Source organism: Pseudomonas sp. TMW22089 (assembly GCF_022496645.1).
GTDB classification, from domain to species: domain Bacteria; phylum Pseudomonadota; class Gammaproteobacteria; order Pseudomonadales; family Pseudomonadaceae; genus Aquipseudomonas; species Aquipseudomonas paraversuta.
In genome coordinates, this window is record NZ_SCFG01000027.1 from 1 (window position 1) to 52,126 (window position 52,126).

Below are 52,126 nucleotides of genomic sequence, written 5' to 3' on the forward strand. Positions count from 1 at the left end.
GTGAAACGATGCATCGCCGATGGTAGTGTGGGGTTTCCCCATGTGAGAGTAGGTCATCGTCAAGATTAAATTCCAAACCCCCTGTCTGCTCACGCAGACAGGGGGTTTGTTTTTGTGCCGAGAAAAGCCTGTTTCGACAGTGCTACAGGGATTTTTCCCGGGTCAGTGCAGTCCGCCAAATTTCAAATATAAAAAAACCACCAATAAAGGTGGTTTTTTTATGCGAACTTTTTAGTCACCGTAATAAATACAGCCACTGGTGCAGGTTTCATGGATTCGAATCGCTGACAGTTCAGGAAGCAAAGGTTTCAGCTGTTGCCAGATCCATTTGGCTAATACTTCACTGGTCGGGTTTTCCAGACCGGGAATATCATTCAAATAGTTATGATCAAGTTGCTCATAAAGCGGCTTGAAAATAGCCTTGATTTCCGAGAAATCGCGAATCCAGCCTGTTGCGGGGTCAATATCACCGCTCAAGTGAATTGCAACCTTGAACGAGTGGCCATGTAAACGACCGCATTTATGCCCTTGCGGAACGAAAGGCAGGCGGTGCGCAGATTCGAAGGTAAACTCTTTGAAAATTTCCACAGTGTTTATAGCTCTTGAAAAGGTGGCTATCGCCTGGGCGATGAATGCAGGCCGCCAGTTTAACAGTTAACTCGACATGAGCGAGTATAGCGCTCTGCCACCTATCCAGCGGAGTGAGCAATTCAGCTTCAGTTAAGCCTGCAACGCTATGGTTTACGCATTTGTAGCGGGAAAACACACATACACCGGAGAGGCCGTTGAGGCTAGCGATGAGAGCACATGTGCGAGTGGGCACGGTTGTAGCGTTGATGCTTGGTGCGTTTTGTTCTTTGACCCTGGCGCGGGATTTGGGGCAGGACGAAGCATTACGTTTACGTGAGCAAGGTAAAATACTGCCTCTGGAGCAGCTCCTGCAAAGCGCTCTCCAGCGCCATCCAGGGGCAAAGCTGCTGGAGGTAGAGCTGGAAGAGGATGACGGCATTTATATTTATGAGGTCGAATTGTTAACGCCAAGTGGCGTCGTGCGAGAGATCAAGCTCAATGCCAGTAATGGCCAATTGCTCAAAGATAAGGTCGATGATTAATGCGTTTGTTGCTGGTTGAAGATCACGTTCCTTTGGCCGATGAACTGATGGCCTCCTTGACTCGCCAGGGTTATGCGGTCGATTGGCTGGCCGACGGTCGTGATGCTTTGCATCAGGGGCAGAGCGAGCCATATGACCTGATCATTCTCGATCTGGGTCTACCTGGGCTACCAGGTCTGGATGTGCTTAAACAATGGCGTGCCACAGGGCTGACAACACCGGTACTGATTTTGACCGCCCGCAGTTCCTGGTCGGAGCGCATTGATGGCCTGAAGGCCGGTGCCGATGATTATGTAACCAAGCCTTTTCATCCAGAAGAGCTGCAACTGCGGGTGCAGGCGTTATTACGGCGATCCCATGGCCAGTCGAATCAACCGCTATTGAAATCCGCGGGACTGCAACTCGATGAGTCGCGCCAATGTGTCATCAATGAGGGGGCTGAAATACAGCTCACCGCCGCCGAGTTTCGTCTTTTGCGTTACTTCATGCTGCATCCTCAACAGATTCTGTCCAAAAGCCACCTGGCTGAGCACCTCTATGATGGCGAGACCGAGCGCGACTCCAATGTGCTGGAGGTTCATGTGAACCATCTGCGCCGAAAACTGGGCCGTACAGTGATCGAAACTCGTCGCGGGCAGGGCTACATCTTTGGTACCGGCATCCAGTGAAGTCCATTCAGCAGCGTTTGAGCCTGGGTCTGATCAGTGTCCTGTTGATTGCCGGTCTGGTGGTCGGTCAGGTCAGTCTCTGGCTATTTGAAAATGGTCTTCAGCGCTATCTGGAGTCGGGGCTACAGAACGAGAGCGAGAACCTGTTGCTTGCCTTGAGCCGGGGCCCCCAGGGTTTGCAGCTGGATGAGCGCAGATTATCCCCGGCTTACCATCGACCTTTCTCCGGGCATTACTTCAGCATCCAGTTTGGTGACATCCATTGGCGCTCGCGCTCACTCTGGGATGCTCAATTGCCGCGACCCAGTCATCCGGGCCTGGACAGCAAGTTGCAAGAGGGGCCCGAAGGGCAGATGTTGCTGGTCTTGCGCAGTGACTATCAGCGTTTTGGCCACGCGGTTTCCATCAGTGTGGCCCAGGACTACACACCCATACGCGAAAGCTTCATGCAGGTTCAGCGCATAGGGTTGGCCATTGGCGTGTTCGCCCTGATCGTTATTTTGCTGCTGCAACGGCTCACGGTTAATCGGGCTTTGCGTCCCCTTGAAACGGCCCGCAAGCAGATCGCACAGTTACAGGCCGGACAACGTTCGAAACTCGACGCCCAGGTGCCCCTTGAGCTTGAGCCTTTAGTCACTCAGATAAACCACCTGTTGGCCCACACTGAAGACAATCTGAAGCGTTCACGTAATGCCTTGGGCAACCTGGGGCACGCGTTAAAAACTCCGTTGGCAGTATTAATCAGCCTGGCCAAGGACAGCCGGCTGGATGCTTATCCCCAGATACAGAAAACTCTGCGCGATCAGTTAGAACAGATGCAGCAACGTATGAGTCGGGAGCTTAATCGTGCCCGTCTGGCAGGCGATGCCTTGCCGGGCGCTCAATTCGATGTCGACGCCGAAATGCCGGGGTTGATGGCGACCCTTGGCATGATTCACGGCGGGCATTTGGAGTTAAGGCTAAACACCAGTCCAGGACTGCACATGCCTTGGGACCGTGAAGACATGCTCGAATTGCTCGGCAATCTATTGGACAACGCCTGCAAATGGGCGGATTCGCAAGTAGAACTGAATATCCGCCAGACCGCGGGCGGGTATGAGATTGAAGTCCAGGACGATGGGCCGGGCATACCCGAGACAGAGCGCGACCAGGTTATCAGCCGTGGAACACGGCTGGACGAGCAAACCAGTGGCCATGGATTGGGCCTGGGCATTGTGCGAGATATCGTGGATGTCTGGGGTGGGGAAATGCAGCTTGAAACGGGGGCGCTGGGCGGCTTGTCGGTGATGATCAGGCTACCCGCCCGCAGGAGCTGAAAATGACGGCGGCCCCGGGGCCGCCGTCAATCATGCCACTTCAGGTCAGACGCGGAACTGATCCATCAACTTTTGCTGCTGGTTGGCCAGTGAGTTCAGCGACTGGCTGACCCGTGCCGACTCATTGGCCTGTCCGGACAATGATTCCGTGACATCGCGGATGGTGGCCACATTGCTGTTGATCTCTTCAGCCACTGCACTCTGCTCTTCGGCGGCACTGGCAATCTGCAAGTTCATGTCGGTAATCACGCTCACGGCATCACCGATTTGCTGCAATGCCGTTACTGCCTGACCGACCTGCTCGACACTGCCCTGGGCCTGGCGATGGCTGTTGCCCATGGACGTCACTACATCCTTGGTGCCGATTTGCAGTTGTTCAATCACCTGTCGGGTTTCTTCCACCGACTCCTGGGTTCGTCGCGCCAAATTGCGCACTTCGTCAGCCACCACGGCAAAACCGCGCCCGGCTTCGCCTGCTCGGGCCGCCTCGATCGCAGCATTGAGGGCGAGTAAATTAGTCTGCTCGGCAATCGCGCGAATCACTTCCAGTACAGAACCGATTTTTTCGCTATTGGCCGCCAACCCTTCGACCTGGGTCATGGCTACGCTCATGTCGGCAGCCAGGTGGTCGATGCTGGACGTTGTACGGTCAATGATGGTCAGCCCCTGGCGTGTCGCCTGGTCGGCATCGCGCGCTGCCTGAGCAGCCTGCGCGGCACTGCGTGCGACATCTTGCGCCGTAGCGCTCATTTCATGGGAGGCAGTGGCAGCCTGATCGACCTGGCGGTACTGCTGCTCCATGCCGGCACTGGTCTGGGTGGCAATGGCCGCCGATTGATCGGCCGTATTGCGGGCATCCTGAACCGAGTGTTTCACCTCGGCGATGATCGGCTGCAGCTTGTCGAGGAAGCGGTTGAACCAGCCTGCCAGCTGGCCCAGTTCGTCCTGCTTGTCGTAGGCCAGGCGTCGGGTCAGATCGCCTTCGCCGCTGGCAATGTCCTCAAGCATGCGCGCTACCCCCAGAATCGGTCGCGTCACACTGCGGGCCATCAGCCATACCAGCAGCAGGCCGATGATTGCTGCCAGAGAGCCCAGGCACAGCTCAATCAGGGTGCCTGCCTTATTGCGCTCGTCCAGTTCTGCTTGCAGCGCCTGGGCCGGCCCGACCAGTACCTTTTCCGGCACATCGAGTAACACCCCCCACGGCTTGCTGCCCGGGATCGGCAGGAACGGGGTCAGGATTTTCAACCGCTGGTGACCATGAATGCTCTGGGGCTGACCGCCGCTGGCCATCAGTTGACTCAACCGGGCACCATCGTCAGCGTCAATCTGATCCAGACGTTGGCCAAGCTTGCTCGCGTCGCTGCTAAAACCGGCCAATATGCCTGCCGAGCTGACAATGCTGACGCTGGTCTGCCCGTCGTAAAGCTTCTGGCTGGCAAGCTGGCTCATGGTTTGCAGGCTGTTGAGGTTGATATCAACCGAGAGCGAGGCGATGACCTTGCCCTTGACCATCAGCGGAAAAACGATGCTGGTCAATAAAACGTTTTGCCCATCGATCGCGTAAAAGTAAGGTTCGATAATGCACGGCTGGAGCGTCGTACGCGGGCAGGTAAACCATGAATTATTCGCCTGGCCGCTGGGCCCGGTACTGGTATCGGTCATGTCGGTTTCAGGCAGTGCCATCGACGTCAGCTTGCCCGGCGTCGGTTGTGACCAGTAAAGGGCAAAACGGCCCTTGTCGTTGCTGCCCAGCTCTGATTGATGGTCGAACAGCTGGTCCTTGCCGTCCAGCGCATTGGCTTCAAACACCAGGGACAAGCCAAGCAAGTCGGGATTGGCCTGCAGGGCCGCTTTCACCTGTCGGGTCAGATCTTCACGCAGATCGAAAGCATCCAGAAAGCGCTTTTCCGATTGCTCACGTAAAAACAGGACTTGTCGTGCAAACCCGTTGCCGTATTGATAAGCATCCATAAATTGGCGACTGATGGCCAACGCCTGGGCTTCGCCCTGGGCCTCAATACGGGCCTGTGCGGACTCATTGAGCATCTGCGTGCTTGAGGCCTCCACCAGATCGGCCGTGTAATCCATGCGGTAGAGGGAAAGTCCCACCAGAAGAGCGACGATACCCAGCAGGCAGAGTCCGGCGAGGAGGGTGATTTTCCATTGGATGGAAAGCTGTCTGAGCGACATGGAGACATCCTGAATAGAGGCTTTGTCTGTTAGCGGCCAGCCGATAGTTTTCTTTATGGGGAAATCTGTATTTAGAGGTTACGTTTTCAAATTTTAAAAAGATTAAACCCTGTCAGAATTAAGGGTATCCCCGTTCAGGCGATGATCCCCGCAGGCCTTTGGCGTGTGCTTTGACAAGGCGTCAATGCTGCTGCAAAGTGTGCGCCCCCAAATAAGCACTCCCTTTCAGACCGGCGACTGGAACAGCAGCCTTTTGCCCGAAATTTTCCGCTTTACGGTGTTTTATCGTAGTGCGCGCTAAGAGGTTGTAATGATGAATGCAGTAATTGCCGCGGTCGGCATCATGTTGGTGCTCAGTCTGTCCCGTGTGCATGTGGTGATCGCCCTGATCACGGGTGCCGTCGTCGGCGGCCTTGTGGGCGGGCTGGGCATCGAAGCAACGCTCGATGCGTTCAACAGCGGCTTGGGTGGCGGCGCGCAGGTCGCCTTGTCCTATGCAATGCTGGGTGCCTTCGCGGTGGCGATCGCCAAGTCCGGCCTGGCCCATGCACTGGCCGACAAGGCCCTGATCATGGTCAATAGACAACAGGCTGTCGGCGGCAATCGCCTCAAGTGGCTACTGATCGGTTTGTTGCTGGTGGTCGCAATCTCTTCGCAGAACATCCTGCCGATTCATATCGCCTTCATTCCCTTGCTGGTACCGCCCCTGTTGTACGTGCTCACCAAGTTGAAAATTGACCGGCGCCTGATCGCCTGTGTCATGACCTTTGGCTTGATTACGCCATACATATTTTTACCGGTGGGCTTCGGCAACATCTTTCTCAACCAGATTTTGCTCGCCAACGTCAGCAAGAGCGGGGTGGATGTCAGCCAGGTCAATGTCACCCACGCAATGGCGATCCCGGCGCTAGGCATGTTGTTCGGGTTATTGGTGGCTGTATTCATCAGTTACCGCAAAAAGCGTGAATATGATTTGGCCAAGATTGAGCAGGTCGAGCAAGTGGCTATCAGCTACAACCCGCGAACCCTGCTGGTGGCCGGAGTTGCCATCGCTGCCGCGTTTATCATTCAGCTGTGGCTGGGCTCCATGATCATCGGAGCACTGGCAGGCTTTCTGATTTTCTCGGCGTCGGGGATTGTGCGCTGGCGTGAGACCGATGACCTGTTCACCGAAGGCATGAAAATGATGGCCATGATTGGCTTCATCCTGATTGCCGCATCGGGTTTTGCCGAGGTGATGAAAGCCACCGGCGAAGTGAAATCCCTGGTTGAGGCGTCTGCAGGCATGATCAACCACAGTAAGGGTGTCGGGGCATTGCTGATGTTGCTGGTCGGGTTGCTGGTGACCATGGGCATTGGCTCGTCGTTTTCGACAGTACCGATTCTGGCGGCGATTTTTGTGCCGTTGTGTGTGCAGCTGGGTTTCAGTCCGATGGCCATCGTTTGCATCGTCGGTACCGCCGGAGCCCTGGGTGATGCCGGTTCGCCGGCTTCGGACTCAACCCTGGGTCCGACTTCCGGTTTGAACGTGGACGGCCAGCATCACCATATCTGGGATACCGTGGTGCCCACCTTCCTGCATTACAACCTGCCATTGCTGGCGTTTGGCTGGGTTGCAGCAATGGTGTTGTAAGGGCACGGCGGCTGTTCAGGGCAGTTCGATACGACCGCTTTCTCCGGCAACGGTCGGCCAGTCTCCGGCAGCCCAGCGCGCTCGGGCCTGCTCGATAAGCACTGGATCACTGGCAACAAAATTCCAGTTCATGCGCCGGGGGCCATCCAGCGGCGCGCCACCTATCAACACCGCGTGGCAGTGGCTGTCGGCGCACAAGGTCAGTTCCTCTGCGGCGGGCAACAGCACCAGGCTGCGTGGCTCAATGGCCTGGCCTTGTAGCTGCGCTTGCCCTTCCAGCACATACAGCGCGCGCTCCTGGTGTTCTGCCGGGATAAGCAGCGTGGTGGCTGTTTGCATATGTATTTCGGCATACAGGGTCGGTGACAGCACGGGCACCGGTGAGGCCAGACAGAACCCGGTACCTGCCAGCATGCGAATCCTTACCCCGAGGCTATCGCTGACTGGCAAGCTGTCCGCCAGGTGATGGCTGTAGTGCCCCGGACCTTGCTCCCGGGTTTTGGGGGATGCCAGCCACACTTGCAGGCCATGCAGGGTTGATCCCCGGGCGAGCAGCTGGGCAGGCGTGCGTTCGATGTGGGCAATGGCTGCGCCGGCGGTCATCCAGCTGACTTCACCGGGGCCTACCTGCTGGTCAGAGCCCAGGCTGTCCTTGTGCTGCAACTGTCCTTCGAACAGATAGGTCAGGGTAGACAGACCAATGTGCGGATGCTGCCTGATATCCATCCCGTGGCCGGGCGGATAGTCGGTACGCAGCATGTGATCGAAGAACACGAAAGGGCCGACACTGCGACATTTCGCTGACGGCAGGGGGCGCAGGATGGGTTGCCCTTCGACATCCTCGGCGCGGGGGCGAATCACGGTCAGTTCATGCATGGTGCGGTCCCGGCAATGGAGAAGCGTTGAGCATAACCCAACGCTGTCATGTGCCCCCGTACTCCCGAGACGTTACTGGCTGAAAGCACCTTCAGACAAGTGAGTCTCGATGGTGACGTCTGCAGTAGTCATCAGCTTGTGGATCGGGCACTTGTCGGCCACCCGGTGCAGCTCCTGGCGCTGGGCGTCGGTGAGTACGCCCTTGAGCGTCAGTTTGACGTGCAGTGCGTATTTGCCGAGCTGCTCTTCGCTGGCGTCGTGTTTGATCTCGACCGTGACGCCAGTCAGCGGAATATCTTTCTTTTGCGCATAGAGCTTGAGCGTCAGCGCCTTGCAGGCACCGAGGGCGGCATCGAAATAATCATGGGGCGAGGGCGCTGAACTTTCGCCGCCCATTGCTTTGGGCAAATCGGTGAACACTTCGTGATCGTCGATTTTAATGCTGTGACGAAAGCCTTCGTGGGACTCGGTATTAACGGTAACAGTCATGGCAAACCTCAGATTGGCAGTGATAAAGGTCCTGATCTTTATAGAACATGCCGGGCGTTATGCGTTCACTTTGATCACAGGCTGAACCCTTGAACAGGCGGGCGGGTCTATTGGAGTCAACAGAGAGGAGATTCAGGTTGCGAATAAGACACTACGTTGTGGCCTGGGCCCTTGCGGCGACCAGCATGTGGGTGCAGGCCCGCGACTATGCCTACAGCGATGCACATTTACATTACGTCGATTTCTTCCAGGAAACCGCCGGAATGGACGCATTGCTTCAGGAAATGGCCAGCAATCGAATCGACCACGTGATGATTTCCGGAATCCCCGTGGCCAAAAAATGGCATGAAGACGAACCCAAGCGCCCGCGTTACTACGCTGGCGATGACGCTGATGCCTATTGGTATAGCGCGACCGATGTGTGGGTGGCTGCAGCCGTCAACAAGCTGACAGCAGCACAGCGTGAGCACTTTCATCCGTTCCTGTCCGGTTTTAATCCCAATGACAAAAATTCTGCCGAGCACATTCAGCGCATGCTCGACCTCAACCCCGGTTTGTGGCAAGGCATTGGCGAGGTTTTCACCCGCCATGACGACCTGACGGCGCTCATCTCCGGGGACACACCGCGGGCCAATAACGAGGCCATGTCCAAGGTCTACAAATTGGCAGGGGAGCAGGATCTGCCAGTTCTGTTGCACTCCAACATCACTTCGAAACGGGAAAGGAACCCGCTGTATCTGGCCGAAATTGAAGAGCCGCTGGCGCAGTTCCCGGATACCCGGTTTATTTGGGCCCATGCAGGCAGCAGCGTCGAAATCCATAGGCATCAGACCCGGATGCCCTTTCTGTTACCCGAACTGACACGACTTCTGGCCCAGCATCGCAATCTCTACGTGGACCTGTCCTGGAGCATGCTCACGCCGTATCTGCTGGATGAGCAGGGCAAGGCCAGGCCTGAGTGGGTCGCGCTTGTAGAGCGCTTCCCGGAGCGTTTTATGCTGGGATCCGATGTGGTGGGGCGTTTCGACAAAGTGGGGCAAGAGTTACGCAGTTTTGATCCGTTTCTGGATGCCTTGCCTGAAAGCGTTGCGCGCAAGGTGGCCAGGGATAATTTCCTGTCGGTGTTGCCGAAAAAGCGCTAGGGACTGCTGGCGTTTGCTTGTAAGTCAGTGTCGCCGGAGCAACTTTCGCCAGATTCTTCCGGACAAAAAAATGCCCCGAACCGGTCGGGGCATTTTTCATTTCGCGAGCGGAAGGCTTATTTGCCAGTCCAGCGCTTCAGAACCAGAGTGGCGTTAGTGCCACCGAAGCCGAAGCTGTTGCTCATCACGTTGTTCAGCGTGACGTCTTCGCGGGTCTTGGTCAGGATCGGCATGTCGGCGACAACCGGGTCCAGCTCTTCGATGTTGGCAGAGCCGGCAATGAAGTTGCCTTCCATCATCAGCAGGCAGTAGATCGCTTCGTGAACGCCTGCGGCGCCCAGGGAGTGACCCGACAGGCTTTTGGTGGAGCTGATGGCTGGAGCCTTGTCGCCGAACACCGCACGAACACCTTCCATTTCCTTGGCGTCGCCTACCGGAGTAGAGGTGCCATGGGTGTTGAGGTAGTCGATTGGGCCGTCAACGGTAGCCATTGCCATCTGCATGCAGCGGATGGCGCCTTCGCCGCTTGGGGCAACCATGTCATAGCCGTCGGACGTCGCGCCGTAGCCGACGATTTCGGCGTAGATCTTGGCGCCACGGGCCAGGGCGTGTTCCAGCTCTTCAACCACAACCATGCCGCCGCCGCCCGCAATGACAAAACCGTCACGGTTCTTGTCGTAGGCGCGAGATGCTTTCTCTGGCGTGTCGTTGTATTGAGTGGACAAGGCGCCCATGGCGTCGAACAGGAACGACTGGCTCCAATGTTCTTCTTCACCGCCGCCAGCAAATACGATGTCCTGCTTGCCCAGCTGGATCTGCTCTACTGCGGTACCGATGCAGTGGGCACTGGTGGCGCAGGCAGAGGAGATCGAGTAGTTCACGCCCTTGATCTTGAACGGGGTGGCCAGGCAGGCGGAAACGGTGCTGCCCATGGTCCGCGTAACGCGGTAAGGACCTACACGCTTGACGCCTTTTTCGCGCAGGATGTCCAGCGCTTCCATCTGGTTCAAGGTCGACGCGCCGCCGGAGCCGGCGATCAGGCCGGTACGCGGGTTGGAGACTTGCTCCTCGGTCAGGCCGGAATCGGTGATGGCGTCTTTCATGGCCAGGTAGGCGTAAGCCGCCGCGTGGCCGACGAAGCGATAGATCTTGCGATCGATCAGCTCTTCAAGAGGCAGGTCGATGGAGCCGGAAACCTGGCTACGCAGACCCATTTCGGCATATTCCGGGTTGAATCGGATGCCAGGGCGACTTGCACGCAGGTTAGCGGAGACGGTCTCTTTGTCATTGCCCAAGCACGAAACGATGCCCAGACCAGTGATAACGACGCGGCGCATGCGGATAACCCTTAGAAGTTTTCAGTGGAAGTAAAAACGCCGACCCGAAGGCCTTCGGCGGTGTAAATCTCGCGACCGTCGACGCTGACGGAACCATCGGCAATTGCCAGGTTCAGCTTGCCGCGAAGGACACGTTTGATCTGAATGTTGTAAGTGATCTTCTTGGCGGTCGGCAAGACCTGACCGAAGAACTTCACTTCGCCCGAACCCAGGGCACGGCCGCGGCCCGGCAAGCCTTGCCAGCCCAGGAAAAAGCCAACCAGCTGCCACATGGCGTCGAGGCCCAGGCAGCCCGGCATCACCGGATCACCTTCGAAGTGACAGGCAAAGAACCACAGGTCAGGGGTGATATCCAGCTCGGCGACCAATTCACCTTTGCCGTACTTGCCACCCTCTTCGCTGATATGGGTGATGCGATCCACCATCAGCATGTTCGGGGCGGGCAGTTGCGCGTTACCTGGGCCGAATAGCTCGCCGCGGCTACAGCGCAGCAAATCTTCCCGAGTAAAGGCGTTTTGTTTGGTCATGCGAGCTCCTCAATAATCCCATGCGGCAGGGTGGGGCAAATCTTCCCGACCAACCGGAACGTTCGCGTTCCAGTTCGCCAGCCTACACATAGACTATTGCGTTGTAGTGAAAGTCACAGCGCAAAGGGCAAGAATGTACACTTGTGCACTGAAAATTTAAATCAGGCCGGTTCAGGGGCCCATTCGGGTGTCTAAGACTGCCGCACTTTTGCCTTTAACGCCAGTCGCAGGTGGTTCTACAAGCCCTGTTCAGGTTTCGTCGGGCCGGGATGTTGCCGTGGCCAGAGTGCTTTGGTCACTGCGCAGGGGCTGCGGACAGCGCCGTCCCCGGGAAACCGGAACAGCCCCTGATTACAGGTTACTGCACCCAGCGCTGCAGAATTTGCTCTAGGTCAGTGCGTTTGAATGGTTTGGCGAGGTAATCGTTCATTCCCGCTTGCAGGCAATTTTCCCTGTCCCCCTGCAGGGCGTTGGCTGTCAGGGCAATGATGGGCACCGTGGTGCAGCCTGATAACTGGCGGATTTGCCGGGTAGCTTCATAGCCGTCAATGATCGGTAGCCGGCAGTCCATCAAAATGGCCGCGTAGTTCTCGGTGTTGGCATGGTGAATCGCCTGTGCACCGTCACTGACTACGCTCACCTCATACCCCAGGTTCCTCAACACGGCCTCAATGACTGTCTGATTGACCCGGTTATCTTCCACCAGCAGGATTTTACGGCCCTTGGTACGCATCGGTTCAGTCGCCAACTCCGGTTGGTGCTGCTGGGGAACGGGATGGTGCAGTTCCAGCGGGATCTCCAGGGTAAATACCGAGCCGAGGGATTCTTCGCTCTTGGCATGCAGCGTGCCGCCCATGCGTTCAGCCAGCGTGCGGGCAATGGGCAACCCCAGTCCGGTGCCGCCATAACGACGTGAAATCGAGCTGTCGGCTTGCTGGAAGGCATTAAACATCGAGTCCAGCTTGTCGCTGCTGATCCCGATACCGCTGTCGCGTACGGTGCAGGTGAACCAGATAAGTTCATGGTCCAGGGGCTGCCAGAGCGGCTCGATGCTGACTTGCCCATACTCGGTAAACTTCAAGGCGTTGCCAATCAAGTTGACCAGAATCTGCCGGATGCGGGTCGGATCGCCGAGTACATGCAAGTCCTGCAAGCCATCAGGGATCGATAGCTGCAACAGCAACCCGCGCTGTCCGGCATTGTGCTGAAAAGCCTGGGCGCAGTTGCTGACCAGTTCGGCCAGATTGAAGGGGATGCGTTCGAGGTCAAGAATCGAGCGCTCAATTCTCGAGAAGTCGAGGATGTCGTTGATCACCTTGAGCAAGTGCTCGGTAGACTCCGAGGCCAGAGCCGCATACTCGATCTGCTCCGGCGTCATCTCAGTGGTTTCCAGTAATTGCAGCATCCCCAGTACGCCATTCATCGGGGTGCGTAGCTCGTGGCTCATCATCGCCAGGAAATCTGTTTTTGCGCGGTTGGCCCGTTCAGCCTCTTCACGTGTCTGAATCAGTTGCGCGATGGTTGCTTCCTGCTCGCGACTGGCTTTTTCAAGGCCATCGGCAAGGTTATTGATATGCCGGGCCAGACTGCCCAGTTCGCTGTCGTCGACCACAGGCAAATGCATTTTGTAATCGCCTTGCTGAATGGCTTTGACGGCATTGCTCATATCGATGATGGGTCTGGACAGGTTGGTTGCAAGGCGACGGGCAAGCAGGTAGGTAAAACCCAGTGCAAACAGCGCCAGGATCAATGCCTTGAGCAGGATTTCTTGCTGGCGCTTGTCGAATGCCTCATTGGAAATGCCGACCAGTACCCGGCCCGGATAGCCTTCCCTCGGCAGCGTTGCCTGGAGGTCGCGGGTGACCAGGTAATCACCGGAGCCGTTTCCCTGCATGCGAACCGGTGCCTGGAATATCTCGGCATGTGATTCCCGGTCCGCACCGGAAGCCGGTTGCTCGGCATGAAACAGCATGTTGTTGGCAGGGTCCTGCACTTGTACAAATTGCACATGTGGCGTGTTCAGCGAGGCCTTTGCCTGGCTGTTCAGCATCTCGGTATTGCCGGATAAAATCCCGTACTCCGAGGCGGGCGCCAGCTGGTTGGCAATCAACTGGCCGGTGTGATTCAGCTCCTGGCGCAAGTCCTGGATACGAATAAAGGTAAAAAGACTGATTAACAGCAACGTCAGGAGCAACGCTGGGCCCAGGCTCATCATTTGCGTGCGGGTATGTATGTTCCAGCGACTGCGAACGCTCATGGGGGCGGTGCTCCATCAGTCTTGCCCTTGGTACTGGAGGTATAGCCCATGTGTAATGCCATCCCTGACTTGAGGTCGCCATTCTTGTGCGCAGCAATGTTGCCTTGGAGTGTGAACCGCAAGGCGGCATGGTAACTGAGCTGTTTCGCTTTTCCAGTCGCCGCCGACTCTTTTCCATGCAATCAATCGTTCAAGGTCTCGCCTTGAGGGATGTGCTCCGTATAATGCCGGTATTGCCACTGCTATATAGATGACGGGATTGCATATGACTGAACAGCACGCTATTGCGGTCTTGGGAGGCGGGAGTTTTGGCACCGCCGTGGCCAACTTGCTGGCAGAAAACGGTCATCCAGTGCGCCAGTGGATGCGGGACCCGGAGCAAGCCGAGGCGATTCGCCTGAATCGCGAGAACCCTCGCTACCTTAAGGGCATCAAGATTCACCCCCTGGTTGAACCGGTCACCGACCTGCAGGCAACGCTTGAAGCCTGTGAACTGTGCTTTGTGGCATTGCCCTCCAGCGCCTTGCGCAATGTGTTGGCAGAGCATGCCGAACGCCTGAGCGGCAAAATGCTGGTCAGCCTGACCAAAGGCATTGAAGCTCACAGTTTCAAGCTGATGAGCGAGATTCTTGAGGAAATCGCTCCGCAAGCCAGAATCGGCGTGCTGTCCGGCCCCAATCTGGCCCGTGAAGTTGCCGAACATGCATTGACGGCCACAGTGGTCGCCAGTGCCGACGAAGAGCTCTGCGCTCGGGTACAAGCGGCTTTGCACGGCCGCACATTTCGGGTCTATGCCAGTGCTGACCGGTTCGGCGTGGAGTTGGGCGGGGCGTTGAAAAACGTGTACGCAATCATTGCCGGCATGGCCGTGGCACTGGAAATGGGTGAAAACACCAAGAGCATGCTGATTACCCGTGCCCTGGCAGAAATGACCCGTTTTGCAGTCAGTCAGGGCGCAAACCCCATGACTTTTCTCGGACTGGCCGGGGTAGGTGATTTGATCGTCACTTGCTCATCGCCCAAAAGCCGCAACTATCAGGTCGGGTTTGCCCTGGGCCAGGGTTTGAGTCTGGAAGAGGCCGTTACCCGCCTGGGCGAAGTGGCAGAAGGCGTGAATACGCTCAAGGTGCTCAAGGTCAAGGCCCAGGAGTTGAATGTTTATATGCCATTGGTCGCAGGCTTGCATGCAATCCTGTTTGAGGGCCGCACCCTCAATCAGGTAATTGAGCTGCTGATGCGCGCCGAGCCTAAAACCGATGTCGACTTTATCTCCACCAGTGGTTTCAACTGAGCCCGACAGGAGCAGCATATGAACGATACAAAAAATGCACCCAAGTACGAGTCCATTGTGTTGCGCGTGTTCTGGATGCTGGTCTTTCTTCTGGTCTGGCAGGTCGCGCAACTGGTGCTTGGCGGGCTGGTGCTGGTGCAACTGATTTACCGTCTGGTTTACGGTGCACCTAACGCCGGGCTGATGAACTTTGGCGATAGCCTGAGCCTTTACCTCGCACAAATCGGGCGCTTCGGCAGCTTTCACACCGAGCAAAAGCCCTGGCCGTTTGCCGATTGGCCCGCCCCGCGTGCGCCAGAAGGCGAGGCTCCGTACGTGGCGCCCACTGGCGGCGCAGAGACCAAGCCATGAAAATCTGGATCTTGCGCCATGGTGAGGCCCAGCCCCACGCAAGACGTGATGCCGAGCGCGAGCTGACCGTAAAAGGGCGTGAACAGGTTTTGCACAGTGCTGCCCGGTTGCTTGATCAGCCACTGGACAGCATTTTGGCAAGCCCGTACGTTCGGGCTCAGCAAACCGCTGAGCTGGTACGCAATGCCCTGGGTTTCGCCCCGGAACTCATCAGCGTGCCGTGGCTGACTCCCGATAGCGATCCACGGCAGGCCCTGAGCCAGCTTCCCGATAGCGGCAATGTGCTGCTGGTTACCCATCAGCCTTTTGTGGGTGACCTGATCAGCCTGTTAATGCATGGCCATATGCGCCAGCCGCAGCCAATGCACACGGCCAGCCTGGCGGAACTTGAGGGTGAGTGGCCGCTGGCGGGCAGCATGACGTTGTGCAACCTGTGGCATCCCTGAGTACAAAACAAAAAACCTGCATGGGGCTGCGCTGTGGCAAGCCGGCCAGCCATGCTCTCTGACCCAAGGAATGAACCATGATCTCGTGGACCACCACGCCGGACCTTGCAAAGCTCAACTCTCTGCGCAAAAACACTATTTGCGACGTGCTGGACATTACGTTCGACGCCTTCGACGATGAGTCGATCACGGCCAGCATGGCGGTGGATCACCGTACCCATCAACCTTTCGGCTTGTTGCATGGTGGCGCCTCGGTAGTGCTGGCCGAGACGGTGGGGTCAATGGCCAGTTTCTTGTGTGTCGACACCTCAAAGTTTTATTGCGTCGGTCTTGAGGTCAACGCCAACCACTTGCGTGGTGTACGCAGCGGGCGTGTGACTGCGGTGGCTCGCCCGGTTCATATGGGCCGTACCACCCATGTGTGGGATATCCGCCTGACGGACGACAGCGGCAAGTTCAGCTGCATCTCCCGCCTGACCATCGCGGTAGTGCCCTTGGGTGAAGCGCCGCCCGTGCGCTGATCAAATGCTCAGATAATGGCCGTAGTGGCGTCACTCATGGCGCATACGGTCATTGATATGAGTATTTTTCCTGCAGACAATAAGCTGGACTCTCTACTTATGGACGCCTTGTATGTCTAGGCAGATTTTTTTCGCCCATGCCAACGGCTTCCCTTCTGCTACCTATGGCAAGTTGTTCGATGCTCTGACCCCGGACTTCAACGTGGCATGCCTGCCACAGCACGGGCATGACCCGCGTTTTCCGGTGGATGACAACTGGCACAACCTGGTCGATGAGCTGATCTTCCACCTGCAGCAGCAAGCCGGACCGGTACTGGGCGTTGGCCACTCTTTGGGCGGGATGTTGCACCTGCATGCGGCAATCCGTTGTCCGCATTTATACAAAGGCGTGGTCATGCTTGATTCGCCGGTGCTGACGCTTACCGACCGGTGGGTGATTCGCGCCGCCAAGCGTTTTGGCTTGATTGATCGCCTGACTCCGGCTGGACGTACTTTGGGCCGGCGTGAAGAGTTCGCCGATCGCGAGACCGCCCGTGCCTACTTTGCGGGCAAGTCGCTGTTTCGCAGTTTTGATCCTGACTGTTTCGAAGCGTACCTGGAGCACGGTTTGCAGGCCGTCGACGATCGCTTGCGCCTGAGCTTCGACCCGGCGACCGAGATTAATATTTACCGGGGCGTCCCCCACACCAGCCCCGGGCGCGCCTTCCAGTTGCAAGTGCCGCTGACGGTCGTGCGTGGGCGCGACAGCCGGGTAGTCATGAGCCATCATGCCAAGGCCGTGGCGCGCATGCCCAACGGTGAGTCACTGAGCGTACCGGGCGGGCACATGTTCCCGCTGGAGCAGCCGCAAGACACCGCTGTATTGCTCAAACAGATTTTTGCCCGCTGGGAGCCCGGGGCTGTTGCAGTTTCGTAGTGTCCGGGTCATGGCCGCAACGGCGTCGCATCGCCCTTAACCTCAAGTCTTTGAAGAGCATGTCCCATGAGTCCTGTGGTTGAAGAAGTACGTCTGAGCCTGCCGCATATTGAACTGGCTGCGCACATGTCTGGCCCGCCGGACGGTCTGCCGGTAATTGCCCTGCACGGCTGGCTGGACAACGCCAACAGCTTCGCCCGGCTGGCGCCAAAACTGCCGGGCTTGCGCATCGCGGCACTGGACTTTGCCGGCCATGGTCACTCAGATCACCGCCCGCGCGGGGCGGGCTATAGCTTGGCCGATTACGCCTTTGATGTGCTGTGCGTGGCCGAGCAGCTGGGTTGGGAACGGTTCGCCCTGTTGGGGCACTCGTTGGGGGCGATAGTTTCGGTGGTGATTGCGGGTTCGTTTCCCGAGCGCGTCACGCACCTGGCCTTGATTGACGGGATCATGTTGCGCAACGGCCCGGTAGAGGGTACGGCTGAGCGCATGGGCCAGGCCCTGCAAGCGCAGCTTGATCTGCAGCACAAGCGCAAGTCGGTGCATCCGACGCTCGAACGAGCCATTGAGGCGCGGATGAAGGGCATGGTGGCGGTTAGCCGCGAGGCGGCAGAACTACTCGCTCAGCGCGGTCTGATGCCCGTCCCCGGTGGTTATAGCTGGCGTAGCGACAGTCGCCTGACCTTGCCGTCGCCATTGCGTCTGACCGATGAACAAGCCATGTCCTTCATCCGGCGGGTGAATTGTCCTGGGACCCTGGTGGTGGCAGAACAGGGCATGCTGGCCAGTCATGCCGGGCTGCTGGATCAACTACCTTTCAACCTGGAACGGTTACCCGGTGGCCATCATTTGCACCTGAATGACGAGTCGGGGGCAGTCCTTGTTGCAGACTGTTTCAATCGGTTCTTCTCCGTTCCTTGACTTGCGGCGGTCAACTGCCGAGGCTTGGCGGGATGAAAGGGAGACAACCATGATAGATCTCTACACCGCTGCGACCCCGAAAGGCCATCCGGTCTCTATCGTGAGGATGCTGAACCACACCCTGCGTCTGTGCGAAGTACGCCGATGAAGCTACCCAATCGTTTGTTCCTGGCTGTGGGCCTGAGCTGCCTGAGCCCGCTACTGTGGGCTGCCGATGTGCCCGGCAGTCATGATTTGCAAGATGTGCCAAGGCTGGCAGATGCGCAAATTGTCGATTACACCGTGCAACCTGATATCGAGCGCATCTATCCGCTGGGTTCGATCCGCAAAATCAGTGGCCGTCTCCGATTTGAAGGCCAGGTCAATGCCCGCGGGCAGACGACCGCCATCACCTATGAGCTGCCCGCTGAACACTCGGCCAATGAAGCCTTCACTGCTGCCCGTGAAGCCTTGCAGGCCAAGGGCGCCGAGTTGCTGTTCTGGTGTCAGGCGCGCGATTGTGGTGAAAGCAGCCTTTGGGCCAATGAAGTATTTGGCAACTCCAAGCTGGTAGGCTCCGACGAGCAACAGTCCTATCTGTTGCTGCGCCGTGCGGCTCCGGATCAGAACCAGCTTGTGGCGCTGTACAGCATCAATCGCGGGTCGCGCAAAGCCTACCTGCATGTCGAGCAGCTTGAATCGAGTGCCGATCTGGGCGAGTTGTTGCCCACTTCGGCCACCTTGCAGCGCCAGCTCAAAAGCACCGGCAGGCTGGATTTGCCCACCCTCACCGGTGAGCCCGATGCACCGTGGCTTACGTTGATATCCCGGGCATTGAATCTCGATACTACCTCCCGGGTCAGTTTGACCGGAAACCAGGCCGCGGCCTGGCGTGATGCCCTGATCAAGAGCGGGGTGCGGGCGGCGCGCATTGAGCTTGGCGACAGCCAGACCCAGGGGCTGCATGTGGAATTACTGCGTTAACAATTTGTAAGCGGCGGTTACACTCCAGGTAATCGCCGTCCCTCTTTTCATCTCAATTCTCTGCGGAACACACATGCTCAATAACGATCGCCTGCTGGTGCAGATTCTGCTTCTGGTGTTGTTCGGTGCCAGTCTGTGGGTGATGGCTCCTTTCTGGTCGGCCTTGTTCTGGGGCGCGGTGCTGGCGTTTGCCAGCTGGCCCCTGATGCGCCTGCTGACACGGGCGCTCAAGGGCCGTGAGTCGCTGGCTGCGGGCATCCTGACCCTGGGCTGGATGCTGCTGGTGGCAGTGCCGCTGGTATGGCTGGGGTTCAACCTGGCAGACCATGTGCGCGACGCTACCACCTTGATCAAGGATGTTCAGCTCGAAGGCTTGCCGGAGGCCCCGACCTGGCTCGCCGGCATTCCGCTGGTCGGCGAACGCCTGGTGGGGCTCTGGAACACCATCGATGAGCAGGGCGCAGCCATGCTCATGGCGGTAAAACCGTATCTGGGGCAGGTGGGTAACTGGCTATTGGCCCGCAGCGCGCAGATTGGTGGCGGCATCCTGGAACTGACATTGAGCATTGTGTTCGTGTTCTTTTTCTATCGTGACGGCCCGCGCCTGGCGAGCTTCGTGCACCGTCTGCTGGAACGACTGATCGGCGACCGTGCCGACTACTACCAGGAATTGGTGGCGGGCACGGTCCAGCGTGTAGTCAACGGTGTGATTGGCACCGCGGCCGCTCAGGCGCTGCTGGCGCTCATAGGCTTTTTGATCGCCGGGGTTCCGGGTGCGCTGGTGCTGGGCCTGGCAACCTTTCTGCTCAGTCTGATTCCCATGGGGCCACCGCTGATCTGGATCCCGGCCACCGCCTGGCTGGCCTGGAAGGGTGACTACGGGATGGCGATTTTCCTCGGGATCTGGGGCACGCTGGTTATCAGTGGTGTCGATAACGTACTCAAGCCGTACCTGATCAGCCGGGGCGGCAACCTGCCGCTGGTGATCGTCCTGCTCGGGGTGTTTGGCGGGTTGATAGCATTCGGCTTTATCGGTCTGTTTATCGGTCCTACCTTGCTGGCTATCGCCTACAGCCTGCTGCTGGACTGGAGTGCCAGCCAGCAGAACAAGGGCAAGGTCTGACTTAGCCGAACTTTGGCCCGGAGCGGGTGTTATTGCCCTTGGCCAAACGGTCGTAAAGCACCACATTGACCGTGGCTGCAAGGTTCATGCAGCCAGTGGTCGGGATGTAAATAACGTCTTCGCACCACTCCAGCACGTCTTTACCCAGCGACCCGTCTTCCGGGCCGAAAATATAGATCGCCCGGTCCGGGTGGGTGTACTCCGGCAAGGAGCGGGCCCCCTCTACCATTTCGACAGCGACGGGAATGCAGCCCAGCGGGATGATCTTTTTCAGGTCGTCGATACCGATCAGGGGGATGTCCTGATGGATTTTCTTGGTGTCGGTGACGAAGTCGCGGGCGCGTTCATAGCGTTTTCCGGTGTAGAACACCGACGCCACGTTGTAGCAACCAGCCGCACGCATCACCGAGCCGACGTTTTCCGGTGATTTGGGGTTATACAAACCAATGCAGCTGTACCGTTTGTTTGCCACGTGCCGTTGCCCTTCAGAAAAAAGACGCGAGTATACCGGCATTGTCTGTGGATCGGGGGGCACGTGGTCTGTTGCGGGAGCCGGCTTGCCAGTGCTGCAAGCCCTCGGTTTTGACTGTCATCCCGGGGCGCAGCCATCGCTGGCAAGCCAGCTCCCGCACAGGCACTACTCGTCTTTTTTCATCAGCCCGGCCAGCGCGGCAAACGGGTTGTGGGTCGCCTTGGCGATTTTCGGGCTGCTGGTGGAGCTTTCCGAAAAGTACTGTTGATCGGTGTAACGCGAGTGTTCGTTGTCGTGGCAGTACAGGCACAACAGCTCCCAGTTGGAACCGTCTTGCGGGTTGTTGTCGTGGTTGTGATCGCGGTGGTGGACAGTCAGTTCGCTCAGGCGCTTGCCGGCAAACTCACGGGCGCAGCGGCCACACACGTGGGGATACATTTTCAGGGCTTTGTCGCGATAGCCCATTTCGCGGTCACGCTGGGCATCGGCCAGGATGCGATCCAGCTTGGCAGTGTGGGACGGTGGGTTGGCCGAACTCATGGGTTCACCTTTTAGGACGAATGACGGTTATGTCGTGAAGTTTAGCTGTTGATCAGCCTTTGATTTTTTCAGCAATCCAGATCGTGTGCCGGGTGCCCTTGTTGCCATGGGCGAATACCTGGACTTCTTCGGCTTTGAAGCCGGCTTTGCGCAGCTTGTCCGAGAACTGTTTGTCAGCACTGGCTGACCATACCGCCAGCACGCCTTTTGGCCGCAGGGCCTTGGCGCAGGCACTCAAGCCACCCGCCGAGTACAGCCAGCTGTTGGCTTTTTGGGTCAGGCCTTCGGGGCCGTTGTCGACGTCGAGCATGATCGCATCAAAGCCGTTGGGCTCGGCTTGCAGCACCTTGGCCACGTCTTCCATGCGGATAACGGTGCGCGGGTCCTGCAGCGGGTTGCCCGATTTCTCGCCCAGGGGGCCGCGGTTCCATTCCACGACGCCAGGCACCAGTTCGGCCACCACCACTTCGGCGGTCTTGCCCAAATGCTTGAGGGCCGAGGCCAGGGTGAAACCCATGCCCAGGCCACCGATCAACACCCGCGATTGCGGGCGTCCGGCGACTTTACGGCAAGGGATTTCGGCCAGTGCATCTTCGGAGCCGTGCATGCGGGTGTTCATCAACTGGCCGCCGTCACCGCCCTGAATTTTGATCACGAAGTCTTCGCCGTACTCGAACAGGCACAAGGCACCGCCGTTTTCAGGGATCGGGGTGGTGTCGAGCAGAACAAAACGTTTCATGGAAGTCTCATAGAAGGGGACAAAAACAACTGGTTACGAGTAGCCTGAAGGCAGACAAGCCGGTCTGGCAACGGAGTGATTGATGAAACGCACTATTCTAACGGTCATTGTGTGGAGCGCGCTCTCGATAAGTGCGGCCCATGCAGTTGAACCGACCATCGTTCCGAGTGCGCCAGTGACGCCTGCACCGGGTTCACCGGGTACCGCTACGCCAACGCCCTATCCGCAAATCACGCCACGTGCCGTGCCCAAGCCTGTCAGCGGGAGTGGCAGCCTGATTGCACTGCCTCCGATCGAGCTGCCGCAGCCGCCGCCCAAAGACCAGCCGCTGCCGGGGCTGGAGCCTAAAGACCCGAAATCCAAAGCCCCGGCCGACTGATCACAGATTGCCTGTGAGCACTGGCAAACCAGCGCTCACTGTGTCTGTTAAATCCCCAGCACCTTGAACACAAACGCGTACTCCAGTGCCACGTCGCGCAAGCCTTGATAGCGCCCGCTCATGCCGCCATGGCCGGCATCCAGTTCGGTCTTGAGCAGCAGCAGATTGTCGTCGGTCCTGGTGGCGCGCAGCTTGGCCACCCATTTGGCCGCTTCCCAGTACTGCACACGGCTGTCGTTGTAGCCGGCAATCACCAGCATCGCCGGATAGGCCTGCGGTGCGACGTTTTCATAGGGCGCATAGGCCTTGATGCGGGCATACACCTCGGGGTCCTGCGGGTTTCCCCATTCGTCGTACTCAGTGACAGTCAACGGCAGTTCAGGGTCGAGCATGGTGTTGAGAACATCGACAAACGGGACTTCGGCTATGGCTGCCTTGAACAGTTCCGGTCGCTGGTTGAGCACTGCGCCAATCAGCAGGCCGCCAGCGCTGCCGCCGCTGATCACCAACTGGTCCGAGCGGGTCAGGCCTTTGTCGATCAGGTGTTCGGCACAGGCGATAAAGTCGCTGAAGGTGTTGTGCTTGTATTCCTGTTTGCCGGCGCGATACCAGGCTTCGCCCAGTTCCCCGCCGCCGCGCACGTGGGCAATGGCAAAAGCGACCCCGCGCTCGAGCAAACTCAGGCGGGCATGGGAAAACCATGGGTCGAGACTTTCGCCATAGGCGCCATAGCCATATAGATAAAGCGGCACAGGTTTGCCCAGCGCATTACGTTTGACCACCAGGCTGATCGGCACTTGCGTACCGTCCGGTGCCGTGGCCCACAAGCGCTGGCTTACATAGTCATCGGCATTGAACGGTCCCAGAACCGGGGTTTCCTTGAGAACGCTTTGCTCGCCGGTGGCCAGGGTGAGCTGGCGCACTTGTGCCGGGCGATTCAGTGACTCATAGCGCAGGCGCATATGCTGACTGTCAAATTCCAGGCTGTCTTGCACATACAGGCTGTAGGCCGCGTCCGGTAATTGCACGCGATAGGCCGGCAAGCCATCGGGACGGACTTCGATGATCGGCAGACCGCCTTCGCGCAGGCTCAGGCACAAGGCATGGGCGTTCAGGCTCAAGCCTTCCAGCATCACACTGTCGTCATGGGCGATCAGCAATTGCCATTCGTTGCGCGTTGGTACATCGCCAAACGCGTAATACAGGGCAAAGTTGATCCCGTCCTGGTTGGTACGCACAAACCAGGCCCATTGCCCTTGGTACAGCCCATGGTCAACGCTGTAGTCGTGGCCTTCGACCCGGGGTGCCAGGCAGTTGAAAGCCCGTTGCGGATGATCGGCATCCAGCACCCAGCTTTCGCTGGTGGTTTTGCTGTTAAGCAGCAGGATCAACTGGCGCTCGGAGCTCGAACGATAGCAATGCAGGAAAAAACGCCCGTCCGGCTCATGAAACACTTCATGCGCAGCGGTTTCGCCCAAGGTATGGCGCCACAGTTTGTGCGGACGATGGGTCTCGTCCAGTTCTGCGAAAAACAGGGTCTGGCTGTCGTTGGCCCAGGTCATGCTGCCATCGCAGTCGGTGAACGGCAGCTCGCTGACTGCGCCGCTGCTCAGCTCCTTGACGAACAGACGGTAGGTTTCTTCGCCGCTGGTATCCAGGCTGTAGGCCAGACGCTGTTGATCGGGGCTGATGCTGAAGGCGCCCAGGGAAATAAAGCCGCCATCGGCGAGGGCGTTCGGGTCCAGCAGTAACTGTTCGGCGTTTTCGTCAACCTGCTGGCTGCCGTCAGCCGGGCGCGGGCAGCGGTAGTGGCGGGCGTACTCGTCGCCGGCGATGGTGCGTGTGTAATACAGATACGGACCCCAGGGGGAGGGGAGTGACAGATCAGTCTCGCGAATCCGGCCCTTGATCTCTTGAAACAGTGCCTCACGCAGTTGCGCCTGGTCGGCCAGCTGCGCTTCCTGATAGGCGTTTTCGGCTTTCAGGTAGTCTAAAACCTCTTCGCTGTCGCGATTTTGTAACCACGAATAGGGGTCTGAGCCCTGGACCTTATGTGCGACAGGGGCGCTGTTTGCGTAGGCTGATTCGGTCATTGAGCGTTCTCTGAAACCTGCATGAAAAGAAGTGACGCTGACGGCGGTGCAGCCGCATTGCCTAAAAGCCGTTATCATAGCGCCTCATTGCCTGCCGACCATGGATACCATGACCGAGAACGACTATCTGATCGCCTGGGGCCTTTATGCCTTTGCCGCTTTGGGCTGCCTGCTCGTATGGTGGCGCCTGACCCGCTTTATGTGGCGCTGGTTGCGTGAGCCTTTACGCGTGTTAATGGCGGTGTTGCTGTTGAGCCCGACCATTATCGACCCGGTAAAAGAAAAATTTGCTCCTGCAGTGGCCATCACTGCCCTGGACCTTGCGTTCAAGGTGGGCAATAACGCCTGGCGCGCGGTGTCGGACCTGTTGATGTACGCCATCTTTGCACTGTGCCTGTATGCGGTTTTTGTGCTGATTCGCTGGCCCATTGAGCGTGCCCGCAAGGCGCGTCAGGCGCAAGCCGCCGCCAACCAGCAGGCGCACCACAGCGACCCTGAAGACGACCAGCCTTTCGGCCCTGCTGGCGATGACCGTTTTGTCCGCCCGGCAGCACCCCGTGCTGCGGGCCCGTCGCGGGTTGAGCCGCGGTTGTAATCCTTTTCCGTTGAGCTTGAATGCGAGAGTGCGAGCGTGTGTGAATTATTGGGCATGAGCGCCAACGTCCCGACCGATATTGTGTTCAGCTTTACCGGCCTGATGCAGCGTGGCGGGCGTACCGGCCCGCATCGCGATGGCTGGGGCATTGCCTTCTATGAAGGCCGTGGCCTGCGCCTGTTTCAGGACCCGGCTGCCAGCTGCGACTCCGAGGTCGCGTTGCTAGTGCAGCGCTACCCGATCAAAAGCGAAGTGGTCATTGGCCATATCCGTCAGGCCAACGTCGGCAAAGTCTGCCTGTCCAATACCCACCCGTTTGTCCGTGAACTCTGGGGCCGTAACTGGTGCTTCGCGCACAACGGCCAGCTGGCCGACTTCTCCCCGAGTACCAGCTTTTACCGTCCGATCGGTGATACCGACAGTGAAGCCGCGTTCTGCGATGTGCTGAACCGGGTTCGCCAGGCCTTCCCCGAACCGGTCGACGTCGAAACTATCCTGCCGGTGCTGGTCGCCGCTTGCGCCGAATTTCGCAGCAAAGGGGTGTTCAACTGCCTGCTCAGCGACGGTGACTGGCTGTTCTGCTATTGCTCGACCAAGCTGGCACAGATCACGCGTCGTGCGCCCTTTGGCCCGGCACGTTTGAAAGATGTCGACGTGATTGTGGATTTTCAGTCAGAAACAACCCCGAACGATGTAGTCACCGTGATTGCCACCGAACCGCTGACAGAAAACGAAACCTGGACGCGTTACGAACCGGGTCAATGGAGCTTGTGGCGACGCGGTGAATGCGTCAGCCAGGGCACAACCGAATAAGGATGCGCCTGCATGTTTCTGAGCTATCTGCGGTTGGTGTTGTTTACGTTGGGCCTGTTGATCGGCGTGCAAGTGCCGGGGTTTATCAATGATTACGCCAACCGCGTCGAAGCTCACCTGATCGAAGCGCAAACCGGGCTGGTGGGTTTCCAGAACACCGCCAACCAGTTTTTCAAAGGCGATCTGCAAGCGCTGGTTGCGCATTACCGGGCCAGTGACGACCCGGTATTTCGCAGCGATGCCAACAGCCTGGGCACATTGCTCAGCCGCCAGCGTCTGCTCGACGATCAGTTCCAGGCCATGCAGGGGCCGTGGTACATGCGTGCACTGCAAGTGGCCTACGCGGCCGATCCGGCAATTCGTCAGGAAACCATCGACACCTACAGCTATCAGGTGCTGCTGTCACCGACCGCTATCGGCTGGGCGATGGCCGGGGCCCTGTTGTTTTCCTTCATCATCGAAGGCTTCCTGCGCCTGGTGGACTGGGTCGTCCTGGGCGGTAAACGCCAGCGCGAGCGAATTGCCCGCCGAGCACGCGACAGCTAATCCTGACCTGGGCCTGCAGAACAGCGGTTGGCCCGGCAGAAATTTAAGCAATCAACTTTTTCTTATCCCTGAGTCCGGCTTTTATTAGTTGGACGAACGGCGTGCTGCTGTCCAAAAATGCCTGCACCTAAACTATAAAAAGACCACAGGAGCATCGCCGTGAGCCGCCTGTTATTGAATTGCGATATTGGTGAGAGTTTTGGCAGCTGGACCATGGGCCTGGATGCCGAGGTCATGCCGTTTATTGATTGCGCCAACATTGCCTGCGGTTTTCACGCAGGCGACCCGGGCATCATGCGCAAAACCGTAGGTCTGGCGTTGGCCCATGATGTGAAAATCGGCGCCCACCCCGCGTATCAAGACCTCGCCGGCTTTGGTCGACGCTCCATGGCCTACTCGGCGCAAGAGCTGCAAGACCTTCTGCACTATCAGATCGGCGCTCTGGACGGCATCTGCCGCGCCCAGGGCACGCGAGTCAGCTACGTCAAACCCCACGGCGCCATGTACAACGACATGATGGCCAGCCCCGCACAGTTGCGGGCGGTGGTGCAGGCCGTGGCCGCTTACGACCCGGGCTTGCCGCTGATGCTGATGGCCACCCGCGACAACAGCGCGGCGCAAGCCATCGGTGATGAGTTCGGCGTGACTCTGTGGTTCGAGGCCTTTGCCGACCGCGCTTACGACAGTGCCGGGCGCCTGGTTTCACGGCAACTGCCGGGGGCGGTGCATCACGACGCCGAGATTATCGTGCAACAGGCCCTGACCATTGCGGCTGGCCAGCCTCTGGTGGCCAATGACGGCAGTGCCTTGCACCTGCACGCCAACACGCTGTGCGTGCATGGCGACAACGCCGGCTCGGTCGCCGCCGTGCAACGGATTCGCCAGGCCCTGAGCCAGCAGGCGCAGGGATGAAGCCGCGCATTGAAGTGGTGGCCATCGACTGCCTGATGCTGCGTCTGTTCGATGAAATTGCAGAAACCAACATGCCGTGGATGCTGGCTGCCAGCGAGCGCCTGCGCATTTGCTTCGCCGAGTATCTGACCGATCTGGTGCCGTCCTACACCACCTTGATGGTGCACTACGACGGCCTGGCACTGACGCCGGCCCAGGCCCGGGAGCGAATCGCCCAGGCCTTGACTGACCTGCGCCCGGAAACCCAAAACCTTGGCCAATGTCACGTACTGCCAGTGTGGTACGACCTGAGTGTGGGGCCGGAACTCGCCTTGCTGGCCAAGCGCACCGGCTGGTCGGTGAGCGAAGTCATCCGTCGTCACAGTGAGCATCAATATCAGGTCTTCGCCCTGGGCTTTGCCCCGGGTTTTGCCTTTATGGGGCTGGTCGAAGAAGCCCTGGCCGCACCGCGCCTGGACACCCCGCGCAAACGTGTCGCCACCGGCAGCGTCGGGATTGCCGAGCGCCAGACCGCGGCCTATCCCGCGCAGTCGCCCGGCGGCTGGAATCTTATCGGCCGTACCCCGAGCGCATTGTTTGATCGCGAGCGCGAGGGTTACAGCCTCATGCAGCCAGGCGACAGGGTGCAATTCGCCCCTGTCAGCCGCGCTGAGTTTATCCGTCTAGGCGGTGATGACACGCCCCAGGAGGCCTTGGCATGAGCCGTTTACTGATTCAGGCCAGTAATCCGTTTTGCCTGCTGCAGGACGCCGGTCGTTTCGGCGTACGGCACCTGGGCGTGACCCAGGGCGGGGCTGCGGACTGGATGTCCATGGCCTGGGCCAACTGGCTGCTGGGCAACTCGCCAGACGCGGCGGTCATCGAAATCACCCTCGGCGGCTTATCTGTTATCGCCCGGGACGATTGCACGCTGGCTCTGGCCGGCGCAGATCTGGCAGCAACGGTAGACGGACAAGCCTTGAAGCCCTGGCGCAGTTTCTCTCTGAGAAAAGGCCAGACCCTGACCTTCACTCAGCCGATGAGCGGTGCCCGCACCTATCTGGCCGCACCGGCAGGCTTTGGCGCCCCTCAAGTGCTGGGCAGTTGCTCTACCGTGGTTCGTGAGCAGCTCGGCGGCCCCGATGGCTTTGGCCGGGCGCTGGCGGCAGGCGATGAACTGAGTTATGGCGGGGCTGCGCAGCCGTTGCGTGAACTGCCGTCCCGGTACCTGCCCGAGTTCAGTCCCAAGCCGTTGCTGGATGTGGTGCTGGGTGCCCAAATGGGTGCTTTCAGTGGTCAAAGCACCTTTGACGCCTTCAATAATCCATGGACCCTCGACAGTCGCGCCGACCGCATGGGCATCCGCCTGCTGGGGCCGGCACTGGTCTATCAGGGCGCGCCGATGATTTCCGAAGGTATCCCGCAGGGGGCGATTCAGGTCCCGCCGGATGGCCAGCCGATTGTATTGCTCAATGACCGTCAGACCATTGGCGGCTACCCGCGTCTCGGCGCCTTGACCCCGCTGGCGCTGGCACGTCTGGCCCAGTGTTTGCCGGGGGAAGTGGTGTACATGCGTCCGACCACCCAGGATGCGGCGCAGCGCCAGCAGGTGGCGTTCATGCAGCGGTTTGCCGAATAACAACCCAGCCTGCAGGAGCGAGGGTGTTCGCTCCTGCAGGGGGCATCATTACTTGGCCAGAAACCGCATCCCTTGTTCCAGACCGTCCGGCGTCAAGGGGTACATCCGGTCTTCGATAAGGTCGCGTACGATCCCGGTCGAAGCGGTGTAGTTCCACGTGTCTTTCGGGTAAGGATTAATCCAGATCAGCTTTTTGTATTTCTCCATGAAGCGTTGCATCCACTTGTAACCCGGCTCTTCATTCCAGTGTTCGACACTGCCCCCCGCGTGGGTGATTTCATAGGGGCCCATGGCCGCGTCACCAATAAAGATCACCTTGTAGTCGGCGCCGTATTTGTTCAGCAGATCCTGGGTGGAAATACGTTCGACCTGACGACGCTGGTTGTTCTTCCATACCGACTCATAAATGAAGTTATGGAAGTAGAAGTACTCCAGATGCTTGAACTCGGTTTTACAGGCCGAGAACAACTCCTCGCAGATCTTCACGTGTGAATCCATCGAGCCGCCAATATCAAACAGCAACAGCAGTTTGATGTTGTTGCGCCGTTCAGGGCGCATCTGAATGTTCAGCAGGCCGGCATCGCGGGCGGTGTGGTCGATGGTGCCATCGATATCCAGCTCTTCTGCCGCACCCTGGCGGGCAAACTTGCGCAGGCGCCGCAGAGCCACCTTGATATTGCGCGTGCCCAGTTCGACCTGATCGTCGAGGTTCTTGTACTCGCGCTGCTCCCAGACCTTGGCGGCCTTGCCCTGGCGCGCGCCGGCGTCGCCCACCCGGATGCCTTCAGGGTGATAGCCCCCCGAGCCGAACGGGCTGGTGCCGCCGGTGCCGATCCATTTGTTGCCACCGGCATGGCGTTCCTTTTGCTCTTCAAGACGCTGTTTGAACGCTTCAATCAGCTTGTCCAGGCCCCCCAGCGATTGCAACTGCGCCCGGTCTTCGTCGCTCAGCGAGCGCTCGAATTCCTTGCGCAACCAGTCTTCGGGAATCAGGGCCTCAAGGTGCTCGTTGAGGTTCTGCAGGCCATTGAAGTAGGCGCCGAATGCGCGATCGAACTTGTCGAAATGACGCTCGTCCTTGACCAGGATGGTGCGCGCCAAATAATAAAATTCGTCCATGTCGGCGAAGGTCACGTGGTGCTTCAGCGCGTTGATCAAGTCCAGCAACTCGCGCACAGAAACCGGCACCTTGGCCGCCCGCATTTCATTGAACAGATTAAGCAGCATGCTTATCGCCTTCTGGAAAAATCAGCGATTAGCGCGACGGCTCATGAACGCCAGACGCTCCAGCAATTGCACGTCCTGTTCGTTCTTCACCAGAGCGCCGGCCAGTGGCGGGATGGCTTTGGTCGGATCGCGCTCGCGCAGCACGGCCTCGCCAATATTGTCGGCCATAAGCAGTTTCAGCCAGTCCACCAGCTCGGAGGTCGAAGGCTTTTTCTTCAGGCCGGGCACTTTGCGTACGTCGAAAAACACGTCCAGTGCTTCACTGACCAGTTCTTTCTTGATGTCGGGGAAGTGTACGTCGACGATCTTTTGCAGGGTGCTGCGGTCCGGGAAGCTGATGTAGTGGAAGAAGCAACGGCGCAGGAAGGCATCCGGCAGTTCTTTTTCGTTGTTGGAGGTAATGATGATGATCGGGCGCACTTTGGCCTGGATGGTTTCGTCGGTCTCGTAAACGTAGAACTCCATCTTGTCGAGTTCTTGCAGCAGGTCGTTCGGGAACTCGATGTCGGCCTTGTCGATTTCGTCGATCAGCAAAATGACCCGCTCTTCAGCTTCGAAGGCTTCCCACAACTTGCCCTTTTTCAGGTAATTGCGCACATCGTGGACTTTATCCACCCCCAGCTGCGAATCACGCAGACGGCTGACCGCGTCGTACTCGTACAGGCCCTGATGGGCCTTGGTGGTGGACTTGATGTGCCAGGTGATCAGCTTGCAACCGAAAGATTCGGCCAGTTGCTCGGCGAGCATGGTCTTGCCGGTGCCGGGTTCACCTTTGACCAGCAGCGGGCGCTCCAGGGTGATGGCCGCGTTGACCGCCAGTTTCAGGTCATCTGTGGCCACGTAGGCGCGGGTGCCTTCAAACTTCATCTGCAATTCCTCAAACCAGGACCCGGGCCCTGCAAGGGGCAGGGCGGGAGAACAAAAAAGTAAGTCCGACTATAACGCGACGCCCGTCCGAGGTGAACGCAGACGCGCCATTCAGTCTCTGAATGGCGCGTCACGCCATGACTGGACGCCCGGGAACACGAGGCCTACCCTTGAGGCCTTCCCAAAAGGTGAATAAGGACCCCGCCATGAGCCGCATTTTTGTAGATAACGCGCACTCCATCGGTAACACGCCTCTGGTACAAATCAACAGTATTGCGCCCCGTGGCGTGACTATTCTGGCCAAGATCGAGGGCCGTAACCCGGGCTATTCGGTGAAGTGCCGGATCGGCGCCAATATGATCTGGGACGCCGAAAGCCGTGGTGTGCTCAAACCCGGCATGACCATCATTGAACCGACGTCGGGCAATACCGGCATCGGTCTGGCCTTTGTCGCGGCTGCCCGCGGTTACAAATTGATGCTGACCATGCCGTCCTCCATGAGTATCGAGCGGCGCAAGGTGCTCAAGGCGCTGGGCGCCGAACTGGTACTGACCGAGCCGACCAAGGGCATGAAAGGGGCCATCGACAAGGCTGCGCAGATCTGCAATAGCGATCCTGAGCAGTACTTCATGCCCCAGCAGTTCGAAAACCCGGCCAACCCGGCAATCCATGAGAAAACCACCGGACCGGAAATCTGGAACGATACTGACGGCGGCATTGACGTGCTGGTGGCTGGAGTGGGAACCGGTGGCACCATCACCGGCATTTCCCGCTATATCAAACACACCCAGGGCAAGCCGATTCTGTCGGTTGCGGTAGAACCCATCACCTCGCCGGTCATCACCCAGGCGCTGGCCGGTGAAGAGATCAAACCCTCGCCCCACAAGATCCAGGGCATCGGTGCCGGTTTTGTACCGAAAAACCTCGATTTGTCGATTCTCGATAAAGTCGAACTGGTCAGTGATGACGAATCCAAGGCCATGGCCCTGCGTCTGATGCACGAAGAAGGCATCTTGTGCGGGATCTCATGCGGCGCGGCAATGGCTGTGGCAGTACGTTTGGCTGAAACCCCGGAAATGCAGGGCAAGACTATCGTTGTGATCCTCCCCGACTCGGGTGAGCGCTACCTGTCGAGCTACCTGTTCAGCGATATGTTCAGCGAGCAGGAATTACAGCAGTAAGCCCGTTTCCCAGGGTGCAGGCTTGCCAGCGATTCAGGCATCGTGGTGCTGTCGCAGGCAAGCCGGCCCCCGCCAGGCGGATGCAACTGACCCAAATCAAGCGCTCAGAGCTGCGACTTATGCACTATTGACTCGTTATTACGTCTTCCTTAACGCTGAATGTTGGATCAGGCGGGTTTTGCCCGGGGCCGGGAGTGTTTATCATGGCCGGCTGCCACGTTGCATGACAGACCGGGGCAGGTTGCCTATTTTCGAGGAGTTGTTGCATGACCTTATCCTTCGCCATCAAGGCAGGGTTGATACTGCTGTTTGTCGGCAGCATCCTTTACGTGCATTTGCGCGGCAAGGCGCGCCTGCCGGTGTTGCGCCAGTTCGTCAACCACTCCGCGTTCTTTGCGCCCTATAACGCCTTGATGTATCTGTTCTCCGGCGTCCCGTCCCGGCCCTACCTGGACCGCAGCAAGTTTCCCGAGCTGGATGTTCTTAAAGACAACTGGCAAGTGATTCGCGAAGAAGCCATGCACCTGTTCGATGAGGGCTATATCCGCGCCGCCGAAAAGAACAACGATGCCGGTTTTGGATCGTTCTTCAAAAAAGGCTGGAAGCGTTTTTACCTCAAGTGGTACGACAAAGCGCTGCCATCAGCCGAACTGCTGTGCCCCAAGACCGTCGAGCTGGTGAACAGCATCCCCAACGTCAAAGGCGCAATGTTTGCCCTGTTGCCGGGGGGCAGCCACCTCAACCCGCACCGTGACCCGTTCGCAGGTTCGTTGCGTTATCACCTGGGCCTGTCGACACCCAACTCGGATGCTTGCCGGATTTTCGTTGATGGCGAAGAGTATTCCTGGCGCGACGGCGAGGACGTGATGTTCGACGAGACCTACGTGCACTGGGTCAAGAATGAAACCGACATCACCCGCGTCATCCTCTTTTGTGACATCGAACGGCCGCTCACCAGCCCCCTGATGACGCGCATCAACCGCTGGGTCAGCGCTCAGCTGGGCAAAGCCACCGCTCCACAGAACACCGATGACGAGCGCGTAGGCGGCATCAACAAGGCCTATGCCTGGAGCAAGACGTTCAGCGACCGTTTCAGTGGTGTGGTCAAACAATGGAAGCGCCGTAACCCCAAACTTTACCGCGTGGCCCGTCCAATATTGGCCGTGATCGTGCTGCTGTTGTTATGGCGCTGGTTGTTCGGTTAAAGCATTGCAATTTGTATCGGGCGCTGGTTATAGTCAGCGCTCGATGAGCCCAAGCGCTCCGCATCTTCTCTCCAAAAAAGATCAGCCCATGCCGGTTTGCCTCTCCCACAGCGTTGTCGTTTCAGCAGTCTCTGCTGGCGTGGTGCCGTGCGCAAACCAGCAGCCTGCGCAGATCAGTCACTATCCCCCTCCTGTCAGCCGCACTGTGGCGTCGCCACCAGGTGTTGTTGTCGCGGGCTGAACTGATCTTTCAGCTGCCCGTACCCGCCTGAAAAACCTCTGAACTTCAGCTTTGGCTGAGTTGGCTTTTTTGCCTGATGACAGGTGTTACCCATGTTTTCGATTTCTAAAGAGTCCGCGCTGGCGGCTGTTTCCACGAGCCTGTTCGTTCTGCTGTGGAGCAGTGGTGCCATCTTCTCCAAGTGGGGGCTGGCCCATGCATCGCCCTTTGCCTTTTTGTTGATCCGTTTTGCCATCGCCTTGCTGGCGCTGGTGCTGATAATCCCGTTGATGAAGTTTCAACTACCCCGTGGCGTCAAGGGGATCAGCTATGCCCTGGCCACCGGTGTAGTGCTGTTGGGCGCCTATCAGATTTTTTACCTGCTGGCGCTGGATCTGAAAGTAACCCCGGGGGTGATGGCCACCGTGATGGGGGTGCAACCGATCCTGACCGCCGTGATCATGGAGCGGCGGCATTCCTTCAGTCGGTCTCTGGGGTTGCTGCTGGGGCTGGGCGGTTTGATCCTGGTGGTCTACCAGGGCATCGGTCTGGCAGGTTTGTCCTGGACCGGCATGCTGTATGCCTTGCTGGCACTGGCCAGCATGACGGCGGGCACCTTGATGCAAAAGCGCATTACCCAAAACCCGCTGGGTACGCTGCCGCTGCAATACCTTGCAGGGTTGCTGGTATGTGCGGTGTTTGTACCGTTTCAGCCATTTCACTTCGAACACAGTGCCGGGTTTGTGGTGCCGGTGTTGTGGATGGGGCTGGTGGTTTCAGTACTGGCGACCTTGCTGCTGTACCGGATGATCGCCAAAGGCAATCTGGTCAATGTCACCAGCCTGTTTTATCTGGTGCCGGCGGTGACCGCGGTGATGGACTATCTGATTTTCGGCAACAAACTGGCGGCTTTGAGCTTGCTGGGCATGGCGCTGATCATCATCGGGCTGGTGTTCGTGTTCCGTAAAACGGCCTGACACCCTGACCTGCAGGAGCGAGCTGTACTTGTCCCGCGATACAGCTCGCTCCTGCAGATCCCCGGACTCACGGGTTTACAGCTTTTGCCACTGCAGCAGGCTTGAGCACCAGCCATACCGCTACAGCGATCAGCAACCCGCCGTAGATATGTGCCATTGACAGCGGCTCATCCAGAAACAACGCGCCCCACAGCACGCCAAATGGCGGAATCATAAAGGTCACGGTCATGGATTTGACCGGACCAATGCTGGTCAGTAAGCGGAAGTACAGAATGTAGGCAAACGCCGTACAGACCAGTCCAAGGCCCAAAAGGGAAAGCCACACGCTTGCTCCGCCCCAACTGGCCGGCGGCTGGTTGATGGCGCTCAGGGCAAACAGTGGCAACAGAAACAGCGTGGCCCCGAGCATGCTGCCCAGTGCCGAAAGACGGGGGTCAAGCCCGCCTTGCTGATCCAGCCAGCGGCGCGCCAGGAAACCGGCAAAGCCATAACAGGTGGTGGCCAGCAGACAGGCGAGGGCGCCCATCAGCAGATCCATATCAAATGCCACTGGCCCGGCACGCGTCAGGATGCCGACTCCGAACAAGCCTAAAAACACACCGGCCATTTTGGTCGCAGTGAGTTTTTCGCTAAAGAACAACCCGCCAATCAGCACGCCCATCAGCGGTGTGGTCGCGTTGAATATTGATGAATAACCAGCAGGCAATACCTGGGCCGCCACCGAATACAACGTGGCCGGAATGCCCGAGTTGATTACCCCCAGGATCAAAATCACCTTGAGCTTACCGCCGAAATTCCAGCTCACGCGCATCAGCGCCAGAATCACCACCAGGCCGGTAGCGGCTATGGATACTCGAAAAAACGCGGTAGGAATGGTCCCGATCACCGGCGCAATAATCCGCATAAACAGAAAGCTGGCGCCCCAAATGCCTGCCAGTGACAGCATCCGTGCAATATCGACAAGTCTCACGGTGATTCCTTACAAGGTTTGAGCCGGGCAGTTTAGGGGATACAGCGCGCAAGGCAATGGCTGCCCGGGCGCAATATCCCTGTGCACGGACAACGCTCGAGGCCGGGGGGGCTGGCTACTGGTGACTGCCGGCAAGACCTGGTTTATCCGGGGGCTGGTGGCCCTGGCTGTTCTGGAACTGGCGGTGGCGGTGGCGGGAAAACCTCAGGCCACCGGCCGGCAGCTGCCCGCCTCCGAGTAACGGCGCCTTTGGCATGGATGCCATATCCAGCTGTAGATCCCGTTCACGGGGTGGGGCCAAATCTGCGACAATCCGCCCCCTGCATTTACGAAGACTTTTGCGCGCCTGATGACTGACGAATCGCCTGCTATCGACCAACTGTTGAAAAACCTTGATCAAGCCATGATTGCCGACCGCCATAAACTGCGTCGGCAATTGCATGAGCTGCGCAAAAAGCCTGACGACGTGGCCAAATTGGCCGCGTGGGCTGAGCGGGTGCAGGCGTCGTGCGCGCAGGTGAAAGCGCGGGCGGCCAGTGTGCCGCTGATTCGTTATGACGAAAACCTGCCGATCGCCGCCAAGCGCGATGAGATCAAGGCCGCGTTGCTCAAGCATCAGGTGCTGATTCTGGCCGGTGAAACCGGCTCGGGTAAAACCACCCAGTTGCCGAAAATCTGTCTGGAAATCGGTCGCGGTCAACACGGTTTGATCGGCCATACCCAGCCCCGTCGAATTGCGGCGCGCAGCGTAGCCAGCCGGGTGGCCGAAGAACTGGCCACGCCGTTGGGCGCGCTGGTGGGGTACCAGGTGCGGTTTGAGGATCAAAGCGATTCCAACACCCTGGTCAAACTGATGACTGACGGTATCCTGCTGGCCGAAACCCAGCACGACCGTTATCTGGAACGCTACGACACGATCATCGTCGACGAAGCCCACGAACGCAGCCTGAACATCGATTTTTTGCTGGGCTACCTGAAAATCCTGCTGCCGCGTCGTCCGGACCTGAAAGTTATCATCACTTCGGCCACCATCGATCTGGAGCGCTTCTCCAAGCACTTCAACGATGCGCCGATTGTCGAGGTGTCGGGCCGTACCTTCCCGGTCGAGACCTGGTATCGACCGCTGACCTCGGAGCAGGATGAAGAGGGCAACAGTGTCGAGGAAGATTTGAGCGTCGACCAGGCGATCATTGCCACCCTTGATGAAATTGCCGCCTTTGAGCGCAGTGAACGCAAAAGCCCCGGCGACGTGCTGGTGTTCTTGCCCGGTGAGCGGGAAATTCGCGACGCCGCCGAGATGCTGCGCAAGGCGCAACTCAAGCACACCGAAATTCTGCCTCTGTATGCGCGATTGTCACCTGCCGAGCAGCAGCGCATTTTCCAGTCGCACCCGGGGCGCCGCGTGGTGCTGGCAACCAACGTGGCTGAAACCTCGCTGACGGTGCCGGGCATTCGCTATGTGATCGACAGCGGCACCGCCCGTATCAGCCGCTATAGCTATCGGGCCAAGGTTCAGCGCCTGCCCATCGAAGCGATTTCCCAGGCCAGCGCCAATCAGCGTAAAGGCCGTTGCGGTCGGGTTGAACCGGGTATCTGTGTGCGTTTGTACGCCGAAGAAGACTTCAACGGGCGCCCGGAATTTACTGATCCGGAAATTCTGCGCACCAACCTTGCCGCCGTCATCTTGCAGATGTTGCATCTGCGTCTGGGCGAGATTACTGCGTTCCCGTTTATCGAACCGCCGGATGGCAAGGCCATCACTGACGGTTTCAACCTGTTGCAAGAACTGTCGGCAGTGAACCGCGAGAACCAGCTCACACCGCTGGGGCGTCAACTGGCGCGCTTGCCGGTGGACCCGCGCATGGGTCGCATGCTGCTGGAAGCAGCCAGGCTCGGCAGTTTGCAGGAAGTGTTGATTGTTGCCAGTGCGATGTCGGTACAGGACCCCCGTGAGCGTCCGCCCGAGCGCCAGCAAGCGGCGGATCAGGCCCACGCCCAATGGAAAGACGTGGACTCCGATTTCGCCGGGCTGATCAATGTCTGGCGCGGCTTTGAAGAGCAGCGCCAGGCCTTGACCGCCAGTCCGTTGCGCAGCTGGTGTCGCAAGAACTTCCTCAATTACCTGCGGCTGCGCGAATGGCGCGATTCACACCGCCAATTGAGTCTGATCTGCCGCGACATGCAGTTGACGGTCAATAAAGAACCGGCCGACTACCCCAAGCTGCACAAGGCGGTGTTGTCCGGCTTGCTCAGCCAGATCGGGCAAAAGACTGAAGAGGGGGATTACCTCGGCGCACGTCAGCGCCGGTTCTGGATTCATCCTTCTTCCGGCCTGGGTAAAAAACGCCCGCAATGGCTGATGACCGCCGAACTGGTGGAGACCACCAAGCTCTATGCGCGAATGGTGGCCAAGATCGAGCCGGACTGGATCGAGCCGCTGGCCGGGCACCTGATCAAAAAGAACTACTTTGAGCCGCACTGGGAGAAGAAGCGCGGACAAGTGGTGGCCTTTGAGCAGATCACCTTGTTCGGCCTGATCGTGGTCGGTCGGCGTGCCGTGCATTACGGGCCGATTGACCCTGTGATGTCCCGCGAGCTGTTTATCCGCGAAGGTCTGGTGCGGGGCGAAATCCAGTCGCGGGCCAAGTGCCTGACGGCCAATGCTCAACTGCTGGAGCAACTTGACGAGCTGGAGGCCAAGGCCCGGCGCCGCGATATTCTGGCCGACGAAGAAACCCTGTACGGGTTCTACGACGCGCGACTGCCTGCTGAAATTCATCAGACCGCCACCTTCGACAGCTGGTATCGCATCAACAGCCAGAAAGATCCGCAGCTGTTGATCATGCGTGAAGAAGACGTGCTGGCCCGTGAAGCCACTGAAATCACCGCCCAGCATTTCCCGGACACCCTGCATCTGGGGGATTTGACCCTGGAGCTGAGTTATCACTTCGAGCCCAACCATCCCCGTGACGGGGTGACGCTCAAAGTACCTGCGCCGTTGCTTTCGGTGTTGCCGCCCGAGCGTCTGGAATGGCTGGTGCCGGGCATGATCGAGGCCAAGTGCATTGCTCTGGTGCGCTGCCTGCCCAAGGCACTACGGAAAAACTTTGTGCCGGTGCCGGACTTCGTCAAGGCCGCCTTGCAGCGTATGGCCTACGGCGAAGGGTCGTTGCCCCAGGCACTGGGTCGCGAGCTGTTGCGCATGACCGGGGCGCGGGTGAGTGACGAAGCCTGGGCCGAAGCTGCGCAGCAGGTGGAAAACCACCTGAAAATGAATCTCGAAATTGTTGATGGCGAGGGCAAGTTTCTCGGCGAAGGCCGCGATCTGGCCGAGCTGACAGCACGCTTTGCCCAGGCCAGTCAGGCCGCGTTGGCGGTGCCGCAAACAGTGAAAAACCAGCAGCCGGTAGAGGCCAAGGTGTTTGCCCCGGTGGCTGAAAAAACCCAGCAGAAGATTGCCGGGTTGTCGATGACGGTTTATCCGGCATTGGTAGAAGAGGGCAACAGCGTCAAGGAAGGACGTTTCTCGACCCCGGCCGAGGCTGAGTATCAGCATCGTCGGGCGCTCCAGCGGTTGTTGATGCAGCAACTGGCCGAGCCGGCCAAATTCTTGCGCGCCAAGCTGCCGGGGCTGACCGAACTGGGCCTGTTGTACCGCGAGCTGGGCAGGGTCGAGAGTCTGGTGGAAGACATTCTGCTGGCCAGCCTCGACAGCTGCATCCTTGAAGGCGAAGCCGTGCTGCCGCGCGATGGTGCGGGCCTGGCTGCACTTGCCGAGCGCAAGCGCGGGGCCTGGACCGAGCACGCCGAAAAGCTGGCCAGGCTGACGCTGGATATTCTCAAGCTGTGGCACGGGCTGCAAAAGCGCTTCAAGGGCAAGATCGATCTGGCTCAAGCGGTTGCCCTGAATGACATCAAGCAGCAGCTCGGCAATCTGGTGTATCCGGGTTTTGTCCGGGAAACCCCGGCAGTCTGGCTCAAGGAACTGCCGCGCTACCTCAAGGCCATTGAAATGCGCCTGGAGAAACTCCCCGGCCAGGTCCAGAAAGACCGGGTCTGGAGTGGCGAGCTGAGCGGTTTGTGGGCGCAGTACCAGGCCCGGGCCACCAAGCATGCCCAGGAAGGCAAGCGCGACCCGCAGCTGGGGCTGTATCGCTGGTGGCTGGAGGAATATCGCGTGTCGCTGTTCGGCCAGCAGTTGGGGACCAAAGTGCCGATTTCGGACAAACGCCTGAGCAAACAATGGAGCCAGGTGGACGCCTGAATACCCTGCAGGAGCGAGCGTGCTCGCGAGCTGTCTGGCGGCTTGAAAGCTCGCTCCTGCACAGATGGACGATCGTGAAGTAACGCCAAATGTTGGCGTTTATGGCAAACTTCGCTGCTATCACTGCCTGAAATGAATTCAATATCTTCTGTTTGAACAGAATAAGAGGAACGACCGTGCATAACGTCGTCATTAGCGGCACCGGCCTGTACACCCCGGCCAACAGCATCTCCAACGAAGAGCTGGTGCAGTCTTTCAATGCCTATGTGCAGCAGTTCAATGCGGATAACAGCGCCGCCATCGAGGCCGGAGAAATCGAGCCTCTGGCCGAGTCCAGTGCCGCCTTTATCGAAAAGGCCTCAGGCATTAAAAGCCGTTTTGTGATGGACAAGGACGGCATCCTTGACCCGCAGCGCATGCGTCCACGGTTGCCTGTACGCTCCAACGATGAAATGTCGGTGCTCTGTGAAATGGCCGTTGGCGCCGCGAAGCAGGCGCTTGAGCGAGCGGGCAAAACCGCTGCCGACATCGACGGGGTCATCGTTGCCTGCTCCAACCTGCAGCGCCCGTACCCGGCCATTGCCATTGAAGTGCAACAGGCGCTGGGCATTCAAGGTTTTGGCTTTGACATGAACGTGGCCTGTTCTTCGGCGACCTTCGGCATTCAGACCGCCAGCAACAGCGTCCAGCTGGGGCAGGCCCGCGCGGTGCTGTTGATCAGCCCCGAAGTGTGCACCGGCCATCTGAACTTCCGTGACCGCGACAGTCACTTCATCTTTGGTGATGCGGCGACTGCGGTGTTGGTCGAGCGTGCCGATCTGGCCACTTCCCGGCACCAGTTCGATATCGTCGGCAGCAAACTGCTGACCACCTTTTCCAACAACATCCGCAACAACTTCGGTTTCCTCAATCGTGCTTCTGACGAATCGCCAGACAGTCCCGACAAGCTGTTCGTCCAGGAAGGCCGCAAGGTATTCCGCGATGTGTGCCCGATGGTGGCCGAGCTGATTGCCCAGCATCTGCAAGAGAACCAGCTCGACGTGGCCGATGTGAAGCGCTTCTGGCTGCACCAGGCCAACCTGAGCATGAACCACCTGATCGTCAAACGTCTGCTGGGTCGCGAAGCCTCGGTCGAAGAAGCACCGGTGATTCTCGACACCTACGCCAATACCAGTTCGGCAGGCTCGGTGATCGCCTTTCACAAGTATCAGGACGATCTGCCAGGCGGTTCGCTGGCGGTGCTCAGTTCGTTCGGTGCGGGCTATTCGATTGGCAGCATAATTCTGCGTAAACGCTGATCCCGGATCCTGCAGGAGCGAGGTTGCTCGCGAGCTTTTAAAGCGCTCGCGAGCAAGTTGGCTCCTGCAGATTCACAACAGACGAGGTATCAATGGCTGCTGACGACACTGAGTTGCTCAAGCGTCTGCTGGCCGGTGAACAGCAGGCCTTTCGGGAGCTGGTCAGCACCTATCAGGGGGCCATGCGTGCCGTGGCTTATGCCATTGTGGGCAATCGTCATGCCGACGAAGCGGTTCAGGATGCCTGGCTGGCGGTGGTACGCAATCTTGTCAGCTTTGAATCCCGTTCAAGCCTTAAAACCTGGCTGCTGACCATCACCGCCAACGCTGCCAAAAACCGCTACAAGCAAAATCGTCGGGAAGTGCTGCTCGACGATTTACCTTCGCCCCACGGTACGATCGACGATGATCGGTTCTCTTCTGACGGGCACTGGCTGCTGGCGCCTCTGGCCTGGCATCAGGACACCCCCGAAGCCCTGCTCACAGAGCATGAGTTGCGCGAATGCCTGGAGCAAACGCTGCTCAGTCTGCCGCAGTTGCAAAGCAGTGTGCTGGTACTGCGCGATCGTCAGGGGCTTGAGCTGGAGGAGATTTGTAATCTTTTGCAGATATCGCTCTCCAATGCCAGGGTGCTGGTGCATCGTGCCCGACTTAAAGTCTTCGCCACCGTGGAGCATTTCGAGGAAACCGGGGAATGTTGACCTGCAAACAATATGTTGCCCGATCGAGCGACTACCTGGATGGTCAGCTGACATTTCGTCAGCGCCTGCAGATGCGCCATCATGTGCTGTTTTGCCCCAATTGCAGGCGTTTTACCCGGCAAATGCGGTTGATGGGAGCCGCGCTTAAAACATTGCCGGAACCACCACCGGTCGATCTTGAGATGACGGTCAAGCGGATGATGCGCGAGCAGTCAGGCGGGCAATAAAGCGTTGGGCGCAGGCATCGTCGACGGATAAGAGGGGATCGACGCGACCTGCGCTCAACAGGTTGCTCTTAGAACTTGGCTTCTACGTCCAGTTGCAGCGTGTTGGCATTGGCATCCTTCTGCGTGGAGGTTGCGTAGTCAGCCTTGGTCAGGAAGTACGTCACGCCCAGACCAAAGTTCTTGTCGATCTCGTAGCCCAGTTTGATCTTGTGCCCCCGTGAACCGGTAGTGCCGTTGGCAAAGTCAGAGTCAGTGAATGCCCCCACCACCGCGTTACGCTGAATATCGCGGTAGTTGTAGTCCAGGCTGAAGGCGTTCAGCTTGCTTTTGAAACCCACCAGCCAGGCATTGTCCTGATCGCTGTCGGTGGCTGCGTTATGTACGTATTGACCGTACAGCGACAGCGGCACTGGCAGGTTGGCGATATCGACCTGGCCGAAGCCTTCGTACAGGCGGAACTCGTCAGTGCTGTTGCCGTTGACTGCCAGCGCACATGGCGTGGTCTTGGTGCCGGTAGTAGGGCAGGCGCTGTCCTTGTCATTGTTGTAACTGTAAACACTGCCGCCCAGGGTCACTTTCAGGCTGTCGGTGGGTGCGAAACGGGCGCCCAGTTGACCGGCATACAGGCTCAAGTCGTTGCGAAACTGCACGCCTTCGCCGTCGACGTTGTCTTTGAGGGTGTAGTAGCCGGCGCTACCGAACATCTCGACGCCGCTGTTACCCAGGTTGTGCTTGTAAGTGGCGGCCAGACCTTCCGGGTTGATATCGCTATCCCAGATCACGTCGCCCATGCTGACCCACGGCTGGGGCATTTTGCCGCCAATCAGGTGCAGGTCCTTGACGGCTGTCGGGTGATAATCGATGTAGGCCTGATCGAGCCACAGTTGTTTCTTGTCGAAGTAGTTGTCCAGATCCTGGTTGGTGGAGCGGGCATCGTCGCCTCCGCCGGTGGCGATACGGATACCGGTATTCACTTGCGGGTTGATTTCGGTGTAGGCGCCCAGACGAGCACGAATTCGTTGGCGATCCTTGTTTTTACCATCGGACTCACCATCGATCTTGACCGTTTCCTGGCGAACCCTGACGTCGCCCTTGAATTCGGTCTTGGCCGCCCAGGCCACTTTTTGTTCGAAGGCGCTGAGGTCCGATTTTTTCACCTGATTGGCGGCTGCTTCTTGTTGGGCCTGTTTTTCGCTGGTGAGTTCGGTTTGCAGCTCGGCATATTGGGCCGGTGAAATGGAACCGTTGGCTTTAAGCATTTCGAGCAGTTTGGCATCGACTCCGGCACTGGCCGGGACGCTCATGGCCAGTACCAGTCCGCCACACAGTCCCGCCGCAACCCGTGTAGATACAAGACGCATATGAAACTCCCAGTGTTGAGATGGCCCTGGCCATCTCAGGAAAAATCGGCCCTTGATGGGCTCGCGTTAATGAGGCTTGAGCCTGTTGCAAACAAACCGCTCATAACCCTGCGTTCTAAGAAGCGGCGCCAGTATCGCGGCTGGACATGACAGAAAAGTGGCAAAGTGATATCGAATCTGTGACAGCGGTTTCGCCAGCCAACAGCTCCCACCGGGCATCAGGTGCTACCATCGCCGCTCTACGTCGCACTCCGGGGACAACCAATGCCGTTACACCGCCTGGACAGCCTGTCCGCCATCTCGGCCCACGAATGGGATGCATTGGTGCCAGTGGCGCAACCGTTCCTGCGCCATGCTTTTCTGAGTGCACTGGAAGACAGTGCTAGCCTGGGCCCCCATTCCGGCTGGCAGCCCGAGCACCTGCTGCATTATGAAAATGGTCAGTTGCTGGCAGCGCTTCCCAGTTATCGCAAATGGCACTCCTACGGCGAATACGTGTTCGATCATGAATGGGCCAATGCCTGCGAGCGGGCGGGTATCGAGTACTACCCCAAGCTGCTGACGGCGGTGCCGTTCAGCCCGGTCAGCGGCTCGCGATTGCTGGCGGCCAGTAGTGCCGACGGGCTTGAACTGCTGGCTGCATTGCCCGGTTACCTGGAGATAGAAGGGCTCTCCAGCGCCCATATCAATTTCACCGATGCGCTGGCCGATACGGCCTTGTCACAGCAGCCCGGCTGGCTGCAGCGGCTGGGCTGCCAGTTTCATTGGCAAAATCGCGGGTACCGTGACTTTCAGGACTTTCTCGATGGTTTGAGCTCGCGCAAACGCAAGCAAATGCGCAAAGAGCGCGAGCAAGTGGCGGGGCAGGGATTCGAGTTTGAATGGCTCGAAGGTCAGCAGGTGAGCGAGGCGCAGTGGGATTTCGTGTATGCCTGCTATGCCAACACCTACGCAGTGCGTCGACAAACCCCGTATCTGACCCGTGAATTTTTCAGCCTGTTGGCCGAGCGCATGCCCGAGTCCATTCGTGTGGTGCTGGCCAGACAGGGCTCAAGCCCGGTGGCAATGGCCTTCAGCCTGGTGGGCGGCGACAGCCTGTATGGTCGCTACTGGGGGTGCCTGGGCGAGTTCGACCGATTGCACTTCGAGACCTGTTTCTATCAGGGCATGGACTACGCCATCGCAGGCGGTATTCAGCGCTTTGACGCCGGTGCCCAGGGTGAGCACAAGCTGATACGCGGCTTTGAGCCGGTCATCACTCACTCCTGGCATTACTTGCGCCATCAGGGATTGAAAGCGGCAGTGAGTGATTTTCTGGCGCGTGAGCGAGTGGGGGTGCTGGCGTATGCCGAAGAGGCGAGGTCGGCTCTGCCTTACCGGCAGGCCTGATCCTCGCCGGGATGATCAACATCGCCGTCTTCAGCATTTCGCACACCCGCCCCGGGATTATTGAAATACACCAGGGCGCCAAGGATTGGCAAACGCCCTGAAAAACCCCAGAGCCCTTAAAAACCGGGCGCTGGCGCTGTGTATCAGTGGCGTTGCAGAGCTGCTTTTTTAAACTCAGTCCAGACCGACAAAACCGCCTGTCTGGTGCTGCCACAGGCGCGCGTACAAACCGCCGTGGGCGAGCAGTTCGGCATGGGTTCCGGACTCTGCAATATGGCCTTTCTCCAGGACCACCAGGCGGTCCATGCGGGCGATGGTGGACAGCCGGTGAGCGATGGCAATCACGGTTTTGCCTTGCATCAGGGTTTCGAGGCTTTCCTGAATGGCTGCTTCAACTTCGGAGTCCAGCGCCGAGGTGGCCTCGTCCATGATCAGGATTGGCGCGTTCTTGAGCAGTACCCGGGCAATGGCGATGCGCTGGCGCTGGCCCCCCGAGAGCTTGACCCCGCGCTCGCCCACGTGGGCGTCGAAGCCGCTACGGCCCTGGGCATCTGACAGGTTCGGGATGAACTCGTCGGCGCGGGCCTTGCGTACGGCCTCCCAGAGCTCTTCATCGGTGGCATCCGGTTTGCCGTACAGCAGATTGTCGCGGATCGAGCGATGCAGCAGTGAGGTGTCCTGGGTAATCATGCCGATTTGTTCGCGCAGGCTTTCCTGGGTCACTTGGGCGATATTCTGACCGTCGATCAGGATTTTTCCGCCTTGCAAGTCGTACAGGCGCAACAGCAGATTGACCAGCGTTGACTTGCCCGCGCCGGAAGGACCGATCAAGCCGATTTTCTCGCCGGGTTTGATCACCAGATTGAGGTCGCTGATGATGCCGCTGCGTTTGCCGTAGTGGAAGTCCACGTGCTCAAAGCGCACTTCGCCGCGCTCTACATTCAGGCGCGGAGCCTGTTCGCGATCAGTCACGGCCACAGGCTGGGCAATGGTCTGCAAGCCGTCCTGGACCATACCGATGTTTTCAAAGATGCCGTTGACTACCCACATGATCCAGCCGGACATGTTGACGATACGAATCACCAGGCCTGTGGCCAGGGCAATGGCCCCCACGCTGATCAGCGACTGGCTCCACAGCCACAATGCCAGACCGCTGGTGGTGACGATCAACAGGCCGTTGAGGGTGGTGATGGTGACATCCATGCTGGTCACTACGCGGCTCGCCAGCTGGGTTTTTTCGGTCTGCTCGATGATTGCTTCGCGGGCGTATTGCTGCTCGAAGTTGGTATGGGCAAAGAGTTTGAGGGTGGTGATATTGGTATAGCCGTCAACGATCCGGCCCATCAGTTTGGAGCGGGCATCGGAGGACACCACCGAGCGTTCTTTGACCCGGGGCACGAAGTAGTACAGGGCGCCGATATAGCAGGCGATCCAGGTCAGCAGCGGGATCATCAGACGCCAGTCAGCCTCGGCAAACAGCACCAGCGAGCTGATGGCATAGATCAATACATGCCACAGGGCATCGACCGCCTGCACCGCCGAGTCACGCAGCGAGTTGCCGGTTTGCATGATGCGCTGGGCGATCCGGCCGGCGAAGTCGTTTTGAAAGAAGTTGAGGCTTTGCTTGAGCACGTAGCTGTGGTTTTGCCAGCGGATCATGCTGGTCATGCTCGGGCTCAGGGTCTGGTGCACCAGCAGGTCATGCAGGCCGAAGAAAATCGGGCGGATGATCAGTGCGACGACTGCCATCCAGATCAGTTCGTTGCTGTGGATCTTGAAGAAGTCGGTGTTGGGTGTGCCCTGGGTCAGGTCAATCAGTGTGCTCAGGTAGCTGAACAGTGAGACCTCGATCAAGGCGGCAATCAGCCCGACCACCAGCAGGGCGGCAAAGATCGGCCACACCTGACGCAGGTAGTAGTAATAAAACGCCCAGACGGTACTGGGTGGAGCAGGCGTGGGTGCTTCGCGGAAAATATCGATCAGCTTTTCAAAATAGCGATAAAGCATTGGCACTGACGCCCGCAGTGCGGGCTCTCCTTTAGTGGTATGACCCCGCACCCTCCTGCAGGAGCGAGCTTCCAGAAATTGACCCGAAAGCTCGCTCTTGCTGGTTCAGTGTTCGGTCAAAGTCCTTGTGTGAACCATTGCCTCAGTCAACGCGCTTGGCGGACTTGATCAATACGGGATCGATCGGGACATTCTGCATGCCTTGCTTGGTGGTGGTCTGCGAGTTGACGATCTGGTCAACCACGTCCATGCCATTCACCACCTTGGCGAATACCGCATAACCGGCGTCACGGCCCGGATCCAGAAACGCGTTGTCAGCCACGTTGATAAAGAACTGGCTGGTGGCGGAGTTCGGGTTGGACGTACGGGCCATCGACAGGGTGCCGCGCACGTTGTGCAGGCCGTTGCTGGCTTCGTTCCTGATCGGGTCGCGGGTCGGCTTTTGGGTCATTTGTTCGGTAAAACCGCCGCCTTGCACCATAAAGCCAGGAATCACACGGTGGAAAATGGTGTTGTTGTAGAAGCCGCTGTCGACGTACTCCAGAAAGTTTTTGCTGCTGATCGGAGCCTTGACCGGGTCCAGTTCAATTTCGATCTGGCCGAAACTGGTGTCCAGCACAACATGGGGCGCTTTGGTCGGTGCGGTGGTGGCCGCCATCAGGTTGGCAGCGAGCAGCAGGGCACCGGCGGCGAGGGCGATTTTTTTCAGCATGGGTTCAGGATCCTGGACAGTGAGAGCAACTGCGCGAGGTAACTCACGCGCGATGGAATAGGGTGATGAAGGCGCCAGTGAGTTCAGACTGGCCGCCGACCTTGGACAGGATATTCGCGATCATTGTTCCTGCCCACCGTTGTCATGCCCGAGCAAGCTTGATCAGCCTTGCAGAGGGGCAGCAAAAGGCGCGTCCAGGGGCGCGGTATCGAAGGTGCGCAATAGTTCGACAAGTATTTGTGTGGCCGGGCCCAGGGGTTTGTCTTTGTTGGAGTACAGAAAGAACAGCGGGTGACGGCTGCCGCCCTGATCCATAGGCAACTGTTTGAGCACGCCTTCCTTGAGCTCGCGTTCAATCATGTGTCGCGGCAACCAGGCAAATCCCAGGCCGCTGCCCACAAAGGCTGCAGCCGTGGCCAGGCTGCCGACGGTCCAGCGCTGTTCCGCTCCCAGCCAGCCCATGTCGCGCGGTTGCTGGCGTCCCGAGTCGCGGATCACCACCTGCAGCTGGCTTTCGAGGTCCTGGAAATGCAGCTCGCGCTGCAGGCGATGCAGCGGGTGATCAGGGTGAGCTACGGCAACAAACTCCACGGCACTGAGCTCGGCGCCCAGATAGCCGGGGATGTTGAAGCTGCTGATGGCCAGGTCAGCCACGCCTTCCAGCAGCACTTCTTCAACGCCCGACAGCACTTCTTCGCGCAAGCGCACACGGCAACCGCGGCTTTGCGGCATGAACGCGGTCAGGGCGCGTACCAACCGTGCATTGGGGTAGGCCGCATCGACCACTAGCCGCACTTCGGCTTCCCAGCCTTGCTCCATGTGGTGGGCCAGGTCTTCGAGCTGGCTGGCCTGTTTGACCAGTTGCCGGGAACGGCGCAGCAATACGCCACCGGCTTCGGTGAGTACTGCCTTGCGCCCGTCGATCCGTAACAACGGCACGCCGAGTTGATCCTGCATGCGGGCTACGGTGTAGCTGACCGATGATTGCGAGCGATGCAGAACTTCGGCGGCTTGAGCGAAGCCGCCGTGGTCGACCACCGCTTGCAGGGTGCGCCATTGATCAAGGGTTACACGGGGCGCCTTCACGATGAATTCCTTTGCCGGAGTCTGTGTTATTGCGATCTGCAGCAATGGCTACAGGTTTTCGCTATATAAACAGGATTATAGATAGGTTGTAGCAATTTTTTGCGCTTTTTCATCGAACCTATGCACTCTAATCTTACCTCCATCGCCTTACAGCATTTACCGATGGAGTCTAGCCAGCATGTCACGAGTTCTGATCATTGAAAGCAGTGCCCGTCAGCAGGATTCATTTTCCCGCCAGCTGACCCGGCAGTTCATCAGTCAATGGCAATCGCTCCACCCTGATGATCAGATCACCGTTCGCGACCTGGCGTTGAACCCGGTACCGCACCTGGACGCTGACCTGCTGGGTGGCTGGATGAAGCCCGAAGAACAACGTTCTGCAGCCGAGAAAGCCTCTCTGCAGCGCTCCAACGAGCTCACCGATGAGCTGCTGGCGGCTGATGTGCTGTTGATGGCGGCGCCGATGTACAACTTTGCGATTCCCAGCACCCTCAAAGCCTGGCTTGACCATGTTCTGCGGGCCGGCACCACCTTCAAATACACAGACACCGGGCCCCAGGGGCTGCTGACCGGCAAGAAAGCCTACGTGCTGACGGCGCGTGGCGGGATCTATGCCGGCAGCCCGGCGGACCATCAGGAACCCTACCTGCGTCAGGTGATGGCATTTATCGGCATTCATGACCTGACCTTTATCCATGCCGAAGGGATGAACCTGGGCGGTGATTTTCAGGAAAAAGGTTTGAACCAGGCCAAGGCCCGGGTTTCTGAAGTCGCATAGGCTGTTAATCGACAGATAATCGGCGGCTGGCTAAATCGTTTCATTGCTCCTTCAAGCATGCGGTTCGCGCATCGAACCTCCCTTTGCACTTCTCTCCTGAGTGCTCACACCCGGTCAGCTTTAACGCTGGACCGGGTTTTTTTTGACAGGCATTTCGCCAGCGGCGCAAAACCGCTAATGTCGCGCCCTGCGAAACAAGCCGGCGGCCGTATCTGCTGTCAGGCAATCACGACATTCCGGGCGAGACACTCATGGGTTATCTGTTAATTGTGACGCTGATTCAGGCGTTTTCCTTCAGCTTGATCGGTGAGTATCTGGCTGGACACGTCGACAGCTACTTTGCAGTACTGGTGCGCGTGGTACTGGCCGGGCTGGTGTTTATTCCGCTGACCCGCTGGCGCCAGGTGGAACCCGGTTTCATGCGCGGCATGCTGCTGATCGGCGCCTTGCAGTTCGGCATTACCTACGTCTGTCTGTACCTGAGCTTTCGCGTGCTCACGGTGCCCGAAGTCCTGTTGTTCACCATCCTCACGCCGTTGCACGTGACCCTGATCGAAGATGCCCTTAACCGGCGCTTCAACCCATGGGCACTGGTGGCGGCGCTGGTGGCTGTATCGGGGGCGGCCGTGATTCGCTTCGACAGCATCAGCGGGGACTTCTTTAAAGGCTTCCTGTTGTTACAACTGGCCAACTTCACCTATGCCGCCGGTCAGGTGCTTTACAGGCGTCTGGTGGCGCGTTATCCGAGCGAGCTGCCGCATTACCGGCGTTTCGGTTTCTTTTACCTCGGCGCTTTGGCGGTGGTATTGCCGGCCTTCCTGGCATTCGGCAAAGCCGACTTTTTACCCGACGCGCCTTTGCAATGGGCCGTGCTGGTGTTCCTGGGGCTGGTCTCCACGGCCCTGGGCATGTACTGGTGGAACAAGGGGGCCTGCCTGGTCACCGGTGGCACCCTGGCGGTGATGAACAACTTGCATGTGCCGGTGGGTTTATTGCTCAACCTGCTGATCTGGAACCAGCACGAGCCTCTGGGCCGGCTGTTGCTGGGGGGGCTGGTGATTCTGTTTGCCGTCTGGCTTAGCCGGCTAGACCGCAGGGCTGCGACGGTCTAAGGTTTTCGGCAACCCATCCACCTAATGGAGACCAGAGATGACAGTCAGGGTGTTGATCTTGCCGGGCCTGTTCAATTCAGGGGCAGAGCATTGGCAATCGCAGTGGGAGCAGCGTTACAGCGGGCTGCACCGGGTTAAACAGCAGGACTGGGAAACCCCGACCTGCACGGATTGGGTGCAGCGCCTGCAAGAGAAAGTCGCAGGCAGCCAGCGCCCTGTAGTCCTGGTGGGCCATAGCCTGGCCTGTACGCTGATTGCGCGCTGGGCACAGCAGCACCCGCAAGCGGCGGAACGTGTGCGCGGCGCGTTACTGGTAGCGCCCAGCGATACCGAAGCCGACAGTTACCCGCCGGGCACCTCGGGTTTTACCCCCATGCCGCTCAATCGCCTGCCTTTCCCCTCGATTACCGTTGCCAGCACGGACGACCCCTATGTCTCCAGCGCCCGGGCAAGTGCCTTCAGCGATGCCTGGGGCAGCGAACTGGTGTGGTTGCAAAAGGCGGGGCATATCAATGGTGATACCGGTTACGGTATATGGCCGCAAGGTATCGGGCTCTTATTCAAACTCACCGGCGATCCGCAATTTAAATCCCAATGATGTTACAAGCCGCATTAACCCTCCTGATCCAAGACATGAGGGTGTGCGGCTTTAATCAATGAATCGCACCAGGGGTTAGCTGCGCCAAAGCTCTGTTGCAGCCAGTCAGCAGGCACATACACATGATCAAAACAAATAAGGCTCGGTACTTTCTCGTGTAATGATGCAAAGCTGACTTCTTTTTCCGAACCTCCCATGGCCGCAGCCATAAATAGAGTGCCGTCCGCTGTCAGTGCTAATGAACGCTTCCAGACGGGTAAGTGACGTGTTCTTTTGCAGGTGGGTTTTATCCAGCGTATAGGGCGGGCCACGGAATATATCTCCATGTTATGGGGCGGGTGCTGTATTGGACGGCTGTGGCAATGAGTAGGGGGTGTTGCAGGGGGCCTTCATTTATCAGCGTCCGGGTCTGTGGCTGGGCGAGTAGCGGCGGGCTGAAAATGTCTCTGGCACGTGGCTGTGCAAAACAGGCACAGGCTCTGGCAGTGCCGGAGCAACCGGTGTAAGTGCGGGCGTGTCATTCGATAAGCTCATGGGGCTGACTTAAGGGAGGCACGGTAGCGCAGGGGGGGAAGGGGGGGCTTGTGCGCAGTCTTAATAAACCTTACGCAACCATAATGCGTGTCGATTTCCAGTCAGAAAACACAATGGTTCAATCGAGGGCTACTGAAGTTTGACGGGTTTGGTGCCGGCCGCTTTGAGCGCGGGAAATGCCGGGTTTTTTGCAATTAACAATAGTGTGGTCGTCGGTGTGTACCCGGTTGTGCGTTTGTCTCTATCTTGTTCCTCCCACCTTGGCGGGTAAACGCTCTACCTCAAAGGACTGGCAAAACACCCGCAGACCTGGCCCGGGTGTTTTGCGGCCGACACTTGCATGGCACCTACCGGGGTACATGGCATACGCCGGTCAGAAAATTGTTAATGTTGTAGTAGTACTCGTTATCGGAAAAATAATTGAACGTCATCAGGCCGCCATGCATTCCCCTGGACATGAAGGGTGTGTTCTTGCCAGCCGTGTCGTTATCGAAAGTGAATCGCCCCTAGTTTCGTAGACACCTCCAAGCCTTAAAATGAGGCCCATTAGGAGGTGCCATGAGCAACCAGCGATATCCCGAAGAATTCAAAATCCAGGCGGTCAAACAAGTGACCGAAAAGAA

General features: G+C 58.4%; 50 protein-coding genes. 31 read left to right on the top strand and 19 right to left on the bottom strand.

The features are described from left to right. Positions 1-231 precede the first annotated feature (231 nt). Positions 232-588 (bottom strand): 6-carboxytetrahydropterin synthase QueD, encoded by a 357-nt coding sequence (queD, locus tag EQV90_RS18960; RefSeq protein ID WP_003441563.1) that lies wholly within the window; start codon positions 586-588, stop codon positions 232-234. Positions 589-797: 209 nt separating this feature from the next. Here queD and EQV90_RS18965 point away from each other — a divergent pair, with 209 nt between their 5' ends. The 3 genes from EQV90_RS18965 to EQV90_RS18975 are packed head-to-tail and all read left to right on the top strand — an operon-like array spanning position 798 to position 3,096. Then, on the top strand, positions 798-1,112 hold the full coding sequence (locus EQV90_RS18965; RefSeq protein ID WP_010656478.1) for a PepSY domain-containing protein: 315 nt from the start codon (positions 798-800) through the stop codon (positions 1,110-1,112). Continuing rightward, on the top strand, positions 1,112-1,780 hold the full coding sequence (locus EQV90_RS18970; protein ID WP_003441568.1) for a response regulator transcription factor: 669 nt from the start codon (positions 1,112-1,114) through the stop codon (positions 1,778-1,780). Before EQV90_RS18965 ends, EQV90_RS18970 begins: the two co-directional genes overlap by 1 nt. Further along, positions 1,777-3,096, top strand: a complete 1,320-nt coding sequence (locus tag EQV90_RS18975; RefSeq protein ID WP_240878543.1) for an ATP-binding protein — start codon at positions 1,777-1,779, stop codon at positions 3,094-3,096. Before EQV90_RS18970 ends, EQV90_RS18975 begins: the two co-directional genes overlap by 4 nt. Positions 3,097-3,141: 45 nt before the next feature. Here the strand turns inward: EQV90_RS18975 and EQV90_RS18980 are convergent, their stop codons facing one another. After that, on the bottom strand, positions 3,142-5,289 hold the full coding sequence (locus EQV90_RS18980) for a methyl-accepting chemotaxis protein (protein WP_010656476.1): 2,148 nt from the start codon (positions 5,287-5,289) through the stop codon (positions 3,142-3,144). Between the two features lie 313 nt (positions 5,290-5,602). Between EQV90_RS18980 and EQV90_RS18985 the strand changes: the two genes are divergently transcribed. Next, on the top strand, positions 5,603-6,922 hold the full coding sequence (locus tag EQV90_RS18985) for a Na+/H+ antiporter NhaC family protein (RefSeq protein ID WP_003441573.1): 1,320 nt from the start codon (positions 5,603-5,605) through the stop codon (positions 6,920-6,922). 15 nt (positions 6,923-6,937) lie between these two features. Here the strand turns inward: EQV90_RS18985 and EQV90_RS18990 are convergent, their stop codons facing one another. Both EQV90_RS18990 and EQV90_RS18995 read right to left on the bottom strand, forming a co-directional pair. Beyond that, entirely contained in the window at positions 6,938-7,798 is an 861-nt protein-coding gene (locus tag EQV90_RS18990; RefSeq protein WP_240878544.1) for a pirin family protein, read from the bottom strand. Between the two features lie 72 nt (positions 7,799-7,870). Then, positions 7,871-8,287 (bottom strand): OsmC family protein, encoded by a 417-nt coding sequence (locus EQV90_RS18995; RefSeq protein ID WP_003441577.1) that lies wholly within the window; start codon positions 8,285-8,287, stop codon positions 7,871-7,873. A gap of 185 nt (positions 8,288-8,472) precedes the next feature. Here EQV90_RS18995 and EQV90_RS19000 point away from each other — a divergent pair, with 185 nt between their 5' ends. Then, on the top strand, positions 8,473-9,429 hold the full coding sequence (locus EQV90_RS19000) for an amidohydrolase family protein (RefSeq protein ID WP_165439789.1): 957 nt from the start codon (positions 8,473-8,475) through the stop codon (positions 9,427-9,429). A gap of 116 nt (positions 9,430-9,545) precedes the next feature. On the opposite strand, the gene fabB is transcribed toward EQV90_RS19000, so the two are convergent. The 3 genes from fabB to EQV90_RS19015 all read right to left on the bottom strand — a co-directional run bounded on the left by fabB (position 9,546) and on the right by EQV90_RS19015 (position 13,550). After that, entirely contained in the window at positions 9,546-10,766 is a 1,221-nt protein-coding gene (gene fabB / locus EQV90_RS19005) for a beta-ketoacyl-ACP synthase I (protein ID WP_003441586.1), read from the bottom strand. 11 nt (positions 10,767-10,777) lie between these two features. Next, positions 10,778-11,293, bottom strand: a complete 516-nt coding sequence (gene fabA / locus EQV90_RS19010) for a 3-hydroxyacyl-[acyl-carrier-protein] dehydratase FabA (RefSeq protein ID WP_003441588.1) — start codon at positions 11,291-11,293, stop codon at positions 10,778-10,780. A gap of 358 nt (positions 11,294-11,651) precedes the next feature. Beyond that, positions 11,652-13,550 (bottom strand): response regulator, encoded by a 1,899-nt coding sequence (locus EQV90_RS19015; protein ID WP_010656472.1) that lies wholly within the window; start codon positions 13,548-13,550, stop codon positions 11,652-11,654. 265 nt (positions 13,551-13,815) lie between these two features. On the opposite strand from EQV90_RS19015, the gene EQV90_RS19020 reads away from it, so the two are divergent. From EQV90_RS19020 to EQV90_RS19055, 8 genes are all read left to right on the top strand, one after another. Continuing rightward, entirely contained in the window at positions 13,816-14,841 is a 1,026-nt protein-coding gene (locus EQV90_RS19020) for an NAD(P)H-dependent glycerol-3-phosphate dehydrogenase (protein WP_003441594.1), read from the top strand. 18 nt (positions 14,842-14,859) lie between these two features. Beyond that, positions 14,860-15,192 carry a DUF4389 domain-containing protein gene (locus tag EQV90_RS19025; protein ID WP_003441597.1) on the top strand — a complete coding sequence of 111 codons (333 nt, stop codon included), beginning with the start codon at positions 14,860-14,862 and terminating at the stop codon, positions 15,190-15,192. Next, positions 15,189-15,638 (top strand): phosphohistidine phosphatase SixA, encoded by a 450-nt coding sequence (gene sixA / locus EQV90_RS19030; protein ID WP_003441601.1) that lies wholly within the window; start codon positions 15,189-15,191, stop codon positions 15,636-15,638. The genes EQV90_RS19025 and sixA overlap by 4 nt, the downstream gene beginning before the upstream one ends. Before the next feature lie 77 nt (positions 15,639-15,715). Further along, a complete protein-coding gene (locus EQV90_RS19035; protein ID WP_003441605.1) occupies positions 15,716-16,159 on the top strand; it encodes a hotdog fold thioesterase in 444 nt (147 codons plus the stop codon). Positions 16,160-16,271: 112 nt separating this feature from the next. Next, the gene (locus tag EQV90_RS19040; RefSeq protein ID WP_127196210.1) at positions 16,272-17,075 is read left to right on the top strand and encodes an alpha/beta hydrolase; all 804 of its coding nucleotides are present in this window, start codon (positions 16,272-16,274) and stop codon (positions 17,073-17,075) included. A gap of 66 nt (positions 17,076-17,141) precedes the next feature. Beyond that, positions 17,142-17,996, top strand: coding sequence for an alpha/beta fold hydrolase (locus EQV90_RS19045; protein WP_160628137.1), 855 nt, complete (start codon positions 17,142-17,144; stop codon positions 17,994-17,996). A gap of 144 nt (positions 17,997-18,140) precedes the next feature. Beyond that, entirely contained in the window at positions 18,141-18,959 is an 819-nt protein-coding gene (locus tag EQV90_RS19050; RefSeq protein WP_003441613.1) for a DUF4892 domain-containing protein, read from the top strand. Positions 18,960-19,032: 73 nt separating this feature from the next. Next, a complete protein-coding gene (locus EQV90_RS19055; protein WP_003441615.1) occupies positions 19,033-20,082 on the top strand; it encodes an AI-2E family transporter in 1,050 nt (349 codons plus the stop codon). Position 20,083: 1 nt separating this feature from the next. Here the strand turns inward: EQV90_RS19055 and EQV90_RS19060 are convergent, their stop codons facing one another. The 3 genes from EQV90_RS19060 to EQV90_RS19070 form a co-directional block, all read right to left on the bottom strand. Beyond that, positions 20,084-20,554 carry an RNA methyltransferase gene (locus EQV90_RS19060; protein ID WP_003441617.1) on the bottom strand — a complete coding sequence of 157 codons (471 nt, stop codon included), beginning with the start codon at positions 20,552-20,554 and terminating at the stop codon, positions 20,084-20,086. A 165-nt stretch (positions 20,555-20,719) separates the two neighbouring features. Continuing rightward, the gene (locus EQV90_RS19065) at positions 20,720-21,094 is read right to left on the bottom strand and encodes a YajD family HNH nuclease (RefSeq protein ID WP_003441620.1); all 375 of its coding nucleotides are present in this window, start codon (positions 21,092-21,094) and stop codon (positions 20,720-20,722) included. Between the two features lie 52 nt (positions 21,095-21,146). After that, positions 21,147-21,833: a spermidine synthase gene (locus EQV90_RS19070; RefSeq protein WP_010656469.1), complete on the bottom strand. Its 687-nt coding sequence runs from the start codon at positions 21,831-21,833 to the stop codon at positions 21,147-21,149. Between the two features lie 82 nt (positions 21,834-21,915). Between EQV90_RS19070 and EQV90_RS19075 the strand changes: the two genes are divergently transcribed. After that, positions 21,916-22,212, top strand: a complete 297-nt coding sequence (locus EQV90_RS19075) for a hypothetical protein (protein ID WP_003441625.1) — start codon at positions 21,916-21,918, stop codon at positions 22,210-22,212. A gap of 47 nt (positions 22,213-22,259) precedes the next feature. On the opposite strand, the gene EQV90_RS19080 is transcribed toward EQV90_RS19075, so the two are convergent. Then, entirely contained in the window at positions 22,260-24,305 is a 2,046-nt protein-coding gene (locus EQV90_RS19080) for a S9 family peptidase (protein WP_003441627.1), read from the bottom strand. A 100-nt stretch (positions 24,306-24,405) separates the two neighbouring features. On the opposite strand from EQV90_RS19080, the gene EQV90_RS19085 reads away from it, so the two are divergent. From EQV90_RS19085 to EQV90_RS19110, 6 genes are all read left to right on the top strand, one after another. Then, entirely contained in the window at positions 24,406-24,900 is a 495-nt protein-coding gene (locus tag EQV90_RS19085; RefSeq protein ID WP_029612604.1) for a hypothetical protein, read from the top strand. Positions 24,901-24,936: 36 nt separating this feature from the next. Beyond that, a complete protein-coding gene (locus tag EQV90_RS19090; RefSeq protein ID WP_003441631.1) occupies positions 24,937-25,713 on the top strand; it encodes a class II glutamine amidotransferase in 777 nt (258 codons plus the stop codon). A gap of 12 nt (positions 25,714-25,725) precedes the next feature. Next, complete coding sequence (locus tag EQV90_RS19095) at positions 25,726-26,259, top strand: DUF2937 family protein (protein WP_240878545.1); 534 nt, start codon at positions 25,726-25,728, stop codon at positions 26,257-26,259. Between the two features lie 159 nt (positions 26,260-26,418). Beyond that, a complete protein-coding gene (locus EQV90_RS19100; protein WP_003441635.1) occupies positions 26,419-27,171 on the top strand; it encodes a 5-oxoprolinase subunit PxpA in 753 nt (250 codons plus the stop codon). Continuing rightward, positions 27,168-27,872 (top strand): allophanate hydrolase subunit 1, encoded by a 705-nt coding sequence (locus EQV90_RS19105; protein WP_160628131.1) that lies wholly within the window; start codon positions 27,168-27,170, stop codon positions 27,870-27,872. The genes EQV90_RS19100 and EQV90_RS19105 overlap by 4 nt, the downstream gene beginning before the upstream one ends. Further along, the gene (locus EQV90_RS19110; protein WP_161718786.1) at positions 27,869-28,789 is read left to right on the top strand and encodes a biotin-dependent carboxyltransferase family protein; all 921 of its coding nucleotides are present in this window, start codon (positions 27,869-27,871) and stop codon (positions 28,787-28,789) included. Before EQV90_RS19105 ends, EQV90_RS19110 begins: the two co-directional genes overlap by 4 nt. Positions 28,790-28,837: 48 nt before the next feature. On the opposite strand, the gene EQV90_RS19115 is transcribed toward EQV90_RS19110, so the two are convergent. Beyond that, entirely contained in the window at positions 28,838-30,016 is a 1,179-nt protein-coding gene (locus EQV90_RS19115; RefSeq protein ID WP_003441640.1) for a VWA domain-containing protein, read from the bottom strand. 21 nt (positions 30,017-30,037) lie between these two features. Next, the gene (locus tag EQV90_RS19120; RefSeq protein WP_240878546.1) at positions 30,038-30,883 is read right to left on the bottom strand and encodes a MoxR family ATPase; all 846 of its coding nucleotides are present in this window, start codon (positions 30,881-30,883) and stop codon (positions 30,038-30,040) included. A 206-nt stretch (positions 30,884-31,089) separates the two neighbouring features. On the opposite strand from EQV90_RS19120, the gene cysK reads away from it, so the two are divergent. The 3 genes from cysK (at position 31,090) to EQV90_RS19135 (ending at position 34,466) form a co-directional block, all read left to right on the top strand. Beyond that, positions 31,090-32,064: a cysteine synthase A gene (gene cysK, locus EQV90_RS19125; protein WP_010656467.1), complete on the top strand. Its 975-nt coding sequence runs from the start codon at positions 31,090-31,092 to the stop codon at positions 32,062-32,064. 266 nt (positions 32,065-32,330) lie between these two features. After that, complete coding sequence (locus tag EQV90_RS19130; protein ID WP_003441646.1) at positions 32,331-33,269, top strand: aspartyl/asparaginyl beta-hydroxylase domain-containing protein; 939 nt, start codon at positions 32,331-32,333, stop codon at positions 33,267-33,269. 333 nt (positions 33,270-33,602) lie between these two features. Then, positions 33,603-34,466, top strand: a complete 864-nt coding sequence (locus EQV90_RS19135; protein WP_003441648.1) for a DMT family transporter — start codon at positions 33,603-33,605, stop codon at positions 34,464-34,466. 67 nt (positions 34,467-34,533) lie between these two features. Here EQV90_RS19135 and EQV90_RS19140 read toward each other — a convergent pair whose 3' ends face one another. Next, positions 34,534-35,436 carry a DMT family transporter gene (locus EQV90_RS19140; protein ID WP_003441650.1) on the bottom strand — a complete coding sequence of 301 codons (903 nt, stop codon included), beginning with the start codon at positions 35,434-35,436 and terminating at the stop codon, positions 34,534-34,536. A 349-nt stretch (positions 35,437-35,785) separates the two neighbouring features. Between EQV90_RS19140 and hrpA the strand changes: the two genes are divergently transcribed. The 4 genes from hrpA to EQV90_RS19160 all read left to right on the top strand — a co-directional run bounded on the left by hrpA (position 35,786) and on the right by EQV90_RS19160 (position 41,926). Continuing rightward, the gene (hrpA, locus tag EQV90_RS19145) at positions 35,786-39,700 is read left to right on the top strand and encodes an ATP-dependent RNA helicase HrpA (RefSeq protein WP_240878547.1); all 3,915 of its coding nucleotides are present in this window, start codon (positions 35,786-35,788) and stop codon (positions 39,698-39,700) included. 176 nt (positions 39,701-39,876) lie between these two features. Further along, on the top strand, positions 39,877-40,998 hold the full coding sequence (locus EQV90_RS19150) for a beta-ketoacyl-ACP synthase III (RefSeq protein ID WP_003441654.1): 1,122 nt from the start codon (positions 39,877-39,879) through the stop codon (positions 40,996-40,998). 92 nt (positions 40,999-41,090) lie between these two features. Next, positions 41,091-41,699: an RNA polymerase sigma factor gene (locus EQV90_RS19155; protein ID WP_003441656.1), complete on the top strand. Its 609-nt coding sequence runs from the start codon at positions 41,091-41,093 to the stop codon at positions 41,697-41,699. Further along, positions 41,693-41,926, top strand: coding sequence for a zf-HC2 domain-containing protein (locus EQV90_RS19160; protein WP_010656465.1), 234 nt, complete (start codon positions 41,693-41,695; stop codon positions 41,924-41,926). The genes EQV90_RS19155 and EQV90_RS19160 overlap by 7 nt, the downstream gene beginning before the upstream one ends. A 68-nt stretch (positions 41,927-41,994) precedes the next feature. On the opposite strand, the gene EQV90_RS19165 is transcribed toward EQV90_RS19160, so the two are convergent. Next, positions 41,995-43,287, bottom strand: a complete 1,293-nt coding sequence (locus EQV90_RS19165) for a putative porin (RefSeq protein WP_029612602.1) — start codon at positions 43,285-43,287, stop codon at positions 41,995-41,997. Positions 43,288-43,551: 264 nt separating this feature from the next. Between EQV90_RS19165 and EQV90_RS19170 the strand changes: the two genes are divergently transcribed. Continuing rightward, on the top strand, positions 43,552-44,676 hold the full coding sequence (locus EQV90_RS19170) for a GNAT family N-acetyltransferase (protein WP_240878548.1): 1,125 nt from the start codon (positions 43,552-43,554) through the stop codon (positions 44,674-44,676). A gap of 174 nt (positions 44,677-44,850) precedes the next feature. On the opposite strand, the gene EQV90_RS19175 is transcribed toward EQV90_RS19170, so the two are convergent. The 3 genes from EQV90_RS19175 to EQV90_RS19185 all read right to left on the bottom strand — a co-directional run bounded on the left by EQV90_RS19175 (position 44,851) and on the right by EQV90_RS19185 (position 48,481). Beyond that, on the bottom strand, positions 44,851-46,683 hold the full coding sequence (locus EQV90_RS19175) for an ABC transporter ATP-binding protein (RefSeq protein ID WP_003441666.1): 1,833 nt from the start codon (positions 46,681-46,683) through the stop codon (positions 44,851-44,853). Between the two features lie 142 nt (positions 46,684-46,825). Further along, positions 46,826-47,395, bottom strand: coding sequence for a peptidylprolyl isomerase (locus EQV90_RS19180; protein ID WP_240878549.1), 570 nt, complete (start codon positions 47,393-47,395; stop codon positions 46,826-46,828). 162 nt (positions 47,396-47,557) lie between these two features. Beyond that, positions 47,558-48,481, bottom strand: coding sequence for a LysR family transcriptional regulator (locus tag EQV90_RS19185; RefSeq protein WP_240878550.1), 924 nt, complete (start codon positions 48,479-48,481; stop codon positions 47,558-47,560). Positions 48,482-48,659: 178 nt separating this feature from the next. Between EQV90_RS19185 and EQV90_RS19190 the strand changes: the two genes are divergently transcribed. The 3 genes from EQV90_RS19190 (at position 48,660) to EQV90_RS19200 (ending at position 50,969) form a co-directional block, all read left to right on the top strand. Further along, positions 48,660-49,259: an FMN-dependent NADH-azoreductase gene (locus EQV90_RS19190; RefSeq protein ID WP_010656463.1), complete on the top strand. Its 600-nt coding sequence runs from the start codon at positions 48,660-48,662 to the stop codon at positions 49,257-49,259. A 251-nt stretch (positions 49,260-49,510) separates the two neighbouring features. Further along, positions 49,511-50,371, top strand: a complete 861-nt coding sequence (locus tag EQV90_RS19195) for a carboxylate/amino acid/amine transporter (protein ID WP_003441675.1) — start codon at positions 49,511-49,513, stop codon at positions 50,369-50,371. Between the two features lie 37 nt (positions 50,372-50,408). Continuing rightward, complete coding sequence (locus tag EQV90_RS19200; protein ID WP_003441677.1) at positions 50,409-50,969, top strand: alpha/beta hydrolase; 561 nt, start codon at positions 50,409-50,411, stop codon at positions 50,967-50,969. Between the two features lie 14 nt (positions 50,970-50,983). Here EQV90_RS19200 and EQV90_RS19205 read toward each other — a convergent pair whose 3' ends face one another. After that, on the bottom strand, positions 50,984-51,280 hold the full coding sequence (locus EQV90_RS19205; RefSeq protein WP_127196221.1) for a hypothetical protein: 297 nt from the start codon (positions 51,278-51,280) through the stop codon (positions 50,984-50,986). Positions 51,281-52,126 lie beyond the last annotated feature (846 nt).

What these genes read in the sequence shown, in the direction of transcription:
- cysK (WP_010656467.1), top strand. Translation starts at nt 31,090, where the DNA reads ATGAGCCGCATTTTTGTAGATAACGCGCACTCCATCGGTAACACGCCT.
- fabB (WP_003441586.1), bottom strand. Translation starts at nt 10,766, where the DNA reads ATGCGCCGCGTCGTTATCACTGGTCTGGGCATCGTTTCGTGCTTGGGC.
- EQV90_RS19115 (WP_003441640.1), bottom strand. Translation starts at nt 30,016, where the DNA reads ATGCTGCTTAATCTGTTCAATGAAATGCGGGCGGCCAAGGTGCCGGTT.
- EQV90_RS19085 (WP_029612604.1), top strand. Translation starts at nt 24,406, where the DNA reads ATGGATACCATGACCGAGAACGACTATCTGATCGCCTGGGGCCTTTAT.
- EQV90_RS18970 (WP_003441568.1), top strand. Translation starts at nt 1,112, where the DNA reads ATGCGTTTGTTGCTGGTTGAAGATCACGTTCCTTTGGCCGATGAACTG.
- EQV90_RS18980 (WP_010656476.1), bottom strand. Translation starts at nt 5,289, where the DNA reads ATGTCGCTCAGACAGCTTTCCATCCAATGGAAAATCACCCTCCTCGCC.
- EQV90_RS19130 (WP_003441646.1), top strand. Translation starts at nt 32,331, where the DNA reads ATGACCTTATCCTTCGCCATCAAGGCAGGGTTGATACTGCTGTTTGTC.
- EQV90_RS19080 (WP_003441627.1), bottom strand. Translation starts at nt 24,305, where the DNA reads ATGACCGAATCAGCCTACGCAAACAGCGCCCCTGTCGCACATAAGGTC.
- EQV90_RS19015 (WP_010656472.1), bottom strand. Translation starts at nt 13,550, where the DNA reads ATGAGCGTTCGCAGTCGCTGGAACATACATACCCGCACGCAAATGATG.
- fabA (WP_003441588.1), bottom strand. Translation starts at nt 11,293, where the DNA reads ATGACCAAACAAAACGCCTTTACTCGGGAAGATTTGCTGCGCTGTAGC.
- EQV90_RS18965 (WP_010656478.1), top strand. Translation starts at nt 798, where the DNA reads ATGAGAGCACATGTGCGAGTGGGCACGGTTGTAGCGTTGATGCTTGGT.
- EQV90_RS19165 (WP_029612602.1), bottom strand. Translation starts at nt 43,287, where the DNA reads ATGCGTCTTGTATCTACACGGGTTGCGGCGGGACTGTGTGGCGGACTG.
- EQV90_RS19160 (WP_010656465.1), top strand. Translation starts at nt 41,693, where the DNA reads ATGTTGACCTGCAAACAATATGTTGCCCGATCGAGCGACTACCTGGAT.
- EQV90_RS19135 (WP_003441648.1), top strand. Translation starts at nt 33,603, where the DNA reads ATGTTTTCGATTTCTAAAGAGTCCGCGCTGGCGGCTGTTTCCACGAGC.
- EQV90_RS19035 (WP_003441605.1), top strand. Translation starts at nt 15,716, where the DNA reads ATGATCTCGTGGACCACCACGCCGGACCTTGCAAAGCTCAACTCTCTG.
- EQV90_RS19200 (WP_003441677.1), top strand. Translation starts at nt 50,409, where the DNA reads ATGACAGTCAGGGTGTTGATCTTGCCGGGCCTGTTCAATTCAGGGGCA.
- EQV90_RS19195 (WP_003441675.1), top strand. Translation starts at nt 49,511, where the DNA reads ATGGGTTATCTGTTAATTGTGACGCTGATTCAGGCGTTTTCCTTCAGC.
- sixA (WP_003441601.1), top strand. Translation starts at nt 15,189, where the DNA reads ATGAAAATCTGGATCTTGCGCCATGGTGAGGCCCAGCCCCACGCAAGA.
- EQV90_RS19070 (WP_010656469.1), bottom strand. Translation starts at nt 21,833, where the DNA reads ATGAAACGTTTTGTTCTGCTCGACACCACCCCGATCCCTGAAAACGGC.
- EQV90_RS19155 (WP_003441656.1), top strand. Translation starts at nt 41,091, where the DNA reads ATGGCTGCTGACGACACTGAGTTGCTCAAGCGTCTGCTGGCCGGTGAA.
- EQV90_RS19050 (WP_003441613.1), top strand. Translation starts at nt 18,141, where the DNA reads ATGAAGCTACCCAATCGTTTGTTCCTGGCTGTGGGCCTGAGCTGCCTG.
- EQV90_RS19175 (WP_003441666.1), bottom strand. Translation starts at nt 46,683, where the DNA reads ATGCTTTATCGCTATTTTGAAAAGCTGATCGATATTTTCCGCGAAGCA.
- EQV90_RS19040 (WP_127196210.1), top strand. Translation starts at nt 16,272, where the DNA reads ATGTCTAGGCAGATTTTTTTCGCCCATGCCAACGGCTTCCCTTCTGCT.
- EQV90_RS19095 (WP_240878545.1), top strand. Translation starts at nt 25,726, where the DNA reads ATGTTTCTGAGCTATCTGCGGTTGGTGTTGTTTACGTTGGGCCTGTTG.
- EQV90_RS19000 (WP_165439789.1), top strand. Translation starts at nt 8,473, where the DNA reads ATGTGGGTGCAGGCCCGCGACTATGCCTACAGCGATGCACATTTACAT.
- EQV90_RS18985 (WP_003441573.1), top strand. Translation starts at nt 5,603, where the DNA reads ATGAATGCAGTAATTGCCGCGGTCGGCATCATGTTGGTGCTCAGTCTG.
- hrpA (WP_240878547.1), top strand. Translation starts at nt 35,786, where the DNA reads ATGACTGACGAATCGCCTGCTATCGACCAACTGTTGAAAAACCTTGAT.
- EQV90_RS19025 (WP_003441597.1), top strand. Translation starts at nt 14,860, where the DNA reads ATGAACGATACAAAAAATGCACCCAAGTACGAGTCCATTGTGTTGCGC.
- EQV90_RS19065 (WP_003441620.1), bottom strand. Translation starts at nt 21,094, where the DNA reads ATGAGTTCGGCCAACCCACCGTCCCACACTGCCAAGCTGGATCGCATC.
- EQV90_RS19170 (WP_240878548.1), top strand. Translation starts at nt 43,552, where the DNA reads ATGCCGTTACACCGCCTGGACAGCCTGTCCGCCATCTCGGCCCACGAA.
- EQV90_RS19020 (WP_003441594.1), top strand. Translation starts at nt 13,816, where the DNA reads ATGACTGAACAGCACGCTATTGCGGTCTTGGGAGGCGGGAGTTTTGGC.
- EQV90_RS19105 (WP_160628131.1), top strand. Translation starts at nt 27,168, where the DNA reads ATGAAGCCGCGCATTGAAGTGGTGGCCATCGACTGCCTGATGCTGCGT.
- EQV90_RS19045 (WP_160628137.1), top strand. Translation starts at nt 17,142, where the DNA reads ATGAGTCCTGTGGTTGAAGAAGTACGTCTGAGCCTGCCGCATATTGAA.
- EQV90_RS18990 (WP_240878544.1), bottom strand. Translation starts at nt 7,798, where the DNA reads ATGCATGAACTGACCGTGATTCGCCCCCGCGCCGAGGATGTCGAAGGG.
- EQV90_RS19190 (WP_010656463.1), top strand. Translation starts at nt 48,660, where the DNA reads ATGTCACGAGTTCTGATCATTGAAAGCAGTGCCCGTCAGCAGGATTCA.
- EQV90_RS18995 (WP_003441577.1), bottom strand. Translation starts at nt 8,287, where the DNA reads ATGACTGTTACCGTTAATACCGAGTCCCACGAAGGCTTTCGTCACAGC.
- EQV90_RS19055 (WP_003441615.1), top strand. Translation starts at nt 19,033, where the DNA reads ATGCTCAATAACGATCGCCTGCTGGTGCAGATTCTGCTTCTGGTGTTG.
- EQV90_RS19180 (WP_240878549.1), bottom strand. Translation starts at nt 47,395, where the DNA reads ATGCTGAAAAAAATCGCCCTCGCCGCCGGTGCCCTGCTGCTCGCTGCC.
- EQV90_RS19120 (WP_240878546.1), bottom strand. Translation starts at nt 30,883, where the DNA reads ATGAAGTTTGAAGGCACCCGCGCCTACGTGGCCACAGATGACCTGAAA.
- EQV90_RS19075 (WP_003441625.1), top strand. Translation starts at nt 21,916, where the DNA reads ATGAAACGCACTATTCTAACGGTCATTGTGTGGAGCGCGCTCTCGATA.
- EQV90_RS19110 (WP_161718786.1), top strand. Translation starts at nt 27,869, where the DNA reads ATGAGCCGTTTACTGATTCAGGCCAGTAATCCGTTTTGCCTGCTGCAG.